This window comes from Paracoccus shanxieyensis (assembly GCF_009711265.1).
Lineage (GTDB): Bacteria > Pseudomonadota > Alphaproteobacteria > Rhodobacterales > Rhodobacteraceae > Paracoccus > Paracoccus shanxieyensis.
Genome location: NZ_WMII01000008.1, coordinates 55,663 through 110,990 on the forward strand (window position 1 = coordinate 55,663; position 55,328 = coordinate 110,990).

Here is a 55,328-nt window from a genome sequence, read left to right on the forward strand (position 1 = left end):
CACCCGCGCGGCAGCGGTCACCGTCTCGCGCCCCGGCGCAAACCCGCCATGGCTGCGCGAACTTGCTCTGGGCGCATAACCGCCACAATCATTCCCCCGGCCCCAAACAAAAAAAGCGACGCCTCCACAGCGTCGCTTCTTCGTTCTTCAAATACTCACAGCACCGTCCGCCACAGGCAACCCCGCCAGACCCTCAAGCCGAAAACCCTCAAGCCGAAAACCCTCAAGCCGCAAACCCTCAAGGCCCAACCGCTCAAAGCGCCTCGAAAGCCAGTCGCTGCCGCTCGGTCCAGCCGACGGTCAGATGCACGCCATCCTCGGCCACCGCCTCGCGCAGGACGATGCCCTGCCCGTGCAGCCATGCCCGCCGCCGCCCGTCGCCATGGCCCAGCACCAGCTCGGCCTCGGCCCGCGGCTCATCCAGCGCCACGGCCAGCCGCGCCTCGACGGCGGCCAGCAGATCGTCCAGCCCCTCGCCACTCAGCGCCGAGATCGCCTGCACACCCTCGGTGCGCGCATCGGTGCGGCGCAACGCTTCGCGCGTGGGCGCGCTCAGCGCGTCGATCTTGTTCCAGACCTCGATCAGCGGCACGTCCTCCTCGACGCCCAGACTGTCCAGAATCTCGCCGACATCGCCCGCCTGCTCCTCGGTCTCGGGATGCGAGATGTCGCGGACATGCAGGATCAGATCGGCGGCCAGCACCTCCTCCAGCGTGGCCCGGAAGGCCGCGACCAGCTCATGCGGCAGGTCCGAGATGAAACCCACCGTATCCGACAGGATCACCCGGCGCCCACCGGGCAGCACCATCTGGCGCATGGTCGGGTCCAGCGTGGCGAAAAGCTGATCCTTGGCCATGACCTCGGCCCCGGTCAGCACGTTGAACAGCGTGGATTTTCCGGCATTGGTGTAACCCACCAGCGCAACGATCGGATAAGGCACCTTGGCGCGGGCCTTGCGGTGCAATTCGCGCGTCTTGACCACCCGCTCAAGCTGGCGGCGCAGACGCACGACCTGTTCGTCGATGGCGCGGCGGTCGGCCTCGATCTGGGTTTCGCCCGGACCGCCCACGAATCCCAGCCCGCCGCGCTGGCGTTCAAGGTGGGTCCATGCCCGCACCAGCCGCGTGCGCTGATAGGCCAGCGCCGCCAGTTCGACCTGCAACACGCCCTCGCGGGTCTGGGCGCGGTCGGCAAAGATCTCAAGGATCAGCCCGGTGCGGTCCAGAATCTTGACGCCCCAGTCCTTTTCCAGATTGCGCTGCTGCACGGGCGTCACCGGCCCGTCGATCAGCACCAGTTCCGCCCCCTCGCCTTCGGCGGCGGCCTTGATGTGCTGGCCGATTTCTTCGCGCTTGCCCTTGGAAAACAGCATGCCGGCATCGGGATTGCGCAGCTTGGCGACCTCGGCCCCGGTCACGTCGATGGCGGGCAGCGCGTGGGCCAGTGCCACCGCCTCCTCCAGCGCCAGATCCGGGGATCGCCGCGTGCGCGAATTGCCAAGATCCGGGTGGATCACATAGGCGCGGGTCGGACGTTCGCGGGTTTCAGTCGGATCGGCCAATCATTCCTCGCCGTCGTAAAGGCTGATCGGCTGCCCCGGCATGATGGTGGAGATCGCGTGTTTATACACAAGCTGCGACTGACCATCGCGGCGCAACAGAACGCAGAAGTTGTCAAACCAGGTGATAACGCCCTGAAGTTTCACGCCATTGATCAGAAAGATCGTGACGGGAACCTTGCTTTTGCGGACATGGTTCAGAAAAGCGTCCTGAAGGTTCTGTTTGTCGCCAGCCATTTTGGGGCACCTTGTTCTTATCGCTGTTTTCCAAGACTTAGGCGAGCCGCCCGGCGCTTGCAAGCCGGTGATGGGCAAAGCTGGCAAGCGTTGCCGCAATGCCCCGCCCGCCGCCGCTATCTGCGCCAGAAATCCGGGGAAAACAGCGCAAGAATGGCCAGCGTCTCGACCCGGCCCACGATCATCGCCCCGGCAAGGATGGCCTTGGTCAGGACCGGCAGACCGGCCCAGCCCTCCCATGGCGCGCCCGCCATGCCGGCGCTGCCCTGAAAGACCGGCGTCATCGGGATCGCGCCTGCCAGCGGTCCGGTATTGGTCAGCGCGGCGATCGATAGGATGGTGGCGCTGTCGAATTCGATCTGTTGCAGCGAAATCAGCGTGACCACGACCGCGATGGAACTGGCAAACAGCATGAAGAAGATGAAGGCCAGATAGGCCCCTTCATTGCGCAGCCTCCGCGCCATCAGCCCGCCGCCCCCGACCGAGGCCGGATGCACGATCTTTTCCAGCTCGCGTTCGGAATGACGCGCCAGCGCATAGACGCGCAACAGCTTGACGCCGCCCGCCGTGGTCGCGACCCCGCCCCCCATCATCGCCAGCCCCGCCAGCATCAGACCGGGCGAACTGATCCCCGACCAGTTGCGCGCGCCCTGCCACTCGACCGAGTTCCAGCCGGTCGTGGTCAGATAGCTCAGCCCATTGAAAATCCCGCCCCATGCCGCGGACAGCGCACTGTCCACCGAGGCCAGCACCCCCGGAGCGCCCCCCGGAGCCACCTCGATGGCCCCCAGAAAATGGCGCAGAAACAACATCCCCGCGACGAACAGCACGACCCCCGCCGCAAGGTTCAGCTCGGGATCCTGCGTCCAGCGATCCGAGGTCTGCAACTCACCACCCCCCGGCCAGAACCGCCGCGACAAGGCCGGGATCAGAAAGACGAAGATGATCATCTCGCCCACGACGCCGGATTGCTGGGACGCGCCGCCCGAAACCGGGCTGATGCCACTGGTCGACAGCGTGCCCAGCGCCCGGGTCAGCGCGATCAGCCCCGGCTCTCCGGCGATCAGCAGCAGCACCCACATCACCAGCGTCAGACCGGCATAAAGCGGAAAGACCTGACGCAGCGACCGCGCGGTGCGATAGACAGGATCGCTCATCTCGGTGCGGAAATCCGGGGCGGACAGATGCGTGACGTGCCGGGGCACCTCGGCGGAGCGCGGCAAACGCTCGAACCGCTCATTGCGGCCATAAGGAGTCGCCATGATCTCGAAGCCGCCGACGCGCAAAGGCGCCAGCAGCGCGACAGCGGCGACCAGCATGAACAGCCCGCCCATCCAGCCCACCAGCGCGCGCCACAGATGCAAGGACGGCGCCAGCCGCTCGGCATCGTAAAGCGTGGCGCCCGTCGTGGTCAGGCAGGACACCATCTCCCACCAGGCATTGAAAAAGCCGGTATCGGGCAGACACAGCAGAAAGGGCACGGCCATCAGCGCGGGCAGACCGACCATCGCGCCCAGCATGGTCAGCAGCACGCTGCGCGGACGCGATCGGTCGGGCCGGTCGGCGGTGGCGATGCCGAAGATGGCCGACAGCACGAAGAACAGCCCGGCGCTGCCCAGAAACGCCGAGCCGATCTGATGATCGTCGCGCGCATGGGCGTGCAGCCCCGGCAGGATCATCGCCAGCGACACGATCCCCGCAAGGATCACCAGCAGCGGCAGGCGCAACAGAACCCGCATCCCCCGCCCCTCAGAAGAAGTCGATCGAGACCTGAAGCAGGCGCTCGACCTCGGGAACATCGGCGGCAAGGGCAAAGATCACGATGATATCGCCCTCGTCGATGCGCAGATCGCCGCTGGGCTTGACCACGCGCTGGCCTTTCTGCACCGCGCCCAGCAGCACGCCTTCGGGAAATTCGATATCGCGGATCGGCCGCCCGGCAATGGGCGAGGTCGACAGCACCTGCGCCTCGATCACCTCGGCCTCGGCATCGCCGATGGAATAGATGTCGCGCACCCGGCCATGCCGGATATGACGCAGGATGGTCGAGACCGTGCTGGCACGCGGATTGATGAAGGCGTCGATATCCAAAGGCTCCATCAGCGTCATCAGCGTCGGATCGTTGACCAGCGAAATCGCCAGCTTCGCCCCCGCCTGCTTGGCCCGGACGGCGGCGAGGATATTGGTCTTGTCGTCATCGGTGATCGCCAGCACCGCGTCAGCGCGCGGCACGGCTGCCTCTTCCAGAAGCTCCGCCGACAGCCCGTCGCCGTTCAGCACGATGGTGCGGTTCAGCGCATCGGCCGCATCCTCGGCCCGGCCCCGGTCGCGTTCGATCAGACGCACCCTGACCCGGTCCGGCCGCGCCTCCAGCGCCTGAGCGACGGCAAGCCCGACATTGCCCGCGCCGATGATGACGACGCTGTTCTGTTTTTCAGCGGGCTTGCCAAAGATCTCCAGCGTGCGCGGCACATCCTCGCTGAGGGTAAAGACATAGATCTGGTCGCCGGCGAACAGCTGATCGCCCGGCTCGGGCGCAAACAACCGCCCGCCGCGCCTGACCCCGGCCACGATGGCCGACAGGCTGGTGAACATCTCGTCAAGCTGGCGCAGGGGGGTGTTCAGCACCGGACTGTCCGGATCCAGCGAGATGCCCAGCAGATGCAGCTTGCCACCGATGAAGGTCTCGGCATCGAAGGTCGAGGGCGCGGAAAGCCGCTGCAACGCGGCACGGGCCACCTCGCGCTCGGGGCTGATGACGACATCGATGGGCAGATGGTCGGTGCGATACAGATCCGACCAGATCGCATCCAGATAGGCCGAACTGCGCAGCCGGGCGATCTTTCGCGAGACCTGAAAGACGGAATGCGCCACCTGACAGGTGACCATGTTCACCTCATCGGAATGGGTGGCGGCGATGATCAGATCGGCATCGCGCGCCCCTGCCCGGTCCAACACGTCGGGATGGCTGGCAAAGCCGGTGACGCCCTGCACATCCAGCGCATCGGTGGCGCGGCGGATCAGCTCGGCATTGGTGTCGATGATGGTGACATCGTTGCGCTCGCCCGAAAGATGCCGCGCGATATGCCAGCCGACCTGACCGGCCCCGCAGATGATGATCTTCATGCCGTCCCCGATGCGCCGCTGCTTGTCCGCGATCCTAACCTGCCGCGCGGCCGACCGGTATAGCGAAAACCATGACCGTCCCGCTGGCTGAAATGCCGCATGAGTATTTGAAGAACGAAGAAGCCGTTAAGGCGGGCTTAACCTTGCGGCTTTATGGTGGTCGGCGCGGTACAGGCTGGAGAGCCGATGACCGCGAACGGAGAAGCCGCCCCGGCCATTGGGCAAAAACCCGTCCCGCCTGACCCGCGGGGGTGGTCGGGGCGCAACCTTCAGTTTCTTCGTTCCTCAAATACTCATTGCAGCCGTGCCACCCGCGCCATGGCCGGGGTTATTTGCCCATCATCTCTTCCTCGGCGCGCATGCCGCCGACCACGCCCAGCGATTTCAGCTTGCGGTGCAGGGCCGAGCGTTCCATGCCGACGAATTGCGCGGTGCGGCTGATATTGCCGCCGAAGCGGTTGATCTGGGCCAGCAGGTATTCGCGCTCGAACAGCTCGCGGGCTTCGCGCAGGGCAAGGCTGGTGATCTGCGGGCCAAGAGCCAGCGCATCGCCCGAAGCGCCGGCGCTGCCCTGGCTTTCCAGCTCGGCGGGCTGGATCGGGCCGGTGCCATCTCCAAGGATCAGCACGCGTTCGATCACGTTGCGCAATTGGCGGATGTTTCCGGGCCAGGACATGGCCTGCAGCGTCGCAAGGGTCTCTTCGGGCAGATCGCGCTGCGGCAGGCCTTGGGCCGCGTGGAAATGTTCAATGAAATGTTCCGCCAGCAGCAGGATGTCGTCGCGCCGTTCCGACAGCGAGGGCACGGCGACAGGCACCACGTTCAGCCGGTCGTAAAGCTCCTGCCGGAAGCGGCCTGCCGCGATCTCGACCGCCAGATCACGATTGGTCGAGGAGATGACGCGCAGATCGACCCGCACCTTGTCGGTGCCACCCGCGCGCTGGAACTGTTGTTCGGTCAGTACGCGCAGGATCTTGGGTTGCGTGCCCAGCGGCATGTCGGCCACTTCGTCGAAATAGATCACGCCGCCATGAGCCTGTTCCAGCAGGCCCGGCTCGATCCCGCGTTCGGGGGTTTCGCGACCGAACAAGATCTCTTCCAGATGTTCGGGTTCGACCGTGGCGCAGGGCACGGTGATGAAGGGCGCGCGCGCCCGGGCGCTGTGGGCATGCACATAGCGCGCGGCCAGTTCCTTGCCTGCGCCCGGCTCGCCCGTCAGCATCACCCGGCCATTCGATTTCGACACCTTGTCCAGTTGTTCGCGCAGCCGCCGGAACTGCGCCGAATTGCCCAGCATCTCGCCCGAGCGGGCCTCGCCGCGTTTCAGCGTGGTGTTTTCCCGCCGCAGCCGCGAGGTTTCCATCGCGCGGCGGATCACCACCAGCAACTGGTCGATATTGAAGGGCTTTTCGATGAAGTCATAGGCGCCCTGCTTGATCGCCGCGACCGCGATCTCGATATTGCCATGCCCCGAGATGATGACCACCGGCACGTCGGGATTGTTGCGCTTGACCTGTTTCAGGATGTCGATCCCGTCCATCTTGCTGTCCTTCAGCCAGATATCCAGAATCATCAGCGCAGGTTCGCCCACGTTCAGCTCGGCCACGGCCTGATCCGAATTCGCAGCCATGCGCGTCTGGAACCCTTCGTCGCGCAGAATGTCGGCGATCAGCTCGCGGATGTCTTTTTCGTCGTCGACGATAAGGATGTCACTCATTTCACTGGATCCTGCTCATGTTTCTGGCGCCGTGCGGACAGGCGCACCGGCTGGCGTTCTCGGGGCAGACGGATTTCGGCCATGGCGCCCTGCTGTCCGGGCGCGTCGCCCAAGGTCAGGCTGCCGCCATGTTCCTCGACGATCTTCTTGCAAATGGGCAGGCCCAGGCCAGTGCCGCCCTGTTTCATCGTGACATAAGGTTCAAACAGCCGCGAGCGGTCCTCGGGCAGGCCGGTGCCGTTATCGGTGATGCGGATCGTCACCGCATCGGGCGCGGCCTGCATCTGCACGCGGACCTGCGGCTGCCAGCCCACGGGCGGGTCGGCGCGCATTTCGTCAAGCGCCTCGCCCGCGTTCTTCAGCAGGTTGGTAAAGACCTGCCGCATCATGCCCTGATCGGCATCGACGATGACCGGCTCGGCGGGAATGTCGCTGACCAGCGCGCCCTGCAACGCATCGCGCTGCATCAGTTCGGCATCGCGCAGCAGCTTGGCGATGTCGGTTTCCTTGCGGTCGGGTTCCGGCATCCGGGCAAAGCGCGAGAATTCGTCGACGATCCGGCGCAGGTCATTGGTCTGGCGGATGATGACTTCGGTATATTGTTCCAGCGTGTCGCGCTCATCCCCCGCGATGGGGCTGAACTTGCGGCGCAGGCGTTCGGCGGACAGCTGGATCGGCGTCAGCGGGTTCTTGATCTCATGCGCGACGCGGCGCGCCACATCGCCCCATGCCGCCATGCGCTGCGCCGAGACCAGATCCGTCACATCGTCCAGCGCCACGACATAGCCTTCCAGCCCGCCCGCCGCGCCGCGCCGGATGGCCATGCGCACCAGCAGGCTTTCGATGCGCCCGTCGCGGTTCAGGCGGATTTCGTCCTGCACGGATTCGTTGACGGACTGGCCCAGCTTGTCAAAGAGCGGCGCGAATTCGGGCGCGACCTCGGACAGCAGCCGGTCATGCGCCTGCGCCGGTTCGATCCCCAGAAGCCGCGAGGCCGAGCGGTTCAGAAAGTCGATTTCCCCGGCCGCATCCAGCCCGATCACCCCCGCCGTGACCGAGGACAGCACGCTGTCGAACAGCCGCCGCTGATCGTCCGCCGTGCGGTAGCTTTCGACCAGTTCCTGATGCTGGGTTTTCAGCTGGCGCGTCATGCGGTTGAAGCTTTGGCCCAGCGTCTGGATTTCGTCGCCGGTATCGGGTTCGGGGATCTGCAGATCCAGATTGCCCTTGCCGACCTGCTCCGACGCCTCGGCCAGCCGACCGATGGGACGCGACAGGCGGTCGGCGAACCACAGGCCCAGCCACATGGCGGCCACGACCAGAAGCAGCGCAAAGCCCAGATACAGCAGCGAAAAGCGCAAAAGCACCTTGCCCCGGTCGGCTTCAAGCTGCTGATACTGGCCGACGCTCTGGCGCGTGTCGTCCAGCAGGCTCAGCAGCTTGCCGTCCACATCGCGCGTGACATACAGGAACCGGTCGGCCAGCGGCGGCAGCGGCACAAGCGCGCGGAATTCGTTGTTCTGCCAGTCCTGGATCAGCACCAGCCCCTGCGATTTGGCCTGATCGAAATCACCGGGGGCGGGCTGTTCATACCAGAACTGATAGCTGCGTTCGCCCCGCGCGCGGATCGTGCCGCGCCCGTCGATGATATAGGCCTCGCGCAGGCCGCGCTGGATCTGGGCCTGATAATCGCCCAGAAGCAGCCGCAGATCGCCATCGTCCAGCAGCGGGTTCTGCCGCGCCGCCTGCGTCAGCGCCCCGGCCAGCAGGCGGGCATCGTTCGTCAGGTCGCGGCGGTGTTCGTCCTGATAGGCCTCGGCCGCGGCCATCGAGCTTTGCACCACATGCTGCACCCGGTTCGAGAACCAGCCCTCAAGCCCGATATTGACGGTCAGCCCGGCAAACAGCGCCACCAGCACCGTGGGCACCAGCGCAATAGTGGCAAAGACGCCGACCAGCCGCATGTGCAGACGCGACCCGGCGGCGGATTTGCGGCGCGCGGCCACCAGTCCGGCCATGCGGGCCACCACCATGCCGGTCAGCGCGATCAGGTAAAGCAGGTCGGCCAGCAGAACCAGCCGCAACTGCCGCCCGCCCGAGGCGGCCTCGGCAAACGGCCCCATCACCGCGAAGGTCAGGGCCGCCAGCACCGGACCCAGCACGGCCAGACCCAATGTCGCCGCATTGCGCCAAAACCGAAGGCGACGCATCCTTGCGACGCGTTGCCATGTGCCTCTGGACAGCGTTCCCGCCAACTCGCCCGACCTCACGGTTTCGCCGCTTTGGCGCGGCTGTTATGTGGCCGCTGCGTGACTCTGGCGCGACCCTCTGTGGCCGTTTTACATCAGTTTGCGGCGCCGTGTCACCTCGATATTCAGGTCGGTCAGCTTCTTGCGCAACGTATTGCGGTTGATCCCCAGCAAATCGGCACAGCGCAGCTGATTACCTCCGGTTGCATCCAGCGCGATTTCCAGCAGCGGCTTTTCGATTTCGCGCAGGATGCGGTCATAAAGGCCGGGCGGCGGCAACTGGTCGCCATGCAGGTCGAAGTAACGCTGCAAATGCATCTCGACCGATTGCGACAGCCGGGCATTGCCGGATTCCGCAATCGGCGTCACCGGGGCGGGGCTGGAGGGCGCGGCCGGCGCGGGCGTGCTGGCCACGACGACCGGGCGCGGCGCGGGCGCGGCTTGCTGGGCGCTTGCCGCCGAGGCCAGCGGCGCGGATTCGGCCAGCGCGGTGCGGACCTCGGCCTCGGTAATCTCGGTCGCGGCGGCGGTCAGCGCCAGACGGCGCATCAGGTTTTCCAATTCGCGCACATTGCCCGGAAAGGCGTAGCTGCGCACCAGCGCGGTCGCGCCTTCGGTCAGGCTGCGCTGCGGCAGGCCCTGCGCGGCCGCACGCGCCAGCAGGTGACGCGCCAGCGGCGGGATGTCATCGACACGCGACCGCAGCGGCGGCACGGTGACGGTCACGCCCGCCAGCCGGTAATACAGATCGGCGCGCAGACGGCCCGCCGCGACATCGGCCTGCGGCTCTGGGCCGGTGGTCGACACAAGGCGCGGCATCTGGTTGCGGCCGGGGCCGACCTCCCATGCCTCGATCAGACCGATCAGCCGGGCCTGCGCGGCGGTGCCGAAGCCCGCCGGATCCTCGATCAGCAGCGTCCCGCCCGAGGCGCGTTCGCCCGCCCGCGCAATCGCCTCCTCGGACAGATCGGCCGAGGTCAGCACGGCAAAGCCCGCATCGCGGCGGTCGGACAGGTCATGGAACGACCGCGCCACCACGGTCTTGCCCACCCCCGCCTCACCGGCGATCATCACCGGCAGGTCGGCATTCAGCACGCGGGCGACCATACGGAACAGGTTCTGCATCGCGGGCGCATGGCCGATCAGCGGCAGCGACGGATCCGCCGCCTCGGGCGAGGGCAGCCCGGTCGGCGTCGGGTCGGATTTGCGGGTGCGCCGCGACAGCGCCTGCCCCGCCCGCACCATCAGATCGGGCAGATCGAAGGGCTTGGGCAGATAATCGAACGCCTCGGCCTCGGTCGCGCGGATGGCGGTGACGATGGTGTTCTGCGCCGAGATGACGATGACCGGCAGGTCGGACCGCACCTTGCGGATCGAGGGGATCATGTCGATGCCATTGCCATCGGGCATCATCACGTCGCTGATGACCAGATCGCCGCGCCCCTCCTCGACCCATCGCAGAAGCTGGGCCAGAGACCCTGTGGCGTGAACGCGGCATCCCGCGCGCGTCAGGGCCTGAGTCAAAACGGTGCGGATGGTGCGGTCGTCATCAGCGATAAGAACGGTTCCGTCCATGGTGTCCTCAGGCTTTGGGAAGGGAGATGCGGAAAACGGTGCGGCCGGGCCGGCTGTCCACGGCGATCCATGCGCCGTGGTCGGTAATGATCTTGGAAACCAGCGCCAGCCCCAGCCCGGTGCCGTTTTCACGGCCCGAGACGAAGGGCTCGAAGATTTCCTCGGCGATATTGTCGGGGATGCCGGGGCCGTCATCCTCGATCTCGATCTGCAAGGGCAGGCTGCGGCCCTGAGGCTCGGCCTCGGTGGGCGCCATGCGCAGCGTGCCGTCATAGAAGCTGCGCATCCGGATCGTGCCGGTGTCCTGCCCGGCGCGGCGGATCGCCTCGACGGCGTTCTTGACCAGATTCAGGCAGACCTGCACCAACTGGTCGTTATCGGCCAGCGCGGCAGGCAGCGAGGGATCGTAATCCGGCACGATCTTCATGCCCTTGCCAAAGCCCGCGATGGCGGACCGGCGCACACGCTCCAGCACGTCATGGATGTTGACCTCGGTCAGCTTGGGCGCCGAGGTGTCGCCGAAACGTTCCACCTGATCCAGCAATTCGACGATGCGACGCGATTCCATCACGATCAGATCGGCCAGATCGCGGTCCTCCGGGGCAAGGTTCATGCCGATCAGCTGCGCTGCGCCACGAATGCCCGCCAGCGGGTTCTTGATCTCATGCGCCAGCATCTCGGCCATGCCGATGGCCTGACGCGCCGCCGAGCGCACGGCGCGCCCCTGCCCCAGCCGCCCCGCGCTTTCGCTGGGCGCGATCATCACCACCGTGCCGCCAACGGGGCTGGGCACGGGCCCGGCATGGATCGTGGCCACGCGGTCGGCATGTCCGCCCAGCCGGTCGCCGATCTCGAAGCGCACACCCGAGCGGTTCAGCCCGTCGTGATGGCCCTCGCGCACGCTGTCGATGATTTCGTTCATCGGCGGCACGATGCGCAGCCGCTTTGTCAGCTCGGGGCCTTCCAGCATCTGCCCGATCCCCGACCGGCGCGAGAGGTTCAGAAAGGATTCCGCCAGATCGTTCATCCCGGCAATCCGGCCCCGCGCGTCAAGGATGATGGCGGGCAAAGGCAGCGCCGACCAGTTCGGCCCAACCTCGGCCGGCACGAAGCCTTCGTCGGGGGCGATGTCGGGGCGCGGCCGCGCCTTGGCCTTGACGCGAAACCTCATGCCGCACCCGCCGCAGCGCCAAAGCCCGCGCGAATGGCCGCAAGCGTCGCCTGCGCCGAAGCCGCGCGCATCAGTTCGGCGCGGTTCGGCGCGCCGTTCGCCTCGGCATACCAGCCCAGATGCTTGCGCGCGACCCGCAGGCCAAGATCGTTACCGTAAAATGACAGGATGTCCTCATAATGTTCTGAAATTGCATCGGAAAGCGCTGCGCCTTCGGGAATGGCCGGCGCGGGGGTCGCCCAAAGCTTATGCGCGATCTGCGCCAGCTTCCACGGCGCGCCCTGCGCGCCCCGCCCGACCATCACCGCCTCGGCCCCGGACCGCGACAGCGCCATGCGGGCGCTGGCGGCATCGACCACATCGCCATTGGCGACCAGCGGCGGACGGCCCGGCAGATTTGCGACCTGACGGATGCGCGACCAGTCGGCCTGCCCGGTATAGAACTGCGCCCGCGTGCGGCCATGCACGGTCAGCATCCGCACCCCGGCATCGGTCGCGCGGGCCGCAAGCTCGGCGGCGTTCAGGCAATCCTCGTCCCAGCCCAGCCGCATCTTCAGCGTCACTGGCAGATCGGGCACGGCGGCAACCACGGCGTCGATCAGCGACAGCGCGTGATCCAGATCGCGCATCAGCGCCGCACCGGACAGCCCGCCCGTCACCTTCTTGGCCGGGCAGCCCATATTGATGTCGACGATGCGCGCGCCCATGCCCGCCACGATCCGCGCGGTTTCGGCCATGGCCGCCGCCTCGCGTCCGGCGATCTGGACGCTGACCGGCAGCGCGCCTTCGGTCAGCGCCTTGGCCCGGACCGCAGCCCGGTTCGACGGGCGCGGCGTCACCATCTCGGTCGAGGCCACCATTTCACTGACCATCAGCCCCGCCCCGCCGTGACGCGCAACCGCGCGGCGAAACGGCAGATCGGTGATTCCCGCCATCGGCGCCAGAAAGACCGAAGGGCCCAGGCGCGTCTGTCCAAGGGTGATGGGTTGGGGCATGCTCATGGGGCAACTCGTAGGGGCTTGGTTGACAATGCGAAAGAAAAGGGCGGCTGCCTGATCGGCAGGCTTTTGCCTCGATGTGGTATGTGCTGCTTTTTGGGGCGCTATGCCTAAATAACGTTCAGTATGTGATCCGTCAAATGTCGCAGGCGTGCAGGTTCGGCGTCGCACCGCCTCTGGCATCGGCTGTCGGCAAATACTAATTCAAGGGGAAGCAAGGAAGGGTAGCCAGCGATGTTTCTGTCGGTCTTTGACGTTTTCAAGATCGGGGTGGGCCCGTCCTCGTCCCACACGATGGGACCGATGGTGGCGGGCGGACGCTTTCTGGAATCGCTGCGCGGCCAGCCCTTTCATGCTGCGGGCCTGCGCGCCAGCCTGCATGGCAGCCTGGCCTTTACCGGCAAGGGCCATGCCACGGATCGCGCAACAATCCTTGGTCTTGCGGGGTTTTTGCCCGAAACCATGGATGCCGAAGCCGCCGAGACCGCGCTGGAGGCCAACCGCGAAAGCCGCGTCCTGTCGCCCGCCGGTCTGGGCGATCTGAGCTTTGATCCGGCGCGCGATCTGATCTTCGATTTCGACCGCGCGCTGCCCGGCCATGCCAATGGCATGATGCTGATGGCCACCGATGCGCAGGGCGACGTGATTTATTCGCAGACCTATTACTCGATCGGCGGCGGCTTCGTGATGACCGAGGCCGAGCTTGCCGCGCGTGGCGATGACACGCGCAGCGACGATGCGCCGAAAGTGCCCTATCCCTTTGCGCTGGCCGCCGAGATGCTTGAGATGGCTGAAAAATCGGGCAAGAGCATTGCGCAGATGAAGCGCGAAAATGAACGTGTTCACCGCACGGATGCCCAGATTTCAGAAGGAATCGCGCGGATCTGGCAGGTGATGCGCGACTGCATGGACCGGGGTCTGGCGACCGGCGGCATCCTGCCGGGCGGGCTGTCGATCCGGCGCCGCGCCTCGGGCATCCATGAGGCGCTGAAGGCCGAGGCGGGCATGAACCTGACCGCGCCACATGTCATCAACGACTGGATGTCGATCTATGCCATGGCCGTGAACGAAGAAAACGCGGCGGGCGGTCAGGTCGTCACCGCCCCCACCAATGGCGCGGCGGGCGTGGTGCCTGCGGTCATCCGCTATTGGCTGGACCATGTGCCGGGCGCCAGCCTGCGGCAACTGGACGAATTCCTGCTGACCGCCGCCGCGATCGGCGGGCTGGTCAAGCACAATGCCAGCATCTCGGGCGCGGAATGCGGCTGTCAGGCCGAGGTCGGCAGCGCCAGCGCCATGGCGGCGGCGGGGCTGTGCGCCGTGCTGGGCGGCACGCCCGAACAGGTGGAAAACGCCGCAGAAATCGCGCTGGAGCATCATCTGGGCATGACCTGCGATCCGGTGCGCGGTCTGGTGCAGGTGCCCTGCATCGAACGAAACGGGCTGGGCGCGATCAAGGCGGTCTCGGCCGCCAGTCTGGCGCTGCGCGGCGACGGCAAGCATTTCGTGCCGCTGGACGCCGCCATCGAGACCATGCGCCAGACCGGCCGCGACATGTCCGAGAAATACAAGGAAACCTCGCTGGGCGGGCTGGCGGTCAACGTCCCCAACTGCTGAGGCGTGCCACGGCGGCGGCTGCGTCCCCCGCGCAACTAACCGCGCAATGACAGGCTTTGCTTAAGCTGATTGGCGCTGAATGCTTGCCCCGGCGGGGGGGTTCCTGTAGCCAGTATGGCATAAGGAAAACCCAAGTAACCGGGGACAGAGCAGATGAAATTCCGTTCGGCCTTCGCCGTGCTGTCGATGACAGTTGCGCTTACCGCATGTGGTGAGCTGCCCTTCCAAGGCTCGGACGAGCCCGAGGTTCCGGCGCATTCCGGCCCGCCGACCGTGTCGCCGCTGGAGGCGCCGATCGAAACCGGCACCGAAGGCACCGCGATTTCGACCGCAGAAGCCACGACGATGAACACCGCGATCTTCCGCGCCATGGGCTCGGGCTGGGCGGTGACGGCGGGCGACAAGCTGGCGGTCTATGAACGTCCCGGCCAGCGGTCGACCGGCGTGACCGTGCGCCGCATGACCTATGGGCGCGGCGTCGAATTCATCGGCACGATGAACGGCTCGGTCTTTTCGCTGAACATCCGCGCGGCGGAATGTCAGACCGGCGATGGCACGGCGCCCTTTACCGCGCAATTGCGCGTGGGCAGCCAGCGCCTGACCGGTTGCGCCGCCCCGACCGACAGCGTGCCGCAGCCGCAGGTCCGCGCCTCGTCCGCCGCGCCGAAGCCGAGGACCACGCCCGCCGCGACCCGACCGGCGCAACCGGCCCCGGCAGCGACGGAAACCGCGCCCGCACCGACCAGCGAGACGACGACCCCGGCAACGCCGACGCCTGCGACCGAAGCCCCGGCGGCTGAAACCGCTCCGGCGACCCCGGCACCCGCCGCGACGGTTCCGGAAACCGTGCTGCCCCCGGCCCCCACGGCTGAGGAAACGCCAGCGGTCGAAACTCCGGCAGTCGAAACTCCGGCGGCAGAGCCCGCGACGCCAGCGGCCTCGGCGACCGAAACGCCCGCCGCTGAAACGCCTGCACCCCAGACGCCTGCACCCGAGACGCCAGCGACCCCCTCGCCGGCCGAATGATCCCAGCCCCGGCCCGCGCGTCCTGCACGCGCGGGTCTTGCCCGCAGCACGTCGCGGGATGACACCCTGAGAGGACACGCCGATGCGCGCCCATTCGACCCTGACCCGCCGCCTCATGGCCTCGACCATGCCGCTGGCGCTGCTTTTCAGCCTTGGGCCGGCGTCAGGCCAAGCCGATCCGCTGATCGGCAGGAATTACAACGCCTATGGTCTGCCCGGCGCGATCGACACGCCCACGGCTGAAATGCTGCCCGATGCGACGATTGGCGCAACGCTCAGCTATTCCGATCTGGCGCGGCGCAATACGCTGATCTTTCAGGCCCTGCCCCGGCTGACGGTGGCGCTGCGCTATGGCCGCTTTGACATCAATCCCGATGGCGACGGCGTGCTGACCCCGGATGAGCGGCGCGGCTATATCTGGGACCGCAGCTTCGATCTGCGCTATCAGTTCATGGACGAAAATCCCGGCGGCTGGCGGCCTGCCATGGCCATCGGCCTGCAGGATTTCATGGGCACGGGCTTTTACAGCAGCGAATATATCGTTGCGACCAAGACCATCAATCCGCGCCTGCGTGTCAGCGCCGGTCTGGGCTGGGGCCGTCTGGCCAGTTCCGGCAGCATCGGCAGCATCGGCGATCGCGGTGGCCCGGATGAGGATACCGGCGGCAAGCCGAATGTCGACCAGTGGTTCCGCGGCGATGTCGCACCCTTTGCCAGCGTGACATGGCAGGCCACGGACAAGCTGTCGCTGTCGGCGGAATATTCCGGCGACGATTACGCCTGCGAGACCGGCGATGCCGACAATTGCGCGCGCGAGATCTGGGTGGGCGACAAGGAAGGCCTGTCGAACAACATCAATCTGGGCGCCTCCTATCAGATGGGCGACAACTATCAGCTTGGCGCCTATCTGCTGGGTGGCAAGCAGTTCGGCGTGCAGTTCAGCGTGGCGATGGATCCGCGTCAGGCCCCCTTCCCCTCGGGTCTGGAAAAGGCGCCCGCGCCGGTGCGTCCGCGCCCCGCGCCCTCGGCCGATCCCGATGGCTGGTCGGGCGCATGGTCGGCCGATCCGACCGCGCAGCCCGCGATCCAGAAGGCGCTTGGCGACGCGCTGTCCAAGGAAGGCCAGACGCTGGAATCCATGGCGCTGGACGCGAACCGGGCCGAGGTCCGCATCCGCAACAACCGCTATATCCAGCAGGCCGAAGCCGTGGGCCGCACCGCGCGCCTGATGACCCGCGCCCTGCCGCCTTCGGTGGAAACCTTTGTCATCACCTCGTCCGAAGATGGCGTGCCGACCAGTTCGGTCACGCTGCGCCGCTCGGATGTGGAACGGCTGGAAAACACCGAGGCAGGCCAGATCGCCAATGTCGCGGTGGTCAGCAGCGCCGATCCGCGCCCCGGCAATCTGGTCTTGAACCGCGACGAATTCCCGCGCTTCCGCTGGGCGCTGAAGCCGTATTTCTCGACCTCGCTCTTCGATCCGGACGAACCCTTCCGCTATGAGCTGGGGGCCGAGGCCGTGATGGAATACGAATTGACGCCGGGGCTGGTTCTGGCCGGTTCGGTCCGTCAGCGCGTCGTCGGCAGCACCAAGCAGGAAGGTCCGGGCGGTCTGGATCCGGACGAATACGAGGCGCTGGACACCGATTACGACGCCAATGGCGTGCCGCGCGTGCGGTCGGACAACCGGATGTATTCGGGCAACAAAAGCCCGTCCATCCCGCGCCTGACGCTGGCCTATTACGCCAAGCCGACCGAAACCGTCTATACCCGCCTGACCGTGGGTCTGCTGGAGCGCAGCTTCGGCGGCGTCTCGGCCGAGGCGCTGTGGTATCCGACGAACTCGCCGCTGGCCTTGGGCGCCGAGATCAACAAGGTCAAGAAGCGCGACTTCCGCGACGCTTTCAGCTTCCGCGATTATGAGGTCACGACCGGCCATGTCTCGGCCTATTACGAATTCCAGAACGGCATCGCCGCGCAACTGGATGTCGGCAAGTATCTGGCGGGCGACAAGGGCGCGACGCTGACCGTATCGCGGCAATTCGCCAATGGCTGGCGCGTCGGCGCATGGGTCACCAAGACCGACATGTCCGAAGAGGATTTCGGCGAAGGCTCGTTCGACAAGGGCGTGTCCATCTCGATCCCGCTGGGCTGGGGCACGGGCGATCCGTCGCTGCGCCGCGTCGGTGGCGATATCCGGTCGTTGTCGCGTGATGGCGGCTCGCGCCTGCGTGTCGATGGCCGGCTTTATGACAAGGTCCGTGACAGCCAGTCGGGCCAGCTTTACCAAGGTTGGGGGAGGTTCTGGCGATGATCGGAACGGCAATGCGTTTCGCATGTGGCGGGGCGGCGCTGGCCATGCTGGCCGCCTGCGGCAATATGAGCAGTCAGGATTCGGTCGCGGCCAAACTGGTTCAGGCCGCGCGGCAGACCGTGGACAGCCGCAAGGCCGACGCGGCCCCCGCCGAGGCCCGCGACCCCGGTCAGATGGCCGCAACCGCGCTGCGGGTCAATCCGGGACCGCTGATCATGGTGGGGCTGGAAAGCCAGGGCTCGACTCAGGTCATGGCGATGACCGGGGAAAATGCCGGGCAGCGCACCTATATGACGCCGAACGAACAGGCGCTGGTGCTGCGCGGCGGGATGCTGGTCGGCACGCGCGGTCTGGGCCACGACCTGTCGGTGGCCGAATCCGCGCAGTCGGCCGCGCTGATCCGCGCAAGCCGCAGCGGTCAGGCCAGCCGCACCATGCGCTATTGGACCGGCGACGGGCTGGAGCGTCCGATGACGCTGAGCTGTTCCATCAGCCCCGGCCCCAAGGCGGGTGTGATGCTGGAAAGCTGCCAGAACGGGCCGCTGAACTTCCAGAACAACTATCTGGTGCAGGGTGGGCGTATCACCGTCTCGCGCCAATGGATCGGCCCGAATCTGGGCTATGTCACCATTCAGGAACTGCGCCCCTAGGCGCGCGACTGTCCCCTTTGACACGCAAAAGGCCCGCAGCGATGCGGGCCTTTTTCATGATCCTGTCCTGAGCTGCGGCGCTCAACCAGTAAGGAAGCGTCGGCAACTGCAAGTGGATCTGCGCAGGACGGAATGGAAAAGGGCTGACCCGAAGGCCAGCCCCTGTACCAAACTTCCTTGCGGAAGATCAGTTGGTCGTGTCGTCATCATCGTCGTCGTCCGAAGCGACGGCGGCGATAACGCCCAGCAGCAGCAGGGCGGGGACGACGAGGCCAGCGTTCGACGAAGCGGGCTTCTCGTCAACGACGACCGGCTCGACTTCGACGACGGGGGCGACGTAGCCGCCTGCGAATGCGGACGATGCGGTCAGGCCCAGGGCCAGCGCAAAGGTAGCAAATTTGGTCATGATCATGCTCCGTTCAGTATTTTGAAGTCTGCCGTCTCCAGCAGCATCGCAAGGACAGTCGCATAAAGCCAATGACTTGGAAAGCAGTCTTGACGGGGCTTTCTCGCGGCATCGGCGAAACTGTTGCATATTCGCCAGCACCTTGTGGCTTCGGCAAGATGCCGCCCGAGAATTGGCCGGTTCCCGCCGCAATCCTTTGGCCAAAGACATGGGTTATTTTCTGTAAAGGACTAGGGAAACAGCATAAATTCCTGCGGAAACCACCACGATGGACGGACCGGCGGGCGTATCCAGCCGCAGGCTGGCAAAAAGGCCGCAGATCACCGCCAGCGCGCCGATAAAAGTTGCGGAACCCGCCATCTGCTCGGGCGTTCTGGAGAATCCGCGCGCTGCGGCTGCGGGCACGATCAGCATGGCCGAGACCAGCAATGCGCCGACAATCCGAATCGCGATGGCCACCACGACAGCCAGCGCCAGCGACAGGATCAGCCGTTCGTGACGCGGATTTATCCCGGCGGCAAGGGCCAATTCCTCATTGACCGAGGCGGTGACAAGCCGTTGCCAGCGCCAGACCAGCAGCCCCAGAACCAGCAATCCGCCGCCCCAGATCCACAGCAGATCGGCGCGCGTGACGGCAAGAATGTCGCCAAACAGGAAGCTGTCCAGACTGACGCGCAGGCTGGGGATAAAGCTGGCCGCGACCAGACCCATGGCCAGCGCCGAATGGGCGATGACGCCCAGCACGGTGTCCATGCCCTGCCCGCGCCCGGTCAGCCACGCCACCAGCAGCGCCATGCCCACGGCCACGGCCAGCGTGCCCAGATAGAACGGCATGGCGAAGGCAAAGCTGAGCGCCACCCCCAGAATGGCCGCGTGCGAGGTCGAGTCGCCGAAATACGCCATGCGCCGCCAGACCACGAAACTGCCCAGCGTGCCCGTCGCCAGCACAAGGCCCAGCCCCGCGATCACGGCGCGGATCAGGAAATCGTCAAGCATGGATCAGGCCTTCTGCGCGGGATGGTGATGGCCGCAATCCGGCCCGTGGACATGTTCGTCCACATGATCGTGGTCATGATCGTGGCGGTGGCGATACAGCGCCAGCGTGCCCTGCGCCTCGGCCCCGAACAGGGCGCGATATTCCGGCGCGGCGCTGACGACCTGCGGCGTGCCCTGACAGCAGACATGGCCGTTCAGGCAGATCACCCGGTCCGAGGCCCGCATCACGACCAGCAGATCATGGCTGACCATCAGCACGCCTGCCCCGGTCTCGGCGCGCACTTCCTCGATCAGGCGATAGAAGGCGACGATGCCGGGCTGGTCCAGCCCCTGCGTCGGTTCGTCCAGCACCAGAAGCTGCGGATCGTTCAGCAGCGCCCGCGCCAGCAGCACGCGCTGGAACTGCCCGCCCGACAGCGCCGAGATCTGCCGCTGCCCCAGCCCCGGCACACCCGTCCGCTCCAGCACCGCGGCGGCCTGCGCGTCGTTGACGCGCACCGGCAGCGACAGGAAGCGCCGCACGGTCATCGGCATGGCGCGTTCGATATGCACGCGCTGCGGCACATAGCCGATGCGCAGCCCCTGCGCGCGCCGGACCTGCCCCGAACTTGGCGCGACCTGCCCCAGCAGCGCCCGCACCAGCGTCGATTTGCCTGACCCGTTTGGCCCGACCACCGTGACGATTTCCCTGGGATGGATCGCCATGCTGACCTGCGACAGCACCGGGCGGTCGGCGCCCGGATGGCTGACATCAAGGCTTTGCGCCTGAATCAGCGCGGCGCTCATGCCTGCGCCGCCGTTTCCGCCTTGGCGCAGGCACGGCACAGGCCCAGCAGCTCGACGGTGCTGCGTTCGATCACGAAACCGCTTTCAGCCGCCAGGGCCGCCAGCGCGTCATGCAGACCGGGACTTTCGGCCTCGGCCACCTGTTCGCAATTGCGGCAGATCAGAAAGCCGGGCGCGTGGTCGCGATGTTCCGACAGGCAGGCGGCATAGGCATTCAGGCGGCGCACCCGATGGGCAAAGCCCTGTTCGACCAGAAAATCCAGCGCGCGATAGGCGACGGGGGGCTGTTTGCCGAAACCCTCGGCGGCCAGACGTTCCAGCACGTCATAGGCCCCCATGGCCCGGTGCGATTCCAGCAGGATCTCCAGCACGCGGCGGCGCACCGGCGTCAGGCGCACGCCATCGGCGCGGGCCTGTTCTTCGGCCCGCGCCAGCACGGTCGCCGTGCAATGGGCGTGGTCATGATCGTGGAACGGGTCGATCGACGGAGCTTCGGGCATGAGCGTTATATTATCACATTTCACTTGACGGGTTACGATATAACATAAATAAGCGTGGCGTTTCTACAAGAGAGCCCGCGCATGTCCCCGACGTTCCGCCGATCCCTGATCGCTTCGACCGCTGTTTGCCTGTCGGCCCTTCCCGCCCTGGCCGAGGTGCCCGATGTCGTCACCGACATCCCCGCCGTTGCCGGGCTGGTCGGGCAGGTCATGGGGGATCTGGGCAGTCCCACCGTGCTGATGCAGGCGGGCGGCGATCCGCATCACTATCAGCTGCGCCCCAGTCAGGCGCGCAGCCTGCAGAACGCCGATCTGCTGGTCTGGATCGGCCCGGAACTGGCGCCGTGGCTGGAGCGCCCGGCCAAGGAACTGCCTGCCGAGGCCTCGCTGCCGCTGCTGACGGTGCCGCAGACCCACCTGCGCCAATATGCCGCCGGGCATGATGGGCATGAGCATGAAGAAGGTCACGACCATAACCATGACCATGACCATGACCATGACCATGAGGAGGGCGAGCATCACCACCATTCCGGCACGGACCCGCATGCATGGCTGGACCCGGAAAACGGCAAGCTGTGGCTGGGCGCGATTGCCGAAGCCTTGGCCAAGCGCGATCCCGAACATGCCGAGACCTATCGCGCCAATGCCGCGCAGGGCGTTCAGGAACTGACCGCGCTGGATACCCAGTTGCAGGCCGATCTGGCCCCCGCCAAGGGCAAGCATTTCGTCGTCTTTCATGACGCCTATGGTTATTTCACCCAGCATTTCGGGCTGGAACCGGCGATTCCGGTCAGCCTTGGCGATGCCAGCACGCCCTCGGCGGCGCGGCTGCGCGAGATTCAGGCCCAGATCCGCGAAGCCGGTGCGCAATGCGCCTTCCCCGAGGCGAACCACGATCCGAAGCTGCTGCACGTGGTGATCGAGGGCAGCGGCGCGCGCGACGGCGGCGCCTTGGCCCCGGAAGGCAGCGCGGCGGTCGGCAACGGCTATGCCGATATTCTGCGCGCCATGGGCAAGACATTTGCGGATTGCCTTAGCAAATAAGGCTTCCTTGACGAACCCCTTCGTTCGGCAGGAAGAAAGGGCGGATGCCGGGGCTGGCATCCGCCCTTTTTGCCATGCATCATGGCGGCCCGAGCGGATGATCGCCGTGGCACCCCCTTGAAATCAGGGAAATCCCCGGCGGGAATAATTCCCGACTATTTTCCTTTGACATCCCTTATGGATTTTGTCAGGTTATTGTTACCGCGCTTTATGAGGAACAAGGAACTTGGACATGACCGCGACTCGCCCCGCCGAATTCTCCCGCCCCGGTGCAACCGCGCTGCAGCGTCTGCCCGAACATGATGCCGAAGTGCTGACCGCCGGCGGCAATCAGGCCCTGATCGTGCTGGGCGACCAGGTCTATAACCTGCGCATCACCCGCGCGGGCAAGCTGATCCTGACCAAGTAATCCGATCTGGCCGACGGCCCCGCGACGCTGCGGGCCCGCGGCCTGCACGACATACCGGGCCAACCGCCCGCATGAAAACGGGGCGCGGACAGCCGCACCCCATCTTGATCCCGAAGTCATGGGGGCCATGCCCCCGCGACCGATCCAGCGGCCTCAGCCGCGACGCGGACCTTTTCCCTCGGGTCGCGTCCCCTTGCCGGGGGTGCGATCTGTGGTTCTGGGACCGCCCTTGCCAGCAAATCCGCCCGGCTTGCCACCCGGTTTGCCATAGGGCTTGCCACCCGGTTTGCCACTTTGGCCCTCGGGCTTGCCATAGGGCTTGCGGTCGCCACCTTCGCGCTTCTCATAAGGCTTGCGGTCGCCGTCTTCGCGGCGGGCATAGGGCTTGCGGTCACCATCTTCGCGCTTGGCGAAGGGCTTGCCATCGCGGCGGCCAAAGGGCTTGTCGCCATCCTCACGCTTCGCGAAGGGGCGGCGATCCGATTGCGGACGGTCGCCATAGGGCTTGCGGTCGCCACCTTCACGCTTCTCATAGGGCTTGCGGTCGCCGTCTTCGCGGCGGGCAAACGGCTTGCGGTCACCATCTTCGCGCTTGGCGAAGGGCTTGCCGTCGCGGCGGGCAAAGGGCTTGTCGCCATCCTCACGCTTGGCGAAGGGGCGGCGATCCGATTGCGGACGGTCGCCGTAAGGCTTGCGGTCGCCGCCTTCGCGCTTCTCATAAGGCTTGCGGTCGCCGTCTTCGCGGCGGGCATAGGGCTTGCGGTCGCCGTCCTCGCGCTTGGCGAAGGGCTTGCCGTCGCGGCGGGCAAAGGGCTTGTCGCCATCCTCACGCTTGGCGAAGGGGCGGCGATCCGATTGCGGACGGTCGCCATAGGGCTTGCGGTCGCCACCTTCGCGCTTCTCATAAGGCTTGCGGTCGCCGTCTTCGCGGCGGGCATAGGGCTTGCGGTCGCCGTCCTCGCGCCGGGCAAACGGCTTGCGGTCACCGTCTTCGCGGCGGGCGAAGGGGCGGCGGTCGCCATCCTCGTCCCGGCGACCTGCGCCACGCTCGCGGAAGTCGCGGGGTTTGGCTTCGACCTCTTCACCGGTCAGCAGACCGCCAAGCTGGTCGCGCAGCACCTTGCGCTTGATCTCGCGCACCTCGTTTTCCTCCATGCCGGTCAGCTTGAAGGGGCCATAGCCAATGCGGATCAGCCGGTTCACGATCAGCCCGATATGGGACATGGCGCGGCGGATCTCGCGGTTCTTGCCTTCGCGGATGCCGACGGTCAGCCAGGCATTCGCACCCTGCTGGCTGTCCAGCGCGATCTCCATGGGGGCGAATTCCTCGCCGTCGATGGTGACGCCGCGGCGCAGGGGGGCAAAGGTCAGATCATTGGGCTGGCCGTTGACGCGCACGCGGTAGCGGCGCAACCAGCCGGTCGTCGGCAGCTCAAGGCGACGCTTCAGCTCTCCGTCATTGGTCAAAAGCAACAGACCTTCGGAATTCAGGTCCAGCCGGCCCACGCTCATCACGCGGGGCAGATCGCGGGGCAGCGCGTCAAAGACGGTCTGGCGGCCCTTTTCATCCGATTCCGAGGTCACGAGACCCAGCGGCTTGTAATACATCCACAGCCGGGTTTCCTGCGGTTCGTCCAGCGGCTTGCCGTCGACGCTGATCTTGTCGTCCGGCGTCACGTCCAGCGCGGGGCTGTCGATCTTTTTGCCGTTCACCTTGACGCGGCCTTCGACGATCATGCGTTCGGCATCGCGGCGGCTGGCAAGCCCGGCACGCGCGATCACCTTGGCGATGCGGTCAAGGTTCTTCGGTTTCGCGGCGTCATCGGTCGCGTCGGTTTTCGGGCTGTCTTCGGGCGTATCGGTCATGGCGATCTCCTGCGCATCTCTGCGGTGGCAAAGCGGGTTCCATAGGGCAAACGCCGCAATGAGGAAAGCGGTTCTTGCACCTTGGGCAATCTCGGGCCAGAAAAACGCATGAAATTCGCATCGCATATGCCACAGGCGCTGGAACAGGCCCATGCCGCAGCGCAGCGCGGCGAGGTGCCGGTGGGTGCGGTGCTGGTGGGCGCCGATGGCCGGGTGCTGGCGCAGGCGGGCAACCGCACCCGCGAATGGTCCGATCCCACCGCCCATGCCGAGATCGTGGCGATCCGAGAGGCCTGCCGGTTGCTGGGCTCCGAACGCCTGCCCGGCGCGCGGCTGTGGGTGACGCTGGAGCCCTGCCCGATGTGTGCCGCGGCCATTTCGGCCGCGCGGATCCAGGTGCTGTATTACGGGGCCGACGATCCGCGCATGGGCGGCGTCCGGCATGGCGCGCGGGTCTTTGACCATCCGCAATGCCACCACCGCCCCGAGGTGATCGACGGCATCGGCGCAGAAGAATCGCGCCTGCTGCTGCGGCAGTTCTTTCAGAAACGTCGCGTCGATGGCAGGCTGCACGACTGAGGCTTGCGCTGCGATGCAGCGCGGCTAAGGATACCCTACCGTGAGGAGATGGGGGAAGTGATGTTCAACAAGATCTTGGTAGCCAATCGCGGCGAGATTGCGATCCGCGTGATGCGCGCGGCGAACGAGCTGGGCAAGAAGACGGTCGCCGTCTATGCCGAAGAGGACAAGCTGGGTCTGCACCGCTTCAAGGCGGATGAGGCATACCGTATCGGCGCGGGTCTGGGGCCGGTTGCGGCCTATCTGAGCATCCCTGAAATCATCCGCGTGGCACGGGAATCGGGCGCGGATGCCATCCATCCGGGCTATGGCCTTCTGTCGGAAAACCCCGATTTCGTCGATGCCTGCGTGGCTGCCGGGATCGCCTTCATCGGCCCCACCGCCGACACGATGCGCGCGCTTGGCGACAAGGCCAGCGCCCGGCGCGTGGCCATCAAGGCGGGCGTCCCGGTCATCCCCGCGACCGAGGTGCTGGGCGATGACATGGACGCCATCAAGCGTGAGGCCGCCGAGATCGGCTATCCCCTGATGCTGAAGGCCAGCTGGGGCGGCGGCGGGCGCGGCATGCGCCCGATCCAGAACCCCGAGGAACTGCCCGAAAAGGTCCGCGAGGGCCGTCGCGAAGCCGAAGCCGCCTTCGGCAATGGCGAGGGCTATCTGGAAAAGATGATCCTGCGCGCCCGCCATGTCGAGGTGCAGTTGCTGGGCGACAGCCATGGCGGTCTTTACCACCTCTACGAACGCGACTGCACCGTGCAGCGCCGCAACCAGAAGGTCGTCGAACGCGCCCCCGCCCCCTATCTGACGCAGGCGCAGCGCGATGAGGTCTGCGGCCTTGCGCTGAAGATCGGCCAGGCCGTCGGCTATCGCAATGCCGGCACGGTCGAATTCCTGATGGATATGGACAGCCAGGCCTTCTATTTCATCGAGGTGAACCCGCGCGTGCAGGTCGAACACACCGTGACCGAGGAAGTCACCGGCATCGACATCGTGCAGTCCCAGATCCAGATCGCCGAGGGTGCGACGCTGGCCGAGGCGACCGGCGTGGCCTCTCAGGCCGAGGTGCGGCTGAACGGCCATGCGCTGCAATGCCGCGTCACCACCGAAGACCCGCTGAACAACTTCATCCCCGATTATGGCCGCATCGCCGCCTATCGCAGCGCCACCGGCAACGGCATCCGGCTGGATGGCGGCACGGCCTATTCCGGCGGCGTCATCACGCGCTATTATGACAGTCTGCTGGTCAAGGTCACGGCCCATGCCCAGACCCCCGACAAGGTGATCGCCCGCATGGACCGCGCGCTGCGCGAATTCCGGGTGCGCGGGGTGGCGACGAATATCGAATTTGTCATCAACCTGCTGAAACACCCGACCTTTCTGGATGACAGCTATACCACCAAATTCATCGACACCACGCCGGACCTGTTCCAGTTCGACAAGCGTCAGGACCGCGCCACGCGCATCCTGACCTATATCGCCGATATCTCGGTCAACGGGCATCCGGAAACAGCGGGCCGCGCCCTGCCCCCGGCCAAGGCCCGCAGCCTGACCCCGCCAAAGCCCCGCGCAGCGCCCGTGCCCGGCACGCGCCAGTTGCTTGAGGACAAGGGCGCGAAAGCCGTTGCCGACTGGATGCTGGACCAGAAGCAACTGCTGATCACCGACACCTCGATGCGGGACGGGCACCAGTCGCTGCTGGCGACGCGGATGCGCAGTATCGACATGATCCGGGTCGCGCCGTCCTATGCGGCGAACCTGCCGGGGCTGTTTTCGGTGGAATGCTGGGGCGGCGCGACCTTTGACGTGGCCTATCGCTTCTTGCAGGAATGTCCGTGGCAGCGGCTGCGCGACATCCGCGCGCGGATGCCGAACCTGATGACGCAGATGCTGCTGCGCGCCAGCAATGGCGTGGGCTATACGAACTATCCCGACAATGTGGTGCAGGAATTCGTGCGGCAGGCGGCGGAAACCGGCGTCGATGTGTTCCGCGTCTTCGACAGCCTGAACTGGGTCGAAAACATGCGCGTCGCGATGGATGCGGTCGTGGCCTCGGGCAAGATCTGCGAAGGCACGATCTGCTATACCGGCGACATCCTTGACCCGCAGCGCGCCAAATACGACCTGCAGTATTACATCCAGATGGGCCATGCGCTGAAGGATGCGGGCGCGCATGTGCTGGGCCTGAAGGATATGGCGGGGCTTTTGAAACCCGCCTCGGCCAGCCTGCTGGTGCGCGCCCTGAAGGATGAGATCGGCCTGCCGGTGCATTTCCACACCCATGACACCGGCGGCATCGGCGGGGCCACGATCCTTGCTGCGGCCAATGCGGGCGTCGACGCGGTGGATTGCGCCATGGATGCGCTGTCGGGCAATACCAGCCAGCCGACGCTGGGTTCGATCGTCGAGGCGCTGCGCCATACCGACCGCGACACCGGTCTTGATATTGCCGCCATCCGCGAGATCTCGAACTATTGGGAAGCGGTGCGCGAACAATACGCGGCCTTCGAATCCGGTCTGCAGGCCCCCGCTTCGGAGGTCTATCTGCACGAGATGCCGGGCGGTCAGTTCACCAACCTGAAAGCGCAGGCGCGCAGCCTTGGGCTTGAGGAACGCTGGCACGAGGTCGCCCAGACCTATGCCGAGGTGAACCAGATGTTCGGCGATATCGTCAAGGTCACGCCCAGCTCCAAGGTGGTGGGCGACATGGCGCTGATGATGGTGGCCCAAGGGCTGACGCGGCAGCAGGTCGAAGACCCCGCCGTCGAGGTGGCCTTCCCCGACAGCGTCGTCGACATGATGAAGGGCAATCTGGGCCAACCGCCCGGAGGCTGGCCCGAGGCGTTGCAAAAGAAGATCCTGAAGGGCGAAGCCCCGATGACGACCCGGCCCGGCGCGCATATGCCCCCCGTCGATCTGGAGGCCACGCGCCAGAAACTGGCCGAGGATCTGGCCACCGAGATCGACGATGAGGATCTGAACGGCTACCTGATGTATCCCAAGGTCTTTACTGATTACATGGCGCGCCATGCGACCTATGGGCCGGTGCGCGCGCTGCCGACGCGGACGTTCTTTTATGGCATGGAGCCGGGGCAGGAAATCGAGGCCGAGATCGACCCCGGCAAGACGCTGGAGATCCGGCTGCAGACCATCGGCGATACCGACGAAAACGGCGATGTGCGGGTGTTTTTCGATCTGAACGGCCAGCCGCGCGTCATCCGCGTGCCGAACCGTCAGGTCAAGGCCCAGACGGCGGCGCGGCCCAAGGCAGACCCCGCGAATGACGGCCATGTCGGCGCGCCGATGCCGGGCGTCGTCGCCTCGGTCGCGATCAGCGCGGGCCAGAAAGTCAGTCCCGGCGATCTGCTGCTGACCATCGAAGCCATGAAGATGGAAACCGGCCTGCATGCCGACCGCGAAGGCACCATCAAGGCGCTGCATGTCAGCGCCGGTCAGGGCATCGACGCCAAGGATCTGCTGGTCGAGATCGAATGATCCTCCGGGGGCGCGTGGCACATGTCGTGCGCCCCCGCGACAACACAGGATAAACGCGCCGTTTCCTTGGCATTTGGGATCGCCCGGCTAATGTGCCCGCAAGACGAAGACGGATTCCCATGAAATTTCGATACATTCTTGTTGTGCTGGCCTTGGCGGTGACCGCCACCGGGCTGTGGTGGTGGTCCGACATGCGCAGTCAGGCGGCAGCGCCGCCCGCGACCATGGCCGTCACGCGCGGCGACATTACCTCCAGCGTGCTGGCCTCGGGCCAGATCGAGGCCAGCCAGCTGGTCAGCGTCGGCGCCCGCGTCTCGGGCCGGATCGAGACGCTGCCGGTCAGCCTTGGCCAGACCGTCAAGGCAGGCGACCTGATCGCCGAGATGGATTCGCTGGATCAGCAGAATGAGGTCAAGCAGGCCGAGGCCGATCTGGCCAATATTCAGGCGCAGATCGCCGCCAAGAACGCCAACCTGACCCGCGCGCGGCAGGTGCTGGAGCGGCAGAAGAAGCTGGGGACCAGCAACTTTTCGTCGCGAGAGACGGTGGAAAGCGCGTCGGCGGATGTGGACGTGGCGCTGGCGGAACTGGATGCGCTGGCCGCCCAGAAGGCCCGCGCCGAGGTCAGCCTGTCCACCGCCAAGATCAGCCTTGAACGCACGCGGATCACCGCGCCGATCGACGGCACGGTCGTGGCGATCGTGGTCGAGGCCGGGCAGACCATCAACTCGATCCAATCCGCGCCGACGCTGGTCAAGCTGGCCAATCTGGACCGCGTGCTGGTCAAGGCCGAGATCTCGGAGGCGGATGTCGTGCGCGTCCAGCCCGGTCAGGATGTCAGCTTCACCATTCTGGGCGAACCGGGGCAGAGCTATGCAGCCAAGCTGGGCGCCATCGAACCCGCCCCCAGCGAGATCAAGACATCCGACACGATATCGACGGATTCCGCCATCTATTACAACGGCCTGATGCAGGTGGACAATCCCGGCCATGTGCTGCGCATCGGCATGACCACGCAGGTCAGCATCAATCTGGCCGATGCGCGCGACGTGCTGCGCATCCCGGCATCGGCGCTGCGCGGCGGGACGGTGCAGGTCTGGACCGGACAGGCGGTCGAAACCCGCCGCGTGCAGACCGGGCTCAGCGACAAGGTCTGGGTCGAGGTGACCTCGGGTCTGGCCGAGGGCGATCTGGTGGTGACCGGCGGGGCCGAGGCCGCAGGCGACGGCGCGCGGCGGATGCGCCGCCCGATGGGGTTCTGACATGGGCGCGCCGCTGATTTCGGCCCGCGGCATCAGCCGCAGCTTTGCCGCAGGCGACGAAGACATCACCGTCCTGCGCGATGTCGATATCGACATCTGGCCCGGCGAGATGGTGGCGATCATCGGCACCTCGGGGTCGGGCAAGTCGACGCTCATGAACATTCTGGGCTGTCTAGACCGCTCTACGCGCGGCACCTATCTGTTCGACGGGCAGGATGTCGGCGCGCTGTCGCCCGACGACCTGGCGCGGCTGCGGCGGGCGCATTTCGGCTTCATCTTCCAGCGTTACCAGTTGCTGCCCGATCTGGACGCGGTGGAAAACGTCGAAACCCCCGCCGTCTATGCCGGCGTGCCTGCCGCGGCGCGTCGGGCGCGGGCGGTGGACTTGCTGACCCAGCTTGGCCTGCAGACGCGGCTGGATCACCGGCCAAGCGAATTGTCGGGCGGCCAGCAGCAGCGTGTCTCGGTCGCGCGGGCGCTGATGAATGGCGGCGAGGTGATCCTTGCCGATGAACCGACCGGCGCGCTGGACAGCAAAAGCGGCGAGGATCTGATCCAGTTGCTGCTGGAACTGAACCGGCAGGGCCATACCATCGTCATCGTCACGCATGACCCCGACGTGGCCGCCCGCGCCCATCGCGTGATCGAGATCAGCGATGGCCGCATCATCCGCGATTCCCGGCCCGAAACCACGGCGGCGACACGCCCGGCACGACCGCTGACGGCCTCGGGTTCGGCCACCGCGTCGCTGCGCCGCCTGTCGGAAACCGCGCAGATGGCGCTGCGGGCGATGTCGGCGCACCGGCTGCGCAGCTTTCTGACCATGCTGGGGATCATTATCGGCATCGCCTCGGTCGTTCTGGTGGTGGCACTGGGCACGGGCAGCCAGCGGCAGGTCCTGCAAGACATCAGCACGCTGGGCACCAACACCATCACCGTGCGGGCCGGTCTGGGCTTTGGACGACCGGGATCGGGGCGGATCCGCACGCTTGTGCCGTCGGATGCGCAGGCCATCGCGGCCCAGCCCTATGCCCGCGGCGTGTCACCCGCCGTCAGCAGCTCGGCCACGGTGATCGCCGGCAATGTCGAGGCCACGGCCCAGATCAGCGGCGTCAGCAGCGATTATTTTCAGGTCCACGCCTATGCCACCGTCGCGGGCAGCCTGTTCGGCGCGGATGACGTGGCGCAACTGTCGCAGGTCGCGGTGATCGACGCCGATACGCGCGACACCTTCTTCGCGGGCGCCGATCCCATCGGGCAGGTGCTGATGCTGGGCCGGGTGCCGGTGCGCGTCATCGGCGTCGTGCAACTGACCGGCGCCAGTTTCGGGCCGGACAACCTGAACATCTTCGTGCCCTATACCACCTCGATGTCGCGGCTGACCGGCCAGCAACATCTGAACAGCATCGGCGTGCAGATCGCGGATGATTACGACATGCAGCACGCCCAGGACGAAATCGACGCCCTGCTGCTGGCCCGCCACGGCACGCGGGATTTCTTCCTGTCCAACAGCGACACGATCCGGCAGACCGTCACCTCGACCACGCGGACGCTGACGCTGCTGGTGGCGATGATCGCCGTGATCTCGCTGATCGTGGGGGGCATCGGCGTGATGAACATCATGCTGGTTTCCGTGACCGAGCGCACGCGTGAGATCGGCGTGCGCATCGCCATCGGCGCGCGCCGCAGCGATATCGTCGGGCAATTCCTGATCGAGGCGGTGCTGGTCTGTCTGGTCGGCGGCGTGCTGGGCATCGCGCTGGCCTTGGGTGCGGGACTGCTGCTGGGCTGGCTGAGCGCGGCGGTCACGCTGTCCTTTTCCACGCTGTCGATCGTCGTGGCCTTCCTCAGTTCCACGCTGATCGGCATCACCTTTGGCTTTCTGCCCGCACGCGCGGCGGCGCGTCTGGATCCGGTGGTGGCGCTTAGCCGCGAATAGTTGCCGTTTTCCGGCGGCCGCGCTATATCCCGGATGAAATTCCGGCTTGGTTTTGATGCGCAGAAGGATATTCCATGAATGGCTGCCCAAAGGTAACAGGGTTCTATGAACCATGCAGCGGATCCATCCAATATGTCGTCGCCGATCCCGCCAGCGGCCAATGCGCCATCATTGATCCGGTGCTGGATTATGACGAAAAATCCGGCGCGACCGCAACCATTCAGGCCGACCGGCTGCTGGAGTTCGTGGCCACCGAGGGGCTGACGGTGCAGTGGATTCTGGACACCCACCCCCATGCCGACCATTTTTCCGCCGCCAGCTATCTGCGCGACCGGACTGGCGCCCCCACCGCCATCGGCGAGCGGGTGCGTGAGGTGCAGAAGCTGTGGCAGGATTTCTATGACTGGCCCGAACTGCCCTGCGATGGCCGGCAATGGGACCGGCTGTTTGCCGATGGCGACACCTTCCAGATCGGAGAGCTGTCGGCGCGGGTGATGCTGTCGGCGGGGCATACGCTGGCCTCGGTCACCTATGTCGTGGGCGACGCGGCCTTTGTGCATGACACGCTGTTCATGCCCGACAGCGGCACGGCGCGGGCGGATTTCCCCGGTGGCAGCGCCGAAACCCTGTGGGAGTCGATCCAAGCGATCCTTGCCCTGCCCGACGCGACGCGCATCTTTACCGGCCATGATTACCGCGAAGGCGGCCGCGAGCCGCGCTGGCAATCGAGCGTGGCCGAGCAGCGCGCAACGAACAGCCACATATCCAAGTATCTGACGAAAAATGAATTTGTTGCCGCGAGGCAGGCGCGCGATGCCACCCTGCCGATGCCGCGGCTGATCCTGCACGCGCTGCAGGTGAACATCGCCGGCGGGCGCCTGCCTGAACCACATGCCAATGGCAGGCGTTACCTCAAGATCCCGATGGGCCTTTTTCCGGGGCCATGGGAGCAGTCGGAAAAGATCTGTTAACAAAGGCGGAACATGGGACAGCTTGTCGAAGGCGTCTGGCATGACGAATGGTATGACACCGAAAGCTCGGGCGGGCGTTTTCAGCGCACAACCACCTCGTGGCGCAACTGGGTCACGGCGGATGGCAGCGCCGGTCCGTCGGGAGACGGTGGATTTGCCGCGGAAAGCGGGCGCTATCACCTTTACGTCTCGCTGGCCTGTCCCTGGGCGCATCGGGCGCTGATCTTTCGCGCGCTGAAGGGGCTGGCGCCGCATATCGGCGTGTCGGTGGTGCATCCCGACATGCTGTCGGACGGCTGGACCTTCGCCACCGACTTTCCGGGCGCGACCGGGGATGATCTGTTCGGCCTGCCCTTTCTGCGCGACATTTATCTGAAAGCCGATCCTCAAGCCTCGGGGCGGGTGACGGTGCCGGTGCTTTGGGACAAGGCGCAGGGCACCATTGTGTCGAACGAAAGCGCCGAGATCATCCGCATGATGAACAGCGCCTTTGACGGTCTGACCGGCAATCGCGACGACTATTGGCCGCAGGATCTGCGCGAACAGATCGAGACACTGAACAGCCGCATCTATGACACGGTGAATAACGGCGTCTACAAGGCTGGTTTTGCCACCTCGCAAGCCGCCTATGATGAGGCCGTCGTGCCGCTGTTTCAGTCCCTTGACTGGCTTGAGGATCTGCTGAGCGCCAATCGCTATCTGACCGGCAACCGTCTGACCGAGGCGGACTGGCGGCTGTTCACCACGGCCGTGCGCTTTGATCCGGTCTATCATACGCATTTCAAGTGCAACCATGCGTGGCTGCGGGAATATCCGAACCTCTGGGCCTGGACGCGCGAGCTTTATCAGATGCCGGGCGTGGCCGAGACGGTCGATTTCGCCCATATCGTCCGGCATTATCATTACAGCCACGACACGATAAACCCGCATCGCATCATCCCGATCAACCCGACGATCGACTGGGATGAGCCGCATGGCCGTGGCGGGTTCTGATCGGCACGGGCCGGACGGAAACAGGTGATGCGGGCTTATTCCCGCACCGCCGTCACCTCGTCCAGCGACACGGCATTGTCGCCTTCCAGCACCAATGCCGACCCGGTCGCGGTCAGCTCGGCCCCGGTCACCTTGGAATAGGCGGCGACATCGGCGGTTGCGACCACCTCTCCGCCCTTCAGGGATTCGGTGCGGAACTGGTAAAGCCCGGCGGGCAGCAACTCTCCGTCCGCGTTGCGGCCGCGCCAATCCACCTCACCCGCGCCGGTGCCGACATTTTCACGCGAGACTTCGCGGCCATTTGCGTCAAGCACAACCAGCGTGACGGAATCGGCATCTGCCGCCGGCGCAAGTTCAAGCGTGACCGGCGCATCCTGGAACCACACCGGGGCCGTCGTCCGCACCTCGCGCCCGATCCATGTCGACAACTGCCCCAACTGACCGCCGCCCGAACTTTCGACAAGCTGGGTCAGCAAGCTGTTGGTGCGGGCCTGCTGTTCGACGCCGGAAAATGTCGCAAGCTGCACCGCAAATTCGGTGCTTTCCATTGGGCTCAGCGGGTCCTGATTTTGCAGCTGCGTGGTCAGCATCTTCAGGAATGTCTCGAAATCACCACCCGTCGACGCGGCGGCGCTGATGACGGACGCCGAGCCTGTCGTGGAATTTGCGGGCGTGGCGCCCACCGAGCTTACCATGTCATGTCCTCTCAAATACGCATGTCGATCTGCCGCCCGGAAACCGAAGCGGGGGGAATGGAGGCTTGCTGCGGGGCAGCCTCCGCAAAATGTTCACCGCGACCTTGCCTTGCCTGAGACGAGGCTCGGAAGCTGCGGTCGGATTGTTCTGAATCGCCGAAATGCAGCGAAGCACCGCTCATACCCGCGTCGCGCAATTCGCGGCCAAGCAGGTCGGCATGACGACGCAAAAGCTCAAGCGTGTCGCGGTTTTCGGCATAGACCGCGACGCTGGGGGTGTCGCCCGGCGTCACGATCAGCCGCACCTTGCCTAACTCCTCGGGGCTGAGGGTGATTTCAACGCGGTTCTGATCCGCCTGCGCCAGCTTTTCCGAGATCTGCCGCGTCACTTCGCGCGGATCCACATGCGGCAGGCGCAAAGCGTGGGATGCCATGATCGGCTCTGCACGCAGCTCTTTCGCGACATGCAGCGTCAGATCCACCACAATATCCTGCAGCGACGCGGGCGTTTCCGGCTTCAGCGTCTCTGCGGCCTGCGGTGCAGGACTGCTGCCATCCTGAGCCGTGTTCGCGCCAGACCCAGCACCCGGATCAAAGGCTGCCGCCGACGGCTCAGTCGCTGCAACCATGCGCCCGGACAACGTATCCTGCCCGGATTGCGGTGCAACATCCTCAGCCCAGGTCTGGGCGGCGTCGATTGCGGGGTCCCCATCACCTAAAATATCGGCACCGCCCCCATCGGCGGTGGTGACCTGCACCAGCGCTGATTGCGCCTGCTTTTGACCAACCGTCATGGCTTCTGCCTGAGCCTGCTTTCCATGTCCCGAACCAGCCGGATACGCCGCCGTTGCCTCGGCCTTTTGCGGAATGCCTGCCCCGGATGACATATCGGCATCAGACGTCTGAAGCGGCTGATCGACCGTCCCCTCGGTTTCGGCCCCTGCCCGATCAGAGGACCCATCGGTGGCAGCGGTGACATCCGCAACAGACTGCAGCAAAGCCGCATCCGGAGGGATAGGCTGTTGCCCAGCAGCAATCGCGTTGATGTCCACCACATCTGCGTCATCGCCTATATCTTCGTCCGCGTCAGCCTGCCCCAGATCCTGCATTTCACCAGCCGCCACCGCTTCGACGGCAGTAAGCTGATCGAAAGTCGCCAGAAACCCCGACGCCGAATCCTGATCGGGCCGTTCCAGTGATTTTGCAGTGAACGGCGCTGCAAGGGCAGGTTCAAAAATACCAAGATGCATATCGTGGACCCAACTTGTTCACTGGTTGAATACCACCTGCTGATTACCAAATATTTACCGCCATATGAAATTATGCCGCCATCAAAACATTTCGGAGCCACCCATGATCGTGAATTCCCTGTCCCATCAACCACCCCTTCCCACACATAAGAATATAGCCGACGGGTTGGAAAAAGCATTTCTTACTGAAATGTTGAAATATGCCGGGCCAAAGCCGATCGAGGGGTCATTCGGCGGCGGTATCGGCGAAGATCAGTTTTCCAGCATGTTGACCGAAACCTATGCGCAGGCGCTTGCCGAACGGATCGACCTGGGCTTCGCAGGAAAGCTGTTGCAATGATCGATATCCTGAAAAAACTGCAGGAAGCGCGGCAGGCCGTGCAGGATGTCGCACCCGACCGCGCGGCAGCAATCCTGCATGAGATCGAGGCGAAGGCAGACTTCGAATCATTGCCCGACCGCGATGCCGTTCTGCGCGAACTGCGGGCGATTCGCGAACATTCCGATGCCGCGGCGGCGGGAATCGCTGCTGCACAGAAACAGATTGCAGAATTGATGCGACTGGGCCGCAGCCTTGGAACCTATGATCGCGCCGGGAATATGCAGGTAAATTCCACCCAAGCTCGCCAGATTCGGAAGTATTGAGTAAAATGCCTGAGTTTCTTTTCTTGGGTGGCGATGGAAATTCAGACTTTATTCAGAGGTGACGGATAAAACCCGTCTTGTGCAAGGAAGCACCGGGAAATCCCGCAGGTCAGAAGGCCTTCATATCAGAAAGGGCGGAACTGCCCTTATTCATGGAGTGATAATATGTCCAGCATTCTGACCAACAGCTCGGCCGTCGTCGCGTTGCAGACCCTGAAAGGGATCAACGCGAACCTGGCAAAGACGCAATCCGAGATCTCGACCGGCAAAACCGTGAGCACCGCTCAGGACAATGCCGCAATCTGGTCCATCGCGAAGACGATGGAAAGCGACCAACAGGCGTTCAAGACCATCCAGACCAACTTGAACGTTGCAGGCCAGACGATCGCCACGGCCCGCACCGGTGCGGAATCCGTGCAGAAACTTCTGGACGACATGAAGAAACTGGCCGCCAGCGGCAACCGCAGCGATGCGGATTTCACCAAGATCCAGACCGACATCACGGCGAAACAGGAACAGATCGCTGCGATCGTCGCCGGGACGCAGGCCAATGGCGTCAACCTGCTCAGCACCAACGGTGTCAACGCTGGAACGACCTATTCGGTTCTGGGTTCGCTGGACCGTGCCGGTGCGACCGTCACCGCCTCGACGATCGAAGTCGAATCGCTTGATTTCGAAGCAGATATCGTCGGTGCAACCATGACGGCGATCACCGACACCGACTCTGCCGCAACCGCTGTGGGCGAGATCGAAGCTCTGTTGACCATCGCGATCAACGGGGCGGCAACGCTGGGTTCGGCCGGTCAGCGCATCACGGATCAGGTGGACTTCGTGTCGAAACTTGGCGACTCGCTGAAACTTGCTGTCAGCTCGCTGGTCGATGCCGACATGGAAGAAAGCTCGGCCCGCCTGCAGGCGCTACAGACGCAACAGCAGCTGGGCATCCAGGCCCTGTCGATCGCCAACCAAGGCCCGTCGGCGATCCTGTCGCTGTTCCGCGGCTGATGAAAAACCCGAGGGCGCCTTCGGGCGCCCTCGACCTTCTTGAATATTCAGATCAGGAAACAAGATCTTGAACGCGGTGATGCCTTTCTCAGAACGTGCATATGGCAGCCCGGCCATTCGTGGCGCGCGCGATATGGAATACGATGTCTTCTCGCGGGTGACGCGCCTTCTGCGGCAAGCTTCACGCGATTGCAGCGGCCCGGAAACGATCGCCGCCGTGGCAAAGAACAATGAGCTTTGGACGCTGCTTGCCGCCGATCTGGCGCACGAGGGCAACCAGCTTGACGACCAGACCAAAGGCGGCCTGCTGTCGCTGGCAAGTTTCTCGCTTCGCCATGGCCAGCGCGTTATGTCGGGCCAAGCGACGACCGAGCCGCTGATCGACATCAATATGCTGGTCATGAAGGGCCTGCGTGGCGAGGTTCCGGCATGAGCGGCCTTATCCTGAAACTTGCGCCAAACGAACGGGTCCTGATCAACGGCGCCGTCATCGAAAATGGTGACAAGCGATCGCGCATTTCGGTGAAGACACCGAACGCGAATATCTTGCGTCTGCGCGACGCGATCCATCCTGACGACGCAAAAACACCTGTCAGTCGGACCTGCTATCTGTGCCAGTTGCTTCTGGTCGGTGAAGCCGATGAAAACAGCGCAAGGCGCGATATTCTGATCGGGATTGAGCAGCTGTCTCGGGCGCTGATTGATCGTGACAGCATGGCAACGCTGGACGCAGCAACTGCGTCGACGCTTGATGGGAACTATTACCAGACGCTGAAGCAGCTTCGCACTCTGCTGCCGCGTGAAGCGCGTCTGTTGGCGGCAGCCCGATCATGAGCTACGCGGTCCAACTTGGAATGGGGGGGTATCTGGGCTGGAAGCTGCTTGAGCGGACGGCCGACAAGCAGATGACGACATTCCAGAACGACCTGCAGATCCGCCGCTCCAGCGATTACTTTGCCGAAAAGATGCCAGCGGTCAAACAGGCCGATGAACTTGTCTCGGATTACCGTCTGCTGCAGGTTGCTCTTCGCGCCTTCGGTCTGGACAATGACATTGCCAACAAGGCCTTTATCACCAAGGTGCTTGAAGCCGATCCCTCGGACAGCGACAGCTTTGTGAACCGGCTGTCCGACAAACGTTACCTCAGCCTGAACAAGGCCTTAGGCATGACAGCCACTGGTGGAGGGACGGCAGGGAATACGCTGGACAACGCACAGGCCGCGCCAGACATCGACGCAATTCTTGATCTTTACGTCACGCGGTCCTTTGAAAAGAACATTGGTGAGCGTCATCAAGAGATCGAGATCGCCATGAATGCCCGGCGGGAACTGGGACAAATGGCAAAAAGTGACGTCAGCAATAATGCGAAATGGTATCAGATCCTTGCATCGAAACCGCTTCGCCAGGTGTTTGAAGGCGCGCTGGGTCTTGGCTCATCCTTCGGCCGGATGCCGATCGACCGTCAGCACAGCGAAATTCAAATAAGACTGGAAAGATTGACGGGCAGTAGCGACGTGTCGCAATTTGCCGAGCCAGAGAACCTTGAAAAGGTCTTGAAATATTATCTGATCCGGTCGCAGATCAATAATGTCGACGTGTCCAGCCCTTATGCGGCGGCGCTGACAATCCTGCGCTCGGGGGCCTAGCCAACCAAATCGTCCGATCAGACGACGCCTTCGACGATTAATGCTTTCGGCCTTCTGCATCCTCAGCGCACTGCCAAAGGCATGGCGCAAAGCATGACACTGCGCTAGATCAGCCATGGGGGATCCCATGGATTTCAAATGGCTTGAAGACTTTCTGATGCTGGCGGAAACGCGCAGCTTTTCACGCTCGGCCGATTTGCGGGGCGTCACGCAAAGCGCCTTCAGCCGCCGGATCCGCGCGCTTGAGGAATGGCTGGGCACCGATTTGCTGTCCCGCGACAGCTATCCGGTCAGCCTGACGCCCGAAGGCGTATTGTTCCGCGAAACCGCCGAAGAGGCGGTCCGGATGATCATCGCGCGCCGGACCGAGTTCCGCGATCACTCCCGCGCAAGGGGCGGCGAGATCTCCTTTCTGTCGCTTCACAGCCTGACGGTCACCTTCCTGCCGGACTGGTTGATGCGGTTGAAGGCCGTGACAGGCCAGATGACCAGCCGCGTCAAACCCGAGAATTTCGACCGCTGCATCGAAGCCCTGACCGAGGGGGGCCATGACTTCTTCCTGACCTATGCGCATCCGCAGGTGAATATCCCGCTGGATCCGCAGGGCTATCCGCATCTTGTCGTCGGTCATGACAGTCTGGTCGCGGTGGCCCGGCCCGGCTGGCCGCCCGAATGGCTGACCGACGGAATGCCGCTGCTGAAATATTCGCGCGGCAGCTTTCTCAACGAAATGGCCCGCATCGCTTTGGCACGACCCGGCGCGCCCAAGGTCTATGTCGCGCATACCGACGAATCCTCGATGGCGGAATCGATGAAAAGCATGGCGATCGCTGGCCATGGCGTCGTCTGGTTGCCGCGCCTGCTTGTGGCGTCCGAAATCGGCACCGGGCGGCTGGAAATCGTCGCGCCGGAACTGCCGATGGAAATCAGGCTGTATCGCAACGCCGCACGCGGGCGGGGCATCACCGGCCGCGTGTGGCAAGCCGCCTGCGAGCTTGGCCAAGGTTATGCAGGAACGGAATAACCCTGTCGCGATTGGCATTTGAAGGCTTGGCCGATCAGGCTTAAATCCTTGGAAGCGGGACGAAAATCCTTCGCACCCGCACCAAACCAAGATCCAAAATCCAGCATGGCCGGACCGCCCCGCATTCAGCGGGCCTTGGCCGCATGCGTCCAAGGAACAGATGATGGCAACCCGCATCGAACATGACCTGCTTGGCAATCGCGAAGTGCCTGCCGACGCCTATTGGGGCGTGCACACGCTTCGCGCGGTCGAAAACTTCCCGATCTCGGGTCGTCCCATCGGCGAGATCCCGGAACTGGTCCGCTCGCTGGCCGCGATCAAGCAGGCCGCGGCGCTGGCCAATGCCGATCTGGGCCTGCTGTCGCCGGACCGCCGCGATGCCATCACCGCCGCCTGCGAGGACATCCGCGCCGGTCGCCTGCACGATCAATTTGTGGTCGACCAGATTCAGGGCGGCGCGGGCACCTCGACGAATATGAACGCCAATGAGGTAATCGCCAATCGCGCGCTGGAGATCATGGGACATGCGCGGGGGGATTATAAGTTCCTGCACCCGAATGAACATGTGAATATGAGCCAGTCGACCAATGATGTCTATCCGACCGCGCTGCGGCTGGCCTCGTGGAAAGGGATCCAGAAGCTGATCGGCGCGCTGTCGTCGCTGCGGGTCGCATTCGCGGACAAAGCCCTGGAATTTCATGACATTCTGAAAATGGGCCGCACGCAGCTGCAAGAGGCCGTGCCGATGACGCTGGGGCAGGAATTCAACACCTATGCCATCATGATCGGCGAGGATGAGGCCCGGCTGGCCGAGGTGTCGCAGCTGGTCTGCGAGATCAATCTGGGGGCTACGGCCATCGGCACCGGCATCACCGCCCATCCCGAATATGCCGAACGCGTGCGCGCGCGGCTGGCCGAAATCACCGTGATCCCCGTGGTCACCGCCGCCGATCTGGTCGAGGCGACGCAGGATTGCGGCGGCTTCGTGCAGGTGTCGGGCGTCCTGAAACGGGTCGCGGTGAAGCTGTCAAAGACCTGTAACGATCTGCGGCTGCTGTCGTCGGGCCCGCGTGCGGGCTTCAACGAAATCAACCTGCCCGCCCGTCAGGCCGGGTCCTCGATCATGCCCGGCAAGGTGAACCCGGTCATCCCCGAAGTGATGAACCAGATCTGTTTCGAGGTGATCGGCAATGACATGACCATCACCATGGCAGCCGAGGGTGGCCAGTTGCAACTGAACGCCTTCGAGCCGGTCATCGCCTATAGCCTGTTCCGCTCGGTCGATCACCTTGTTGCGGGCTGCGCCACGCTTGAGGTGAACTGCGTGCGCGGGATCACGGCCAACCGGGATGTGCTGAAGGAAACCGTGCGCCGCTCGATCGGCATCGTCACGGCGCTGAACCCCTATATCGGCTATGCGGCGGCGACCGAAGTTGCGACCGAGGCGCATCTGACCGGACGCGGCGTTTATGAGCTGGTGCTGGAAAAGGGTCTGCTGCCCAAGGACCGGCTGGATGCGATTCTGCGCCCGGAAACGCTGACGCGGCCATCCCTGTTCGTCGCCTGATCCGGAAAGGCCCCCGCGAAGGGGGCCTTTTCACACCGCCTCGCAGGCGATTTCGTCCAGAAGAAAGGCGCGGAACTTGCGGATCGCCGGACGATTGCGCCGCCCCTTGGGATAGGTCAGCCAGAACCCGCGCCCCATGCTGGAGAGTTGCGCAAACGGCTGCACAAGGCTGCCATTCGCCAGCTCCAGCCCAAAAAAGCGCGGCATCAGCATCGCCACGCCATAGCCCGCAAGGGCGGCGCGCGCCTCATGCAGATCGGTCGACATGATCAGGCCGGGCCGGCCATAGCTTTCCGGGAAATCGACCTGCGCCTCATGCATCCAGACCGCCCAATAGGGGTCGTTGCGATCCAGAAGCGGCAGCTTCAGCAGATCGGCAGGCGTGTCCAGCCGGTGCCGCGCCGCCAGTTCGGGCGACAGCATCGGTGTGTATTCGATGGGCATCAGGAAATGCGATTCCAGCCCCGGCCAGTCGCCTTTGCCCGACCGGATGGCGACGGTGATATCCTCGCGCGCGAAATCCACCACATCGTCGCTGGTTTCCAGACGCACCGCCAGATTGGGGTGATCCAGCTGAAATTTTCCCAGCCGATGCGACAGCCATGCCCCCGCGAATGTCGGCACGGTCGAGATCGACAGCGTCGAGACGGCATCGGCCGAAGGCGCGGAATAGGCTTCGCGCAGCATGTCGAAGGCGTCGATCGTGGGCCGCGCCAGCAGCGCACCGCGTTCGGTCAGCGTCACCTCGCGCGGTTTGCGCAGAAACAGCGGCGTGCCCAGCCGCTCTTCCAGCAGGCGGATCTGATAGCTGACGGCGGCCTGGGTCATGCCCAGCTCATCCGCGGCGCGGGTGAAACTAAGATGGCGGGCGACGGCGTCAAAGGCGCGCAAGGCGGCAAGTGGCGGAATAGACATAAGGCAGCCTTATGAGCCTGTGCTGAGGCTTTGTTGGTAAAAGCCGCGCGACAGTATCATCTTCGGCAAGCCCATCAACCCATGGCGCATTGCGGAGTAAAAGCAATGGCAAGGAATATTGCGACTGAACGGCAAACCACGGGGTTTGCCGAACGTATCCTTATGCTTCTTGGTCTTGGAAAGACCGATAAGCAGACCCTATGCACCGATCGAATGTCGGCGCTGGATGATCCGGCGACCCGACAGGCGCTGGCCGGTCTGCCCGAGCATATTCTGCGCGATGTGGGCGTCATCAGCGCAGCCCCCGACAAGGTTACCCCCGTCGAAGGCCAGGCGCTTCGCGATCACCTGTGGTAGCGCCTCAGCGCAGCCCTTCGCAGAACTGGCGGATGCGCGCACATGCATCCGTCAGCACCTCATCCGAGGTCGCATAGGAAATGCGGAAATGCGGCGACAGGCCAAAGGCCGCGCCAAAGACCACCGCCACGCCGGTTTCATGCAGCAGAGCGGTGGCAAAACTCTCATCATCCGAAATCAGCGTGCCGCCCGCCGAGGTCTTGCCGATCAGATCGCGGATCGAGGGATAGACATAGAACGCGCCTTCGGGAACCGGGCAGACGATCCCGGGGCAGGCATTCAGTCCCTCGACCACCAGATTGCGGCGCCGCTCAAAGACGGCCCGGCTTTCGGCGATGTAATCCTGCGGACCCTCCAGCGCGGCCAGCGCCGCATATTGGCTGATCGAGCTGGGGTTCGAGGTCGATTGCGACTGCAACTTGGCCATCGCCTTGATCAGTTCGACCGGACCCGCGCCATAGCCGATGCGCCAGCCGGTCATCGCATAGGCCTTGCTGACGCCGTTCATGGTCAGCGTGCGATCCTTCAGCGCCGGCTGGACCTGCGCGGGCGTCACAAAGGTGAAGTCGTCAAACACCAGATGTTCATAGATGTCATCCGCCAGCACCCAGACATGCGGGTGACGCATCAGCACATCGGTCAGCGCCTGCAGATGTTCGCGCGTATAGCCCGCGCCCGTCGGGTTCGAGGGCGAGTTCATGATGACCCATTTGGTGCGGGGCGTGATCGCAGCCTCCAGCGCCTCGGGGGTCAGGCGGTAGCCATTCTGCATCGTGGCTTCGGCAAAGACCGGCGTGCCGCCCGCCAGCAGAACCATGTCGGGATAGCTGACCCAATAGGGCGCCGGAATGATGACCTCATCGCCGGGATTCAGCGTGGCCATGAAGGCGTTATACAGGATCTGCTTGCCGCCGGTGCCGACGGTGATCTGCGCGGGGGTATAGTCCAGCCCGTTTTCGCGCTTGAATTTCTGACAGATTGCCGCTTTCAGCTCGGGCATCCCGTCGACCGCCGTATAGCGCGTATGACCCGCGTCGATCGCGGCCTTGGCGGCCTCGCGGATATGTTCCGGGGTGTCGAAATCCGGCTCGCCCGCGGAAAGGCTGATGATATCCTTGCCTTGTGCGGCCAGTTCACGGGCAAGCCCGGTGATGGCAATGGTGGGCGAGGGTTTGACGCGGGCAAGCGTCTGGGACAGAAAGCTCATCGAAAATTATCCTGCGACTGGGTCGCCTAGTCATAGGCGGCGGGTTGCGGGCAGGCAAGCCGGAGGCAGGGATTTGGACGAAGCAAAGCTGAAACGGTTGCGGATGCGCAGTTGGCGGCGCGGCATGAAGGAAATGGACCTGATCCTTGGGCCATTTTCGGACAGCGAACTGCCGGGCCTCAGCGATGCCGAGGTCGCGGTTTATGAGCGTTTGCTGGAAGAAAACGACCAGGACATCTATCCGTGGATCACCGCGCGGCTGTCGGGCCAACGCCCCGGACCCGCTGAATTTTCCGCACTTCTGGACCGGATTACTGCGTTTGCCGCCGCCCGGCTGCAGCCGAAATCCTGAAAGTTTTAGCGATCGCCGAAAAAAACGGCAGGCATTAACTGAAGATTCGGCTTTCTGCGTCATGGTCCATCAGAACGATAGACCATGAACGGAAACCGCCATGCCTCAGCGCAATCCAAGCCCTGTCCGTCCGGTGCCCGCATTGCGGCCCGTGCCCGCGACGTCGCGAACGGATGCCTATCTGGAAAGTCTGCAGATCCTGGAGCGTCTGCACCGGCTGCTTCAGGATATCGTCAAGGACGAATTCGAGCGGCTGGGCCGTTCCGACCTGACGCCGGTTCAGGCGCTGCTGATCTATAATCTGGGCATGTCCGAGGTGACGGCGGGTGAGCTCCGCTCGCGCGGGATGTATCAGGGCTCGAATGTCAGTTATAACCTGAAAAAGCTGGTGGAACTGGGCTATGTCCATCACGAGCGCTGCGAGATGGATCGCCGTTCCGTCAAGGTGCGCCTGACACCCGACGGGCAGGAGGTGCGTGAACGCGTGGCCGATCTGTTTGCCCGCCATGCCGAAGGTCTGGAACTGTCCGGCATTCTGGACGACCCGGCCATCGAGGCGGTGAACCTGCAATGGCGCCGCGTCGAACGCTACTGGATGGAGCAGATCCGCTATATCTATTGAAGCCAAGGGCCTGCGGCTGTCGGTGCGGTTGCCGCGCTGACGTAGGCCGTTCGGGTGGCTTTCCGGTGTCTGCGCTCGGCCAAGGCAAGGCAGGTCAGGCAGAACGCGCGGGCTGTCCCGCAGCGGCATCAGGCTTAGACGGCCCGCATCGCCGCCGCCATCACCCGGTCCAGCGATTGCAGGAACTGCGCCCGCTCGGCCTTGCCGAAGCCGCCGCCTTTGCCCTGCAGGAACGGATCGGCGGCCCGCAGATCCTGCATCAGGTCGCGCGTGGCCAGCCGCCCGCCGATATTGGCAAGGGTCAGAACCTCGCCATTGGGCTGGATCACCTGCGCCCCGGCCTTCAGGCAGCGGTCGGCCAGCGGAATGTCCGAGGTCACGACGACATCCCCTGCCCCGCATTCGGCGGCAATCCACTTGTCTGCCTCATCAGGGCCGTCCGGCACGACTTTCAGCGTGACGAAGGGATTGGCCGACGGCCGGATGCCGCCATTGCAGACCAGCACCATCGGCACACGCAGACGCGTCGCCACCCGCTCGGCCTCGGCCTTCACGGGGCAGGCATCGGCATCGATATAAAGCGTGGTCAACGGCACGGGCTCCCTTTGCGGACAGGTCCGGATTAGCCAAGACGAGGCGGGATGAAAACCGCCAAATCGGCGATGCAGGACTGGCTGCCGCGACAGGACCATGCAGAACGTCGTGTGACGGCGGCGCCTGCATTGGGCACCACGTCATCTGCGGCAGCGGCAGTTGCACCTTCCGCAGGACACGCCGAGACGCCGAGACGCCGAGACGCCGAGACGCCGAGACGCCGAGACGCCGAGACGCCGAGACGCCGAGACGCCGAGACGCCGAGACGCCGAGACGCCGAGACGCCGAGACGCCGAGACGCCGAGACTTGCACAGCATCGGATCAGCGCAACGGCGGAAATGCCCAAAAATCTGATTTTTTTCATTGAAATACAGATTTTTAGCCAATCCCTTATCATAAGGTCAAGTTCAACCCCAGCCATCCAAGATCACCGGGCAACGCTCTCTGACACCGCACATCCCCTAACTCAGAAGCAGTATTCTTCTCCGCGCATTTTGCGCCTTGACCGGGTTCGCCGCGTCTTGCGGGATGACACGCAGAACGTCCGTCATATCCACCACAAGACGCCGAAAGCCTGCTAATTTCTCGGGTCATGCAAGGTCGGGATCCTGTTCCCACCATGCCCCCGTCATCCCCCGGGGCCGTCCACTGCCATACGCCGGATCACCTGCTTCAAGCCCAATCCAGCCCCCCTAAAGGCCGCACTGACCCACACATCACGACGCCTTGCCCGCGGCATCCCATCGCAGCTACCCAGCCGGGCAATCCGCCGCGCCGAAAAAAGAAAACCCCGACAATTGCCGGGGTTTTCACAAACGCAAAGATCCGTGCCTTATTCCTGCACGGTGACTTTCAGCATGTAGTCGGGCTCGGAGACCGAGCCATTCGCGGCCGGATCGCCCTTCTTGATGGCGTTCAGCACGTCCCAGCCTTCGACCAGCTGACCGACGACGGTGTATTGGCCGTCCAGAAACTCGGCCGGCGCCAGATCGATGAAGAACTGGCTGTTGGCGCTGTTGGGATCCTGCGCACGGGCCATGCCGACGGTGCCGCGCTGGAAGCTGACATCGTTGAACTCGGCCGGAAGGTCGGGCATGGACGAGCCGCCCATCCCGGCGCGGGCCGTATCGGCACCATGCTTGCCGAACTCGACATCGCCGGTCTGCGCCATGAAGCCGTCGATCACGCGGTGAAACACCACGCCGTCATAGTTTCCGGCCTTGGCCAGCGCCACCAGACGTTCGACATGCTTGGGGGCCTTGTCGGCGTAAAGGTCCAGAACGATCTGGCCCTTGGCGGCTCCCGCGCTGTCGGCGACCTCGATCACCAGATTGGGGCCGGGACCATCGGTCACACCGGGCAGACCCTCGGCATGGGCCGCGCCTGCCATCAGCAGCGTTGCGATCAGCGCCTTATTCAGCATCGGCAGCCACCTTGACCGAGATCATGCGGTCGGGATTCGCCGGCGGCTCGCCGCGCTGGATCTTGTCCACGGCTTCCATCCCCGAGATCACGCGACCATAGACGGTGTATTGCCCGTTCAGGAAATGGTTGTCCTTGAAATTGATGAAAAACTGGCTGTTCGCGCTGTTGGGGTTCATCGAGCGCGCCGCACCCAGCGTCCCGCGATCATGCGGCAGCCGCGAGAATTCCGCCGGCAGATCCGGCAGATCCGACCCGCCCGTGCCCGCGCGACCGGGATTGTAGTTGTTTTCCATATTGGCATGTTCCACATCGCCGGTCTGGGCCATGAAGCCCTCGATCACGCGGTGGAAGGCCACATTGTCGTATTTCCCGGCGCGGGCCAGTTCCTTCATGCGCTCGACATGCTTGGGGGCCACGTCGGGCAGCAGCTCGATCACGACCGGGCCGTCCTTCAATTCGACGATGACGGTGTTTTCGGGATCCTTGATCTCGGCCATGCGGGGTCTCCTTCTACTGGCTTGGGGAAAGGCATAAGCATTTCGTGGCGTGCATACAACGCCGCCATTGCCACCCGGTTCGCCACCGCGGCAGGTTGACGAGAATGTCATGATGCGGGACAACCCGCCAAGGCCGTGCGCGGCGACAGGGAAAAGGGACGACGAATGGCGGATTTCAACACGATTGATGACATGGACCTTGACGGCAAGGTCGTGCTGACCCGCGTCGATCTGAACGTCCCCGTCGATGCAGGTCAGGTCACCGATGCCACGCGCATCGAAAAGATCATGCCGACCATCCGGGATATTCAGGAAAAGGGCGGCATTCCCGTTCTGCTGGCGCATTTCGACCGCCCGAAAGGCAAGCGCGTCGACAGCATGAGCCTGAAGGTCGTCATCCCCGCGCTGGAGGCGGCTTTGGGCCAGCCGGTGAAATTCGCCGAGGAAGCCATCGGCGGTCCGGCCAAGCGCGCCGTGGCCGATCTGGCCAAAGGCGATGTGCTGCTTTTGGAAAACACCCGCTTCTATCCCGGCGAGGAAGAGAACGATCCGACCTTCGCGGCGTCGCTGGCCGCACTTGGGCAGGTCTATGTCAATGACGCGTTTTCGGCGGCCCATCGCGCCCATGCCTCGACCGAAGGCATTGCGCGGCTGTTGCCCGCCGCCGCAGGTCGGCTGATGGAGGCCGAGTTGAAGGCGCTGGACGCAGCCCTTGGTGCGCCGCAGCGCCCGGTCGCGGCCGTGGTCGGCGGCGCCAAGGTTTCGACCAAGCTGGACTTGCTGGGCAACCTGATCACCAAGGTCGATCATCTGGTGATTGGCGGCGGCATGGCCAATACCTTCCTTGTCGCGCAGGGCATCGAGGTCGGCAAATCGCTGGCCGAGCGCGACATGGCCGACACCGCGCGCGAGATTTTGGCAAAAGCGCAGGACAGCGGCTGCACGATCCACCTGCCTGTCGATATCGTCGTCGCACGCGAATTCAAGGCGAATGCCGAGAACCAGACCCTGCCCGCCGATGCCTGCCCCGCCGATGCCATGATCCTTGATGCCGGTCCCGAGACCGTCGCCAGGATCGCCGAGGTGTTTGACAGCGCGCGCACGCTGATCTGGAACGGCCCGCTGGGCGCATTCGAGATCGCGCCCTTCGACGCCGCCACCAATGCCACCGCGCAAAAGGCCGCGGAACTGACGCGCGACGGCAAGCTGATTTCGGTCGCGGGCGGTGGCGATACCGTCGCTGCGCTGAACAAGGCGGGCGTTTCGGGCGATTTCACCTTCATCTCGACCGCAGGTGGCGCGTTTCTGGAATGGATGGAGGGCAAGGAACTGCCCGGTGTCGCGGCTTTGGAAAAGCGCTGATCCGGCGCGGATCGGATCGACCGAAAAGGGGGCCATGTGGCGCCCTTTTTCATTGCGCGGCTTTTATTGCTGGGCCGGGGCGGGCGGGTCTGTGGCGGGATCGGCAGGCGTATTTGTGGCGGGCGAGGTCGTTTCGGGATCGGTCGCGCCGGGGATCGCGGCCGCGGGCGATTCCGTCTGCATGATGTCGCCCTCTTCCTGAGGATCGGATGTCACCCACCAGAAAAACGCCGCGACCGCCACCAAAACGGCAAGGATCAGGCCGATGATCGGACCGGGATGACGTTTTGCCGCGCGCTCGGGGTCGGTATTGTGGGACATGCCGCATCTCCTTTTAGCGCCTTAACGCGGGCCATGCGGCGGTTGTTCCGGCGCAAACTGCCACGGCACCGCGCGGGTTTAACCGGAATGACAGAATTTTCGCGTAATGGCGGAAAAGACAGCCGACCGTTAGCGCAACCCAGATTGCCCTTGACGACAGGTTTGCTAAGTCAAGCCCGAACTGGATTGGAGTTTCAGATGAAGATGACCGATACCGTCCGCAAAATCCTTGCCAATTACGAAGGCGAGAATCCCGGCGTCAAAGCGCAACTGGCGCGTATGCTGATGACCGGCAAGCTGGCCGGCACCGGCAAGATGATCATCCTGCCCGTCGATCAGGGATTCGAGCATGGCCCTGCGCGCACCTTCGCGCCCAATCCGGCAGGCTATGACCCCCATTACCACTATCAGCTGGCGATCGATGCGGGCCTGAACGCCTATGCCGCGCCCCTGGGCATGATCGAGGCGGGTGCGGATACCTTCGCGGGCCAGATCCCGACCATCCTGAAGGTGAACAGCGCCAACAGCCTGATGTCGGACACCGCGGGCAAGAACCAGGCCATCACGGCTTCGGTCGATGACGCGCTGCGTCTGGGCTGCGCCGCCATCGGCTTTACCATCTATCCGGGTTCGGACATGGCGCTGGACATGTTCGAAGAGATCGTCGAGATGCGCCGCGAAGCCGCAGCCAAGGGCGTGGCGACCGTCGTCTGGTCCTATCCGCGCGGCGAGGCGATCACCAAGGACGGCGAGACCGCCATTGACGTGGCGGCCTATGCCGCACAGATCGCGGCGCTGATCGGCGCGCATATCATCAAGATCAAGCTGTCGACCGATCACCTGATGCTGCCCGAGGCCAAAAAGGTCTATGAGGACAAGAAGATCGACATCGCCACGCAAGCCAAGCGCGTCGAGCATTGCATGCAGTCCTCGTTCAACGGGCGCCGGATCGTGGTGTTCTCGGGCGGTGCGGCCAAGGGTTCGGATGCGGTCTTTGACGATGCGCGCGCGATCCGCGACGGTGGCGGCAACGGCTCGATCATCGGCCGCAACAGCTTCCAGCGTTCGCGCGAGGAAGCGCTGGAGATGCTGCAGAAGCTGGTCGACATCTATCTGGGCAAGGCCTGATTGCTGGCAGGTGGGGGCGCTGCCCCCACACCCCCGGAGTATTTCCGGAACAAAGAAACCGGGCGCCTTGCGGGGCGCCCTTTTCCTTTTTGGCCGGAAGCCCTAGGTTCTGGCGGACCAGACAAAGGATGGGTGCATGTCGTTTTTCACCAAGCTGCGCGACCGGCTGACGCGGTCCTCTTCGAAGATCGGGGCGGGCTTGGATGATATCGTGGCCGAGGGTGCGGACGACGCGCCTGCGGAGCCTGCGCCGCCGGTTGCACAGCCCGCCGTGCCGGTCCCGGTGCAGCCGATGCCCGCGCCCGTTCAGCAGCCGCCTGCCCCCGCCGAAGCTGCCCCGCGTCCCGGCATGATGGGCCGGCTGTTCGGCCGTGCGGGCAGCGATGAGCCGCGCCGCGAGCTGGACGACGCCATGCTGGAAGAACTGGAGGACATGCTGGTTCAGGCCGATATGGGCGTCGAGACCGCCTTGCGCGTCACCGCCAATATCGCCGAGGGGCGGCTGGGGCGGCGGGTATCCTCGACCGAGCTGAAAGAGTTGCTGGCCGGTGAGATCGCGCGGATCATGGCGCCGGTGGCCAAGCCTTTGCCGATTTATCCCAAGCGCCCGCAGGTCGTGCTGGTGGTGGGCGTCAACGGCTCGGGCAAGACCACCACCATCGGCAAGCTGGCCAGCCAGTTCAAGGCGGCGGGCAAGAATGTCGTGGTGGCTGCGGGCGACACGTTCCGCGCCGCCGCGGTCGAGCAGTTGCAGGTCTGGGGCAAGCGCGCCGGGGTGCCGGTGATGACCGCGCCCGAAGGCTCGGATCCCGCCAGTCTGGCCTATGACGCCATGGTGCGGGCCGAGGCGGAAGGCGCGGATCTGTTGATGATCGACACCGCGGGCCGCCTGCAGAACCGTCAGGACCTGATGGAGGAACTGGCCAAGATCGTCCGGGTCATCCGCAAGAAGGATCCCTCTGCGCCGCATAACACGCTGCTGGTGCTGGATGCGACCACGGGCCAGAACGCGCTGAGCCAGGTCGAGACGTTCCAGAAGCTTGCTGATGTGTCCGGTCTGGTGATGACCAAGCTGGACGGCACGGCACGCGGCGGGGTTCTGGTGGCCTTGGCCGACCGGTTCGGCCTGCCGATCCATGCCATCGGCGTGGGCGAGCAGATCGACGATCTGGATGCGTTCGACGCGCGGGAGTTTGCCCGCGCGCTGGTCGGTCTGGCCGACTGACCCCCTGGATCAGGGCTTCGGCTCGGGGGCCTCGCTAGTGGTGGGGGCCGCGCTTTGGTCGGGCTTTGCCGGCGGCAGGCTGGCATCGGTGCTGGAAACCGGGCGATTGGCGGGCGCGTTGCCGCCCATGCTCACCTGATCTTCGGGGTCGATGAAGGCACCGCTGATTTCGGCCTTTTTGGTCTGTTTGTCATAGATGCAGACATAGCGATCCGCGCCGCCATCGGGCAGCGTGGTGATCAGCAGCGCCGCGCCATAGCTTTCCGAGCCGAAGGGGTTCACCTCGATCGCGGTTTCGCCTTCGGCGGGGGCAAGCGCGGTGCAGGCGGTCTGCACATCGGCGCGGAACTGGTCCCATGCCTCGTCCGAGGAGGCGAGGACGGGGCTGGCCGACAGAAGCAGCATCAGGATGGGCAGGCGCATGAAACTCTCCTTGCAATGTCATGGGGAACGCGCGGCGGCGGGCCGCGGATCCGTCACGACATCGCAAGGCCAAGCTGACCGGCGAAGGCCGCGACCTGATCCGTGTCGCCCGCCGCGACCGAGCGCAGCAGCGTCGCCTGACTGCGCATGATCGGCGCGTCGCCGATGATTTTCAGGTGGTTCGCCCTGAGCGTTTCCCCCGAGGAGGTGATATCGGCAATCGCCTCGGCGGTCAGGTTGGCCACCGTGCCTTCGGTCGCGCCCTGACTGTCGACAAGCTGGTAATCGGCCACCTCTTGCGCGGAGAGGTAGGCCCGGACCAGCCGGTGGTATTTCGTGGCGATGCGCAGGCGAAAGCCGTGTTCGGCGCGGAAATCGCGGGCGATACTGGCGAAATCGTCAAGGCTGTCGCAATCGGCCCAGCAGGTCGGCACGGCAAGGATCAGATCGGCATGGCCAAATCCCATCGGGGCCAGTTCCTGCACATGGCTGCGCCAGCCCGCCAGCTTTTCGCGGATCAGGTCGGTGCCCGTCACGCCCAGATGGATGCGGCCGGCCCTTAGTTCGCGCGGAATTTCCCCCGCCGACAGCAGCACCAGCGCGACGTTTTCCGCACCATCCACCCGGCCGGCATATTCGCGTTCGCTGCCCGATCGCGACAGGCGCACGCCGCGCGCGGCGAACCAGTCGAAGGTCTGTTCCATCAGCCGCCCCTTGGACGGCACGCCAAGGCGGATCATGCGCGGTTTTCCAGAATCTGGCCCCCCAGTTCATAGACAAGGCCGGGCCGGATGATGCCCCCCACCGCCGGGATCGAGCGCCCTTGCCCCTGCCCCAGCACCGCCGCCAGCGCGTCATAGCGCCCGCCGCTGGCCACGGGGGGCCAGTCGGGCCGGTCGGCGGCGGCAAAGCTGAAGGTCATGCCGTCGTAATATTCCATCGTGTGCCGCCCATGGCTGGCGTCGAAATGGATCGCCGCCGTGTCGATCCCGCGCGCGGCCAAGGCGGTCAAATTGCGGTCCAGCCGGTCGACCGCTTCGGTGATGTCGGGAATTTCGGCAGCCAGCGCGCGCAGGGTCTGCAGCGCCTGAGGCGCAGGCGCGCTGACCGCGAACAGACGTTCGAGCCGCGCCACCCAGACCGGCGCCAAGGGCAGTTCCGCCGCATCGGCCTGAAGGCGGTCGATGCGGGTCTGCATCTCGGCCTGCGACCGCAACCCCGTCCAGAGCGCCGGGGGATTGCTGAAATTGCGCGGCGCGGGGCTGGCCGCAAAGCGCGCCAGCGCCTTGGCAAAGCGCTGGGGCCGCCAGATATGGTGCAACAGCGCCGCGCGGCGCGCATCCGACAGCGGCAGCGCGCGGACGGCATCCATCAGCAGGTCCATATCGCCCATCGTCGCCCGCAGATTCAGCGGCGCAAGGATCTGGTGAAACAGCGCAAAGACCGTTGCATCGGCATCGGGGTCGCGGGCGAAAAGCTCGAACCCGGCCTGCAGATATTCGTTGTCGCGCAGATGTTCGGACTGGGTTTCGCCATGGTCCTGCTTGCGGAACACCTCGCCCAGATAGCAGTAGCGGGCGGGCTCGGCGCCGTTTTCCATATGCATCTGCACGACCGGCACGGTGAAATCGGGCCGCAGCATCACCTCGCCCCGGATGGGGTCTTGCGTGACATAGGCGCGGGCGCGGATGTCTTCGCCGTAAAGGTCCAGCAGGGTTTCGGCGGGCAGCAGCAGATCGGGCGCCACCTCGGCCGCGCCAGCGGCGCGGAAGGCGGTCAGGATCTGCTGGCCGATGGCCTGTTTCTGGCGCTTGCTCATCCGAGGATACGCCGGACTTCGGCAACCAGATCGCCACGCGGCACCTCGGTTTGGGCGGGCTGGGCCTTCCATTCCTCATGGCTGGCTTGGGCGGCGATTTTCGCGCCCAGAATCAGATCCTTGACCTGAACGACGCCGCGATCCGCCTCATCGCCGCCCTGGATGATGGCAACGGGGGAGCCACGTTTATCGGCGTATTTCAACTGGTTGCCGAAATTCTTGGGGTTACCCAGATAGACCTCGGCGCGGATGCCTGCGGCGCGCAACTCGGCGGCCATGGCCTGATATTCGCCCATGCGGTCGCGGTCCATGACGGTCACCACGACCGGACCCTGCGCCTCGCCGCCCATCAAACCCTTGGCGCGCAGCGCGGCCAGCAGGCGGTCCACGCCGATCGAGATGCCGGTGGCGGGCACTTTCTGGCCGGTGAAGCGTTCGACCAGACCGTCATAGCGACCGCCGCCCGCCACGCTGCCGAACTGGCGTTTGCGGCCTTTTTCGTCAAGGATTTCAAAGGTCAGCTCGGCCTCGAAGACCGGGCCGGTGTAATAGCCAAGGCCGCGCACGATCGAGGGGTCGATGATTGCCTGATCGGGTCCGACGCCCATCGCCTGCAGCATGTCCGCGATCTGGGCCAGTTCGTCCACGCCCTCGGCCCCGGTTGCCGAGGCGCCGATGGCGGCGCGCAGATTGGCCAGCGTTTCCGCGTTATCCGCACCTTTCGAGGTCAGGAAGGCAATCACCGGCTCGGCCTGATCGGGGGCAAGGCCGACGCCCGCGATCTCGGCGCCGCTGTCATCCTTGCGGCCCGTGGTCAGAAGCTGGCGCACGCCGTCGCGACCGACCTTGTCGAACTTGTCGATGGTGCGCAGCACGTCGTCCGAGACCGGGCCTTCGGGCACGCCCATCGCTTCAAGAATGCCGTTCAGCACCTTGCGATTGTTGATACGGATCAGATAATCGCCGCGCTGGATGCCCGCATGTTCAAGGGCTGCCGACAGCATGGCGCAGATTTCCGCATCCGCCGCCACCGAGGCACTGCCGACCGTGTCGGCATCGCATTGATAGAACTGGCGGAACCGGCCCGGACCGGGCTTTTCATTGCGCCAGACCGGACCCATCGCATAGCGGCGATAGGGGCTGGGCAGATCGTTGCGGAACTGCGCCGCCACCCGCGCCAGGGGTGCGGTCAGATCATAGCGCAAAGCCAGCCAGTCGCCCGCGCCGCCACCCGGAACCTCGGCCTCCTGCCATGCGAAGACACCGGCATTGGGGCGGTCCACGTCGGGCAGGAACTTGCCAAGCGCCTCGACCGTTTCGACGGCGCTGGTTTCAAGCGGATCGAAGCCGTGGCGATGATAGATTTCGGCGATGCGGTCCAGCATCTGCTTGCGCTCGGTCACGTCCGCGCCGAAATAGTCGCGGAACCCCTTGGGCGTTTCTGCCTTGGGTCGGGGCTGTTTCTTTTCTTTCGCCATGGTTTGCCTCGGGCTTTTCCATGCGCGGTCTAACGGATGGAGGGTTGATGGACAAGCACGAGCAAGCCTTGCGGCTGGAGGAAGCCGTGGCGCATCTGACCCGCGTGGTCGATGATCTGTCGGCGATCATCGCCCGGCAGGAAACCGAGATCGCGCGCCTGTCGCGCCGGGTCGGGCTGCTGATGGAACGCGAGGCCGAGCGCGAGGCCGAGGGAAGCACGATCCCCTTGGCCGATCAGCGTCCGCCGCATTGGTAGGGTTGGGGTGACATAGCGGTGGCTTTGCCGTG

Annotated in this window: 54 protein-coding genes (1 of these 54 running past the window's edge); 28 read left to right on the top strand and 26 right to left on the bottom strand. The window is 64.7% G+C overall.

What is annotated here, in order from left to right:
* A protein-coding gene (locus tag GL284_RS09990) for a carbohydrate kinase family protein (RefSeq protein ID WP_341870349.1) crosses the window boundary here: on the top strand, positions 1-79 show its 3' end. 839 nt of this gene lie to the left of the window's left edge; 79 of the gene's 918 nt are visible here — the last part of the coding sequence; its start codon lies off the left edge, out of view; the stop codon is at positions 77-79.
* A gap of 174 nt (positions 80-253) precedes the next feature.
* Here the strand turns inward: GL284_RS09990 and hflX are convergent, their stop codons facing one another.
* The 9 genes from hflX to dusB form a co-directional block, all read right to left on the bottom strand.
* Positions 254-1,561: a GTPase HflX gene (gene hflX / locus GL284_RS09995; RefSeq protein ID WP_155044461.1), complete on the bottom strand. Its 1,308-nt coding sequence runs from the start codon at positions 1,559-1,561 to the stop codon at positions 254-256.
* Positions 1,562-1,795, bottom strand: coding sequence for an RNA chaperone Hfq (gene hfq / locus GL284_RS10000; RefSeq protein ID WP_155044615.1), 234 nt, complete (start codon positions 1,793-1,795; stop codon positions 1,562-1,564).
* Between the two features lie 116 nt (positions 1,796-1,911).
* A complete protein-coding gene (locus GL284_RS10005) occupies positions 1,912-3,534 on the bottom strand; it encodes a TrkH family potassium uptake protein (RefSeq protein WP_155044462.1) in 1,623 nt (540 codons plus the stop codon).
* A gap of 10 nt (positions 3,535-3,544) precedes the next feature.
* Positions 3,545-4,921: a Trk system potassium transporter TrkA gene (gene trkA / locus GL284_RS10010; protein ID WP_155044463.1), complete on the bottom strand. Its 1,377-nt coding sequence runs from the start codon at positions 4,919-4,921 to the stop codon at positions 3,545-3,547.
* 328 nt (positions 4,922-5,249) lie between these two features.
* Complete coding sequence (ntrX, locus tag GL284_RS10020; protein ID WP_155044465.1) at positions 5,250-6,638, bottom strand: nitrogen assimilation response regulator NtrX; 1,389 nt, start codon at positions 6,636-6,638, stop codon at positions 5,250-5,252.
* Positions 6,635-8,848 carry a sensor histidine kinase NtrY-like gene (locus GL284_RS10025; RefSeq protein WP_155044466.1) on the bottom strand — a complete coding sequence of 738 codons (2,214 nt, stop codon included), beginning with the start codon at positions 8,846-8,848 and terminating at the stop codon, positions 6,635-6,637. Before GL284_RS10025 ends, ntrX begins: the two co-directional genes overlap by 4 nt.
* Positions 8,849-8,977: 129 nt before the next feature.
* Positions 8,978-10,462, bottom strand: coding sequence for a response regulator (locus GL284_RS10030; protein ID WP_155044467.1), 1,485 nt, complete (start codon positions 10,460-10,462; stop codon positions 8,978-8,980).
* 7 nt (positions 10,463-10,469) lie between these two features.
* Entirely contained in the window at positions 10,470-11,633 is a 1,164-nt protein-coding gene (locus tag GL284_RS10035; RefSeq protein WP_155044468.1) for a two-component system sensor histidine kinase NtrB, read from the bottom strand.
* Positions 11,630-12,634 carry a tRNA dihydrouridine synthase DusB gene (gene dusB / locus GL284_RS10040; protein WP_155044469.1) on the bottom strand — a complete coding sequence of 335 codons (1,005 nt, stop codon included), beginning with the start codon at positions 12,632-12,634 and terminating at the stop codon, positions 11,630-11,632. Before dusB ends, GL284_RS10035 begins: the two co-directional genes overlap by 4 nt.
* A gap of 231 nt (positions 12,635-12,865) precedes the next feature.
* Here dusB and GL284_RS10045 point away from each other — a divergent pair, with 231 nt between their 5' ends.
* The 4 genes from GL284_RS10045 to GL284_RS10060 all read left to right on the top strand — a co-directional run bounded on the left by GL284_RS10045 (position 12,866) and on the right by GL284_RS10060 (position 18,238).
* Positions 12,866-14,248, top strand: a complete 1,383-nt coding sequence (locus GL284_RS10045; RefSeq protein ID WP_155044470.1) for an L-serine ammonia-lyase — start codon at positions 12,866-12,868, stop codon at positions 14,246-14,248.
* A gap of 153 nt (positions 14,249-14,401) precedes the next feature.
* Complete coding sequence (locus tag GL284_RS10050; RefSeq protein ID WP_155044471.1) at positions 14,402-15,274, top strand: hypothetical protein; 873 nt, start codon at positions 14,402-14,404, stop codon at positions 15,272-15,274.
* Positions 15,275-15,356: 82 nt separating this feature from the next.
* Positions 15,357-17,588 carry a YjbH domain-containing protein gene (locus tag GL284_RS10055; RefSeq protein ID WP_155044473.1) on the top strand — a complete coding sequence of 744 codons (2,232 nt, stop codon included), beginning with the start codon at positions 15,357-15,359 and terminating at the stop codon, positions 17,586-17,588.
* Between the two features lie 11 nt (positions 17,589-17,599).
* Complete coding sequence (locus tag GL284_RS10060) at positions 17,600-18,238, top strand: YjbF family lipoprotein (protein ID WP_230383015.1); 639 nt, start codon at positions 17,600-17,602, stop codon at positions 18,236-18,238.
* A 187-nt stretch (positions 18,239-18,425) separates the two neighbouring features.
* Here GL284_RS10060 and GL284_RS10065 read toward each other — a convergent pair whose 3' ends face one another.
* The 4 genes from GL284_RS10065 to GL284_RS10080 form a co-directional block, all read right to left on the bottom strand.
* Positions 18,426-18,644 carry a hypothetical protein gene (locus tag GL284_RS10065; protein WP_425274236.1) on the bottom strand — a complete coding sequence of 73 codons (219 nt, stop codon included), beginning with the start codon at positions 18,642-18,644 and terminating at the stop codon, positions 18,426-18,428.
* Between the two features lie 213 nt (positions 18,645-18,857).
* Positions 18,858-19,640 carry a metal ABC transporter permease gene (locus GL284_RS10070; protein WP_155044478.1) on the bottom strand — a complete coding sequence of 261 codons (783 nt, stop codon included), beginning with the start codon at positions 19,638-19,640 and terminating at the stop codon, positions 18,858-18,860.
* A 3-nt stretch (positions 19,641-19,643) separates the two neighbouring features.
* Positions 19,644-20,426 (bottom strand): metal ABC transporter ATP-binding protein, encoded by a 783-nt coding sequence (locus GL284_RS10075; protein WP_155044480.1) that lies wholly within the window; start codon positions 20,424-20,426, stop codon positions 19,644-19,646.
* Positions 20,423-20,926, bottom strand: coding sequence for a Fur family transcriptional regulator (locus GL284_RS10080; RefSeq protein WP_155044481.1), 504 nt, complete (start codon positions 20,924-20,926; stop codon positions 20,423-20,425). Before GL284_RS10080 ends, GL284_RS10075 begins: the two co-directional genes overlap by 4 nt.
* A gap of 81 nt (positions 20,927-21,007) precedes the next feature.
* Between GL284_RS10080 and GL284_RS10085 the strand changes: the two genes are divergently transcribed.
* Positions 21,008-21,970, top strand: a complete 963-nt coding sequence (locus GL284_RS10085; protein WP_155044482.1) for a zinc ABC transporter substrate-binding protein — start codon at positions 21,008-21,010, stop codon at positions 21,968-21,970.
* Positions 21,971-22,202: 232 nt separating this feature from the next.
* Positions 22,203-22,379 (top strand): hemin uptake protein HemP, encoded by a 177-nt coding sequence (gene hemP, locus GL284_RS10090; protein ID WP_155044483.1) that lies wholly within the window; start codon positions 22,203-22,205, stop codon positions 22,377-22,379.
* A 153-nt stretch (positions 22,380-22,532) separates the two neighbouring features.
* Here hemP and GL284_RS10095 read toward each other — a convergent pair whose 3' ends face one another.
* Complete coding sequence (locus tag GL284_RS10095; RefSeq protein ID WP_155044484.1) at positions 22,533-24,245, bottom strand: pseudouridine synthase; 1,713 nt, start codon at positions 24,243-24,245, stop codon at positions 22,533-22,535.
* Between the two features lie 108 nt (positions 24,246-24,353).
* Here GL284_RS10095 and GL284_RS10100 point away from each other — a divergent pair, with 108 nt between their 5' ends.
* The 6 genes from GL284_RS10100 to GL284_RS10125 all read left to right on the top strand — a co-directional run bounded on the left by GL284_RS10100 (position 24,354) and on the right by GL284_RS10125 (position 33,481).
* Positions 24,354-24,824, top strand: coding sequence for a nucleoside deaminase (locus GL284_RS10100; RefSeq protein ID WP_155044486.1), 471 nt, complete (start codon positions 24,354-24,356; stop codon positions 24,822-24,824).
* 60 nt (positions 24,825-24,884) lie between these two features.
* A complete protein-coding gene (locus GL284_RS10105) occupies positions 24,885-28,316 on the top strand; it encodes a pyruvate carboxylase (protein ID WP_155044488.1) in 3,432 nt (1,143 codons plus the stop codon).
* A gap of 119 nt (positions 28,317-28,435) precedes the next feature.
* On the top strand, positions 28,436-29,578 hold the full coding sequence (locus tag GL284_RS10110; protein WP_155044489.1) for an efflux RND transporter periplasmic adaptor subunit: 1,143 nt from the start codon (positions 28,436-28,438) through the stop codon (positions 29,576-29,578).
* Between the two features lies 1 nt (position 29,579).
* Complete coding sequence (locus GL284_RS10115; protein WP_155044490.1) at positions 29,580-31,517, top strand: MacB family efflux pump subunit; 1,938 nt, start codon at positions 29,580-29,582, stop codon at positions 31,515-31,517.
* A gap of 74 nt (positions 31,518-31,591) precedes the next feature.
* Positions 31,592-32,488: an MBL fold metallo-hydrolase gene (locus GL284_RS10120; protein ID WP_155044491.1), complete on the top strand. Its 897-nt coding sequence runs from the start codon at positions 31,592-31,594 to the stop codon at positions 32,486-32,488.
* Positions 32,489-32,500: 12 nt separating this feature from the next.
* Positions 32,501-33,481: a glutathione S-transferase family protein gene (locus GL284_RS10125; RefSeq protein ID WP_155044493.1), complete on the top strand. Its 981-nt coding sequence runs from the start codon at positions 32,501-32,503 to the stop codon at positions 33,479-33,481.
* A gap of 35 nt (positions 33,482-33,516) precedes the next feature.
* Here GL284_RS10125 and GL284_RS10130 read toward each other — a convergent pair whose 3' ends face one another.
* Together GL284_RS10130 and fliK are read right to left on the bottom strand one after the other, a co-directional pair.
* A complete protein-coding gene (locus GL284_RS10130; protein WP_155044495.1) occupies positions 33,517-34,176 on the bottom strand; it encodes a flagellar hook capping FlgD N-terminal domain-containing protein in 660 nt (219 codons plus the stop codon).
* A gap of 11 nt (positions 34,177-34,187) precedes the next feature.
* Positions 34,188-35,426, bottom strand: coding sequence for a flagellar hook-length control protein FliK (fliK, locus tag GL284_RS10135; RefSeq protein ID WP_155044496.1), 1,239 nt, complete (start codon positions 35,424-35,426; stop codon positions 34,188-34,190).
* 103 nt (positions 35,427-35,529) lie between these two features.
* Here fliK and GL284_RS10140 point away from each other — a divergent pair, with 103 nt between their 5' ends.
* From GL284_RS10140 to aspA, 8 genes are all read left to right on the top strand, one after another.
* Positions 35,530-35,766, top strand: coding sequence for a rod-binding protein (locus tag GL284_RS10140; protein ID WP_155044498.1), 237 nt, complete (start codon positions 35,530-35,532; stop codon positions 35,764-35,766).
* Positions 35,763-36,071, top strand: coding sequence for a hypothetical protein (locus GL284_RS10145; RefSeq protein ID WP_155044499.1), 309 nt, complete (start codon positions 35,763-35,765; stop codon positions 36,069-36,071). The genes GL284_RS10140 and GL284_RS10145 overlap by 4 nt, the downstream gene beginning before the upstream one ends.
* 165 nt (positions 36,072-36,236) lie before the next feature.
* Entirely contained in the window at positions 36,237-37,076 is an 840-nt protein-coding gene (locus GL284_RS10150; protein ID WP_155044500.1) for a flagellin N-terminal helical domain-containing protein, read from the top strand.
* A 79-nt stretch (positions 37,077-37,155) separates the two neighbouring features.
* On the top strand, positions 37,156-37,509 hold the full coding sequence (locus GL284_RS10155) for a flagellar biosynthesis regulator FlaF (protein ID WP_155044501.1): 354 nt from the start codon (positions 37,156-37,158) through the stop codon (positions 37,507-37,509).
* The gene (gene flbT, locus GL284_RS10160) at positions 37,506-37,910 is read left to right on the top strand and encodes a flagellar biosynthesis repressor FlbT (protein WP_155044502.1); all 405 of its coding nucleotides are present in this window, start codon (positions 37,506-37,508) and stop codon (positions 37,908-37,910) included. Before GL284_RS10155 ends, flbT begins: the two co-directional genes overlap by 4 nt.
* Positions 37,907-38,722, top strand: coding sequence for a DUF1217 domain-containing protein (locus tag GL284_RS10165; protein WP_155044504.1), 816 nt, complete (start codon positions 37,907-37,909; stop codon positions 38,720-38,722). Before flbT ends, GL284_RS10165 begins: the two co-directional genes overlap by 4 nt.
* A 127-nt stretch (positions 38,723-38,849) precedes the next feature.
* Entirely contained in the window at positions 38,850-39,746 is an 897-nt protein-coding gene (locus GL284_RS10170) for a LysR family transcriptional regulator (protein WP_155044505.1), read from the top strand.
* Between the two features lie 160 nt (positions 39,747-39,906).
* The gene (gene aspA, locus GL284_RS10175; RefSeq protein WP_155044506.1) at positions 39,907-41,313 is read left to right on the top strand and encodes an aspartate ammonia-lyase; all 1,407 of its coding nucleotides are present in this window, start codon (positions 39,907-39,909) and stop codon (positions 41,311-41,313) included.
* 30 nt (positions 41,314-41,343) lie between these two features.
* Here the strand turns inward: aspA and GL284_RS10180 are convergent, their stop codons facing one another.
* A complete protein-coding gene (locus tag GL284_RS10180; protein ID WP_155044507.1) occupies positions 41,344-42,228 on the bottom strand; it encodes a LysR substrate-binding domain-containing protein in 885 nt (294 codons plus the stop codon).
* Positions 42,229-42,441: 213 nt separating this feature from the next.
* Between GL284_RS10180 and GL284_RS21475 the strand changes: the two genes are divergently transcribed.
* Positions 42,442-42,585, top strand: coding sequence for a hypothetical protein (locus GL284_RS21475; protein ID WP_230383016.1), 144 nt, complete (start codon positions 42,442-42,444; stop codon positions 42,583-42,585).
* A 4-nt stretch (positions 42,586-42,589) separates the two neighbouring features.
* On the opposite strand, the gene GL284_RS10190 is transcribed toward GL284_RS21475, so the two are convergent.
* The gene (locus GL284_RS10190; RefSeq protein ID WP_155044508.1) at positions 42,590-43,792 is read right to left on the bottom strand and encodes a pyridoxal phosphate-dependent aminotransferase; all 1,203 of its coding nucleotides are present in this window, start codon (positions 43,790-43,792) and stop codon (positions 42,590-42,592) included.
* 103 nt (positions 43,793-43,895) lie between these two features.
* Here GL284_RS10190 and GL284_RS10195 point away from each other — a divergent pair, with 103 nt between their 5' ends.
* Both GL284_RS10195 and GL284_RS10200 read left to right on the top strand, forming a co-directional pair.
* On the top strand, positions 43,896-44,144 hold the full coding sequence (locus GL284_RS10195; protein ID WP_155044617.1) for an FAD assembly factor SdhE: 249 nt from the start codon (positions 43,896-43,898) through the stop codon (positions 44,142-44,144).
* A 100-nt stretch (positions 44,145-44,244) separates the two neighbouring features.
* Positions 44,245-44,766: a MarR family winged helix-turn-helix transcriptional regulator gene (locus tag GL284_RS10200; RefSeq protein WP_155044509.1), complete on the top strand. Its 522-nt coding sequence runs from the start codon at positions 44,245-44,247 to the stop codon at positions 44,764-44,766.
* 134 nt (positions 44,767-44,900) lie between these two features.
* Here GL284_RS10200 and GL284_RS10205 read toward each other — a convergent pair whose 3' ends face one another.
* From GL284_RS10205 to GL284_RS10215, 3 genes are all read right to left on the bottom strand, one after another.
* The gene (locus GL284_RS10205) at positions 44,901-45,356 is read right to left on the bottom strand and encodes a YaiI/YqxD family protein (RefSeq protein WP_155044511.1); all 456 of its coding nucleotides are present in this window, start codon (positions 45,354-45,356) and stop codon (positions 44,901-44,903) included.
* An 837-nt stretch (positions 45,357-46,193) separates the two neighbouring features.
* Positions 46,194-46,784, bottom strand: coding sequence for a peptidylprolyl isomerase (locus GL284_RS10210; RefSeq protein ID WP_155044512.1), 591 nt, complete (start codon positions 46,782-46,784; stop codon positions 46,194-46,196).
* Complete coding sequence (locus GL284_RS10215; RefSeq protein WP_155044513.1) at positions 46,774-47,283, bottom strand: peptidylprolyl isomerase; 510 nt, start codon at positions 47,281-47,283, stop codon at positions 46,774-46,776. Before GL284_RS10215 ends, GL284_RS10210 begins: the two co-directional genes overlap by 11 nt.
* A gap of 165 nt (positions 47,284-47,448) precedes the next feature.
* On the opposite strand from GL284_RS10215, the gene GL284_RS10220 reads away from it, so the two are divergent.
* Positions 47,449-48,645 carry a phosphoglycerate kinase gene (locus GL284_RS10220; protein WP_155044514.1) on the top strand — a complete coding sequence of 399 codons (1,197 nt, stop codon included), beginning with the start codon at positions 47,449-47,451 and terminating at the stop codon, positions 48,643-48,645.
* Between the two features lie 63 nt (positions 48,646-48,708).
* Here GL284_RS10220 and GL284_RS10225 read toward each other — a convergent pair whose 3' ends face one another.
* The gene (locus GL284_RS10225) at positions 48,709-48,966 is read right to left on the bottom strand and encodes a hypothetical protein (RefSeq protein WP_155044515.1); all 258 of its coding nucleotides are present in this window, start codon (positions 48,964-48,966) and stop codon (positions 48,709-48,711) included.
* A gap of 198 nt (positions 48,967-49,164) precedes the next feature.
* On the opposite strand from GL284_RS10225, the gene GL284_RS10230 reads away from it, so the two are divergent.
* Both GL284_RS10230 and ftsY read left to right on the top strand, forming a co-directional pair.
* Complete coding sequence (locus GL284_RS10230; RefSeq protein WP_155044516.1) at positions 49,165-50,094, top strand: class I fructose-bisphosphate aldolase; 930 nt, start codon at positions 49,165-49,167, stop codon at positions 50,092-50,094.
* Between the two features lie 136 nt (positions 50,095-50,230).
* Positions 50,231-51,319, top strand: a complete 1,089-nt coding sequence (ftsY, locus tag GL284_RS10235) for a signal recognition particle-docking protein FtsY (RefSeq protein ID WP_155044518.1) — start codon at positions 50,231-50,233, stop codon at positions 51,317-51,319.
* A gap of 9 nt (positions 51,320-51,328) precedes the next feature.
* Here ftsY and GL284_RS10240 read toward each other — a convergent pair whose 3' ends face one another.
* Genes GL284_RS10240 through hisS form a run of 4 tightly spaced genes read right to left on the bottom strand, consistent with a single transcriptional unit; the run spans position 51,329 to position 55,039 of the window.
* Positions 51,329-51,742 carry a hypothetical protein gene (locus tag GL284_RS10240; RefSeq protein WP_230383017.1) on the bottom strand — a complete coding sequence of 138 codons (414 nt, stop codon included), beginning with the start codon at positions 51,740-51,742 and terminating at the stop codon, positions 51,329-51,331.
* A gap of 53 nt (positions 51,743-51,795) precedes the next feature.
* Entirely contained in the window at positions 51,796-52,482 is a 687-nt protein-coding gene (hisG, locus tag GL284_RS10245; protein WP_155044519.1) for an ATP phosphoribosyltransferase, read from the bottom strand.
* Positions 52,479-53,561 (bottom strand): ATP phosphoribosyltransferase regulatory subunit, encoded by a 1,083-nt coding sequence (locus GL284_RS10250; protein ID WP_155044520.1) that lies wholly within the window; start codon positions 53,559-53,561, stop codon positions 52,479-52,481. The genes hisG and GL284_RS10250 overlap by 4 nt, the downstream gene beginning before the upstream one ends.
* The gene (gene hisS, locus GL284_RS10255; RefSeq protein ID WP_155044522.1) at positions 53,558-55,039 is read right to left on the bottom strand and encodes a histidine--tRNA ligase; all 1,482 of its coding nucleotides are present in this window, start codon (positions 55,037-55,039) and stop codon (positions 53,558-53,560) included. The genes GL284_RS10250 and hisS overlap by 4 nt, the downstream gene beginning before the upstream one ends.
* 47 nt (positions 55,040-55,086) lie before the next feature.
* Here hisS and GL284_RS10260 point away from each other — a divergent pair, with 47 nt between their 5' ends.
* Positions 55,087-55,296, top strand: a complete 210-nt coding sequence (locus tag GL284_RS10260) for a SlyX family protein (protein ID WP_155044524.1) — start codon at positions 55,087-55,089, stop codon at positions 55,294-55,296.
* The last annotated feature ends 32 nt before the right edge of the window (positions 55,297-55,328 follow it).

What these genes read in the sequence shown, in the direction of transcription:
- GL284_RS10120 (WP_155044491.1), top strand. Translation starts at nt 31,592, where the DNA reads ATGAATGGCTGCCCAAAGGTAACAGGGTTCTATGAACCATGCAGCGGA.
- GL284_RS10080 (WP_155044481.1), bottom strand. Translation starts at nt 20,926, where the DNA reads ATGCCCGAAGCTCCGTCGATCGACCCGTTCCACGATCATGACCACGCC.
- ftsY (WP_155044518.1), top strand. Translation starts at nt 50,231, where the DNA reads ATGTCGTTTTTCACCAAGCTGCGCGACCGGCTGACGCGGTCCTCTTCG.
- GL284_RS10055 (WP_155044473.1), top strand. Translation starts at nt 15,357, where the DNA reads ATGCGCGCCCATTCGACCCTGACCCGCCGCCTCATGGCCTCGACCATG.
- GL284_RS10025 (WP_155044466.1), bottom strand. Translation starts at nt 8,848, where the DNA reads ATGCGTCGCCTTCGGTTTTGGCGCAATGCGGCGACATTGGGTCTGGCC.
- GL284_RS10050 (WP_155044471.1), top strand. Translation starts at nt 14,402, where the DNA reads ATGAAATTCCGTTCGGCCTTCGCCGTGCTGTCGATGACAGTTGCGCTT.
- GL284_RS10075 (WP_155044480.1), bottom strand. Translation starts at nt 20,426, where the DNA reads ATGAGCGCCGCGCTGATTCAGGCGCAAAGCCTTGATGTCAGCCATCCG.
- aspA (WP_155044506.1), top strand. Translation starts at nt 39,907, where the DNA reads ATGATGGCAACCCGCATCGAACATGACCTGCTTGGCAATCGCGAAGTG.
- GL284_RS10125 (WP_155044493.1), top strand. Translation starts at nt 32,501, where the DNA reads ATGGGACAGCTTGTCGAAGGCGTCTGGCATGACGAATGGTATGACACC.
- GL284_RS10085 (WP_155044482.1), top strand. Translation starts at nt 21,008, where the DNA reads ATGTCCCCGACGTTCCGCCGATCCCTGATCGCTTCGACCGCTGTTTGC.
- GL284_RS10230 (WP_155044516.1), top strand. Translation starts at nt 49,165, where the DNA reads ATGAAGATGACCGATACCGTCCGCAAAATCCTTGCCAATTACGAAGGC.
- GL284_RS10095 (WP_155044484.1), bottom strand. Translation starts at nt 24,245, where the DNA reads ATGACCGATACGCCCGAAGACAGCCCGAAAACCGACGCGACCGATGAC.
- flbT (WP_155044502.1), top strand. Translation starts at nt 37,506, where the DNA reads ATGAGCGGCCTTATCCTGAAACTTGCGCCAAACGAACGGGTCCTGATC.
- GL284_RS10190 (WP_155044508.1), bottom strand. Translation starts at nt 43,792, where the DNA reads ATGAGCTTTCTGTCCCAGACGCTTGCCCGCGTCAAACCCTCGCCCACC.
- GL284_RS10140 (WP_155044498.1), top strand. Translation starts at nt 35,530, where the DNA reads ATGATCGTGAATTCCCTGTCCCATCAACCACCCCTTCCCACACATAAG.
- GL284_RS10260 (WP_155044524.1), top strand. Translation starts at nt 55,087, where the DNA reads ATGGACAAGCACGAGCAAGCCTTGCGGCTGGAGGAAGCCGTGGCGCAT.
- dusB (WP_155044469.1), bottom strand. Translation starts at nt 12,634, where the DNA reads ATGAGCATGCCCCAACCCATCACCCTTGGACAGACGCGCCTGGGCCCT.
- GL284_RS10065 (WP_425274236.1), bottom strand. Translation starts at nt 18,644, where the DNA reads ATGACCAAATTTGCTACCTTTGCGCTGGCCCTGGGCCTGACCGCATCG.
- GL284_RS21475 (WP_230383016.1), top strand. Translation starts at nt 42,442, where the DNA reads ATGTCGGCGCTGGATGATCCGGCGACCCGACAGGCGCTGGCCGGTCTG.
- GL284_RS10155 (WP_155044501.1), top strand. Translation starts at nt 37,156, where the DNA reads ATGCCTTTCTCAGAACGTGCATATGGCAGCCCGGCCATTCGTGGCGCG.
- hfq (WP_155044615.1), bottom strand. Translation starts at nt 1,795, where the DNA reads ATGGCTGGCGACAAACAGAACCTTCAGGACGCTTTTCTGAACCATGTC.
- GL284_RS10145 (WP_155044499.1), top strand. Translation starts at nt 35,763, where the DNA reads ATGATCGATATCCTGAAAAAACTGCAGGAAGCGCGGCAGGCCGTGCAG.
- ntrX (WP_155044465.1), bottom strand. Translation starts at nt 6,638, where the DNA reads ATGAGTGACATCCTTATCGTCGACGACGAAAAAGACATCCGCGAGCTG.
- GL284_RS10165 (WP_155044504.1), top strand. Translation starts at nt 37,907, where the DNA reads ATGAGCTACGCGGTCCAACTTGGAATGGGGGGGTATCTGGGCTGGAAG.
- GL284_RS10240 (WP_230383017.1), bottom strand. Translation starts at nt 51,742, where the DNA reads ATGCGCCTGCCCATCCTGATGCTGCTTCTGTCGGCCAGCCCCGTCCTC.
- hisG (WP_155044519.1), bottom strand. Translation starts at nt 52,482, where the DNA reads ATGATCCGCCTTGGCGTGCCGTCCAAGGGGCGGCTGATGGAACAGACC.
- fliK (WP_155044496.1), bottom strand. Translation starts at nt 35,426, where the DNA reads ATGCATCTTGGTATTTTTGAACCTGCCCTTGCAGCGCCGTTCACTGCA.
- GL284_RS10115 (WP_155044490.1), top strand. Translation starts at nt 29,580, where the DNA reads ATGGGCGCGCCGCTGATTTCGGCCCGCGGCATCAGCCGCAGCTTTGCC.
- GL284_RS10200 (WP_155044509.1), top strand. Translation starts at nt 44,245, where the DNA reads ATGCCTCAGCGCAATCCAAGCCCTGTCCGTCCGGTGCCCGCATTGCGG.
- GL284_RS10105 (WP_155044488.1), top strand. Translation starts at nt 24,885, where the DNA reads ATGTTCAACAAGATCTTGGTAGCCAATCGCGGCGAGATTGCGATCCGC.
- GL284_RS10225 (WP_155044515.1), bottom strand. Translation starts at nt 48,966, where the DNA reads ATGTCCCACAATACCGACCCCGAGCGCGCGGCAAAACGTCATCCCGGT.
- GL284_RS10045 (WP_155044470.1), top strand. Translation starts at nt 12,866, where the DNA reads ATGTTTCTGTCGGTCTTTGACGTTTTCAAGATCGGGGTGGGCCCGTCC.
- GL284_RS10170 (WP_155044505.1), top strand. Translation starts at nt 38,850, where the DNA reads ATGGATTTCAAATGGCTTGAAGACTTTCTGATGCTGGCGGAAACGCGC.
- GL284_RS10250 (WP_155044520.1), bottom strand. Translation starts at nt 53,561, where the DNA reads ATGAGCAAGCGCCAGAAACAGGCCATCGGCCAGCAGATCCTGACCGCC.
- GL284_RS10070 (WP_155044478.1), bottom strand. Translation starts at nt 19,640, where the DNA reads ATGCTTGACGATTTCCTGATCCGCGCCGTGATCGCGGGGCTGGGCCTT.
- GL284_RS10100 (WP_155044486.1), top strand. Translation starts at nt 24,354, where the DNA reads ATGAAATTCGCATCGCATATGCCACAGGCGCTGGAACAGGCCCATGCC.
- GL284_RS10150 (WP_155044500.1), top strand. Translation starts at nt 36,237, where the DNA reads ATGTCCAGCATTCTGACCAACAGCTCGGCCGTCGTCGCGTTGCAGACC.
- GL284_RS10220 (WP_155044514.1), top strand. Translation starts at nt 47,449, where the DNA reads ATGGCGGATTTCAACACGATTGATGACATGGACCTTGACGGCAAGGTC.
- GL284_RS10215 (WP_155044513.1), bottom strand. Translation starts at nt 47,283, where the DNA reads ATGGCCGAGATCAAGGATCCCGAAAACACCGTCATCGTCGAATTGAAG.
- GL284_RS10030 (WP_155044467.1), bottom strand. Translation starts at nt 10,462, where the DNA reads ATGGACGGAACCGTTCTTATCGCTGATGACGACCGCACCATCCGCACC.
- GL284_RS10195 (WP_155044617.1), top strand. Translation starts at nt 43,896, where the DNA reads ATGCGCAGTTGGCGGCGCGGCATGAAGGAAATGGACCTGATCCTTGGG.
- hisS (WP_155044522.1), bottom strand. Translation starts at nt 55,039, where the DNA reads ATGGCGAAAGAAAAGAAACAGCCCCGACCCAAGGCAGAAACGCCCAAG.
- GL284_RS10130 (WP_155044495.1), bottom strand. Translation starts at nt 34,176, where the DNA reads ATGGTAAGCTCGGTGGGCGCCACGCCCGCAAATTCCACGACAGGCTCG.
- hemP (WP_155044483.1), top strand. Translation starts at nt 22,203, where the DNA reads ATGACCGCGACTCGCCCCGCCGAATTCTCCCGCCCCGGTGCAACCGCG.
- trkA (WP_155044463.1), bottom strand. Translation starts at nt 4,921, where the DNA reads ATGAAGATCATCATCTGCGGGGCCGGTCAGGTCGGCTGGCATATCGCG.
- GL284_RS10060 (WP_230383015.1), top strand. Translation starts at nt 17,600, where the DNA reads ATGCGTTTCGCATGTGGCGGGGCGGCGCTGGCCATGCTGGCCGCCTGC.
- GL284_RS10210 (WP_155044512.1), bottom strand. Translation starts at nt 46,784, where the DNA reads ATGCTGAATAAGGCGCTGATCGCAACGCTGCTGATGGCAGGCGCGGCC.
- GL284_RS10180 (WP_155044507.1), bottom strand. Translation starts at nt 42,228, where the DNA reads ATGTCTATTCCGCCACTTGCCGCCTTGCGCGCCTTTGACGCCGTCGCC.
- GL284_RS10005 (WP_155044462.1), bottom strand. Translation starts at nt 3,534, where the DNA reads ATGCGGGTTCTGTTGCGCCTGCCGCTGCTGGTGATCCTTGCGGGGATC.
- GL284_RS10110 (WP_155044489.1), top strand. Translation starts at nt 28,436, where the DNA reads ATGAAATTTCGATACATTCTTGTTGTGCTGGCCTTGGCGGTGACCGCC.
- GL284_RS10035 (WP_155044468.1), bottom strand. Translation starts at nt 11,633, where the DNA reads ATGAGGTTTCGCGTCAAGGCCAAGGCGCGGCCGCGCCCCGACATCGCC.